This is a genomic window from Faecalimicrobium sp. JNUCC 81, assembly GCF_053667625.1.
In genome coordinates this window covers 288357-346027 of sequence record NZ_CM132203.1, presented here as the reverse complement: position 1 = coordinate 346027, position 57671 = coordinate 288357, and the positions used below count along the sequence as shown (strand labels likewise).

General features: G+C 30.6%; 49 protein-coding genes, 6 rRNA genes and 1 riboswitch (2 of these 56 cut by a window edge). Of the genes, 8 read left to right on the top strand and 47 right to left on the bottom strand.

The window, feature by feature from the left end:
• Positions 1-837: the 3' portion of a class II fructose-1,6-bisphosphate aldolase gene (fba, locus tag JNUCC81_RS01810; protein WP_208333035.1), read on the top strand. 27 nt of this gene lie to the left of the window's left edge; the window shows 837 of its 864 coding nt (coding positions 28-864); the start codon falls outside the window, past its left edge; it ends in the stop codon at positions 835-837.
• A gap of 138 nt (positions 838-975) precedes the next feature.
• Here the strand turns inward: fba and JNUCC81_RS01805 are convergent, their stop codons facing one another.
• From JNUCC81_RS01805 to JNUCC81_RS01775, 7 genes are all read right to left on the bottom strand, one after another.
• Positions 976-1461, bottom strand: coding sequence for a hypothetical protein (locus tag JNUCC81_RS01805; protein ID WP_454095053.1), 486 nt, complete (start codon positions 1459-1461; stop codon positions 976-978).
• Between the two features lie 31 nt (positions 1462-1492).
• Positions 1493-2053 carry a 5' nucleotidase, NT5C type gene (locus tag JNUCC81_RS01800; RefSeq protein ID WP_454095052.1) on the bottom strand — a complete coding sequence of 187 codons (561 nt, stop codon included), beginning with the start codon at positions 2051-2053 and terminating at the stop codon, positions 1493-1495.
• A gap of 139 nt (positions 2054-2192) precedes the next feature.
• Positions 2193-3044, bottom strand: a complete 852-nt coding sequence (locus JNUCC81_RS01795) for a hypothetical protein (RefSeq protein WP_454095051.1) — start codon at positions 3042-3044, stop codon at positions 2193-2195.
• Positions 3045-3140: 96 nt separating this feature from the next.
• Positions 3141-3833, bottom strand: coding sequence for a metallophosphoesterase (locus JNUCC81_RS01790; protein WP_454095050.1), 693 nt, complete (start codon positions 3831-3833; stop codon positions 3141-3143).
• 82 nt (positions 3834-3915) lie between these two features.
• Entirely contained in the window at positions 3916-4701 is a 786-nt protein-coding gene (locus JNUCC81_RS01785) for a GTP pyrophosphokinase (protein WP_454095049.1), read from the bottom strand.
• A gap of 50 nt (positions 4702-4751) precedes the next feature.
• Positions 4752-5663: an MBL fold metallo-hydrolase gene (locus JNUCC81_RS01780; RefSeq protein ID WP_454095048.1), complete on the bottom strand. Its 912-nt coding sequence runs from the start codon at positions 5661-5663 to the stop codon at positions 4752-4754.
• Between the two features lie 13 nt (positions 5664-5676).
• Positions 5677-6405, bottom strand: a complete 729-nt coding sequence (locus JNUCC81_RS01775; RefSeq protein WP_454095047.1) for a YkgJ family cysteine cluster protein — start codon at positions 6403-6405, stop codon at positions 5677-5679.
• Positions 6406-6490: 85 nt separating this feature from the next.
• On the opposite strand from JNUCC81_RS01775, the gene JNUCC81_RS01770 reads away from it, so the two are divergent.
• Together JNUCC81_RS01770 and JNUCC81_RS01765 are read left to right on the top strand one after the other, a co-directional pair.
• The gene (locus tag JNUCC81_RS01770; protein WP_042277170.1) at positions 6491-6742 is read left to right on the top strand and encodes a hypothetical protein; all 252 of its coding nucleotides are present in this window, start codon (positions 6491-6493) and stop codon (positions 6740-6742) included.
• Positions 6743-7051: 309 nt separating this feature from the next.
• Positions 7052-7390 (top strand): hypothetical protein, encoded by a 339-nt coding sequence (locus tag JNUCC81_RS01765; protein WP_286184059.1) that lies wholly within the window; start codon positions 7052-7054, stop codon positions 7388-7390.
• Between the two features lie 224 nt (positions 7391-7614).
• On the opposite strand, the gene adhE is transcribed toward JNUCC81_RS01765, so the two are convergent.
• Together adhE and JNUCC81_RS01755 are read right to left on the bottom strand one after the other, a co-directional pair.
• Entirely contained in the window at positions 7615-10284 is a 2670-nt protein-coding gene (adhE, locus tag JNUCC81_RS01760) for a bifunctional acetaldehyde-CoA/alcohol dehydrogenase (RefSeq protein ID WP_454095046.1), read from the bottom strand.
• A 276-nt stretch (positions 10285-10560) separates the two neighbouring features.
• Positions 10561-11157 (bottom strand): DUF4230 domain-containing protein, encoded by a 597-nt coding sequence (locus JNUCC81_RS01755; RefSeq protein WP_454095045.1) that lies wholly within the window; start codon positions 11155-11157, stop codon positions 10561-10563.
• Positions 11158-11313: 156 nt separating this feature from the next.
• On the opposite strand from JNUCC81_RS01755, the gene JNUCC81_RS01750 reads away from it, so the two are divergent.
• Complete coding sequence (locus tag JNUCC81_RS01750) at positions 11314-12225, top strand: manganese-dependent inorganic pyrophosphatase (RefSeq protein ID WP_454095044.1); 912 nt, start codon at positions 11314-11316, stop codon at positions 12223-12225.
• A gap of 203 nt (positions 12226-12428) precedes the next feature.
• On the opposite strand, the gene JNUCC81_RS01745 is transcribed toward JNUCC81_RS01750, so the two are convergent.
• From JNUCC81_RS01745 to JNUCC81_RS01630, 24 genes are all read right to left on the bottom strand, one after another.
• A complete protein-coding gene (locus JNUCC81_RS01745) occupies positions 12429-12953 on the bottom strand; it encodes a peptidylprolyl isomerase (protein ID WP_454095043.1) in 525 nt (174 codons plus the stop codon).
• A gap of 134 nt (positions 12954-13087) precedes the next feature.
• A complete protein-coding gene (locus JNUCC81_RS01740) occupies positions 13088-13681 on the bottom strand; it encodes an AAA family ATPase (protein ID WP_208334879.1) in 594 nt (197 codons plus the stop codon).
• 158 nt (positions 13682-13839) lie between these two features.
• Entirely contained in the window at positions 13840-14592 is a 753-nt protein-coding gene (locus tag JNUCC81_RS01735) for a patatin-like phospholipase family protein (RefSeq protein WP_454095042.1), read from the bottom strand.
• Positions 14593-14608: 16 nt separating this feature from the next.
• A complete protein-coding gene (locus JNUCC81_RS01730) occupies positions 14609-15907 on the bottom strand; it encodes a M18 family aminopeptidase (protein WP_454095041.1) in 1299 nt (432 codons plus the stop codon).
• A 77-nt stretch (positions 15908-15984) separates the two neighbouring features.
• On the bottom strand, positions 15985-18207 hold the full coding sequence (locus JNUCC81_RS01725; protein ID WP_454095040.1) for a DUF3553 domain-containing protein: 2223 nt from the start codon (positions 18205-18207) through the stop codon (positions 15985-15987).
• A gap of 231 nt (positions 18208-18438) precedes the next feature.
• Positions 18439-19458, bottom strand: a complete 1020-nt coding sequence (locus JNUCC81_RS01720) for a BMP family lipoprotein (RefSeq protein ID WP_454095039.1) — start codon at positions 19456-19458, stop codon at positions 18439-18441.
• A 161-nt stretch (positions 19459-19619) separates the two neighbouring features.
• A complete protein-coding gene (locus JNUCC81_RS01715) occupies positions 19620-20432 on the bottom strand; it encodes an energy-coupling factor ABC transporter ATP-binding protein (RefSeq protein ID WP_454095038.1) in 813 nt (270 codons plus the stop codon).
• Complete coding sequence (gene cbiQ / locus JNUCC81_RS01710; protein WP_454095037.1) at positions 20419-21123, bottom strand: cobalt ECF transporter T component CbiQ; 705 nt, start codon at positions 21121-21123, stop codon at positions 20419-20421. Before cbiQ ends, JNUCC81_RS01715 begins: the two co-directional genes overlap by 14 nt.
• Positions 21124-21125: 2 nt before the next feature.
• Positions 21126-21413: an energy-coupling factor ABC transporter substrate-binding protein gene (locus JNUCC81_RS01705; RefSeq protein WP_454095036.1), complete on the bottom strand. Its 288-nt coding sequence runs from the start codon at positions 21411-21413 to the stop codon at positions 21126-21128.
• On the bottom strand, positions 21382-22125 hold the full coding sequence (locus JNUCC81_RS01700; protein WP_454095035.1) for an energy-coupling factor ABC transporter permease: 744 nt from the start codon (positions 22123-22125) through the stop codon (positions 21382-21384). Before JNUCC81_RS01700 ends, JNUCC81_RS01705 begins: the two co-directional genes overlap by 32 nt.
• A gap of 200 nt (positions 22126-22325) precedes the next feature.
• Positions 22326-22507, bottom strand: a riboswitch (cobalamin riboswitch).
• A gap of 195 nt (positions 22508-22702) precedes the next feature.
• Positions 22703-24469, bottom strand: coding sequence for a nitric oxide reductase activation-like protein (locus JNUCC81_RS01695; protein ID WP_454095034.1), 1767 nt, complete (start codon positions 24467-24469; stop codon positions 22703-22705).
• 28 nt (positions 24470-24497) lie between these two features.
• The gene (locus tag JNUCC81_RS01690) at positions 24498-25442 is read right to left on the bottom strand and encodes an AAA family ATPase (RefSeq protein ID WP_454095033.1); all 945 of its coding nucleotides are present in this window, start codon (positions 25440-25442) and stop codon (positions 24498-24500) included.
• 108 nt (positions 25443-25550) lie between these two features.
• A 5S ribosomal RNA gene (rrf, locus tag JNUCC81_RS01685) occupies positions 25551-25667 on the bottom strand.
• A gap of 62 nt (positions 25668-25729) precedes the next feature.
• Positions 25730-28631: ribosomal RNA gene (locus JNUCC81_RS01680) — 23S ribosomal RNA — on the bottom strand.
• Between the two features lie 315 nt (positions 28632-28946).
• Positions 28947-30449 (bottom strand): 16S ribosomal RNA (locus tag JNUCC81_RS01675).
• The 16S, 23S and 5S rRNA genes sit together here, the layout of an rRNA operon.
• A 419-nt stretch (positions 30450-30868) precedes the next feature.
• Positions 30869-31534, bottom strand: coding sequence for an ABC transporter ATP-binding protein (locus tag JNUCC81_RS01670; RefSeq protein WP_454095032.1), 666 nt, complete (start codon positions 31532-31534; stop codon positions 30869-30871).
• Between the two features lie 12 nt (positions 31535-31546).
• Positions 31547-33997, bottom strand: a complete 2451-nt coding sequence (locus JNUCC81_RS01665) for an ABC transporter permease (protein WP_454095031.1) — start codon at positions 33995-33997, stop codon at positions 31547-31549.
• Between the two features lie 235 nt (positions 33998-34232).
• On the bottom strand, positions 34233-34946 hold the full coding sequence (locus tag JNUCC81_RS01660) for a LytR/AlgR family response regulator transcription factor (protein ID WP_454095030.1): 714 nt from the start codon (positions 34944-34946) through the stop codon (positions 34233-34235).
• A complete protein-coding gene (locus tag JNUCC81_RS01655; RefSeq protein ID WP_454095029.1) occupies positions 34924-36342 on the bottom strand; it encodes an ATP-binding protein in 1419 nt (472 codons plus the stop codon). Before JNUCC81_RS01655 ends, JNUCC81_RS01660 begins: the two co-directional genes overlap by 23 nt.
• Positions 36343-36491: 149 nt before the next feature.
• A 5S ribosomal RNA gene (gene rrf / locus JNUCC81_RS01650) occupies positions 36492-36608 on the bottom strand.
• A gap of 62 nt (positions 36609-36670) precedes the next feature.
• Positions 36671-39572 (bottom strand): 23S ribosomal RNA (locus JNUCC81_RS01645).
• A gap of 291 nt (positions 39573-39863) precedes the next feature.
• A 16S ribosomal RNA gene (locus JNUCC81_RS01640) occupies positions 39864-41366 on the bottom strand.
• A 280-nt stretch (positions 41367-41646) separates the two neighbouring features.
• A complete protein-coding gene (locus JNUCC81_RS01635) occupies positions 41647-42231 on the bottom strand; it encodes a precorrin-2 dehydrogenase/sirohydrochlorin ferrochelatase family protein (RefSeq protein ID WP_454095028.1) in 585 nt (194 codons plus the stop codon).
• A gap of 707 nt (positions 42232-42938) precedes the next feature.
• Positions 42939-43082: a hypothetical protein gene (locus JNUCC81_RS01630; protein WP_454095027.1), complete on the bottom strand. Its 144-nt coding sequence runs from the start codon at positions 43080-43082 to the stop codon at positions 42939-42941.
• 192 nt (positions 43083-43274) lie between these two features.
• On the opposite strand from JNUCC81_RS01630, the gene JNUCC81_RS01625 reads away from it, so the two are divergent.
• Both JNUCC81_RS01625 and JNUCC81_RS01620 read left to right on the top strand, forming a co-directional pair.
• Entirely contained in the window at positions 43275-43526 is a 252-nt protein-coding gene (locus JNUCC81_RS01625) for a hypothetical protein (RefSeq protein ID WP_454095026.1), read from the top strand.
• A 128-nt stretch (positions 43527-43654) separates the two neighbouring features.
• Positions 43655-43834: a hypothetical protein gene (locus JNUCC81_RS01620; protein ID WP_454095025.1), complete on the top strand. Its 180-nt coding sequence runs from the start codon at positions 43655-43657 to the stop codon at positions 43832-43834.
• Positions 43835-44194: 360 nt separating this feature from the next.
• Here the strand turns inward: JNUCC81_RS01620 and JNUCC81_RS01615 are convergent, their stop codons facing one another.
• The 5 genes from JNUCC81_RS01615 to JNUCC81_RS01595 form a co-directional block, all read right to left on the bottom strand.
• Complete coding sequence (locus tag JNUCC81_RS01615; RefSeq protein WP_208334566.1) at positions 44195-44395, bottom strand: cold-shock protein; 201 nt, start codon at positions 44393-44395, stop codon at positions 44195-44197.
• 798 nt (positions 44396-45193) lie between these two features.
• Entirely contained in the window at positions 45194-45661 is a 468-nt protein-coding gene (locus tag JNUCC81_RS01610; RefSeq protein WP_454095024.1) for a PepSY domain-containing protein, read from the bottom strand.
• 491 nt (positions 45662-46152) lie between these two features.
• Positions 46153-47265: a DUF4179 domain-containing protein gene (locus JNUCC81_RS01605; RefSeq protein ID WP_454095023.1), complete on the bottom strand. Its 1113-nt coding sequence runs from the start codon at positions 47263-47265 to the stop codon at positions 46153-46155.
• A 1-nt stretch (position 47266) separates the two neighbouring features.
• A complete protein-coding gene (locus JNUCC81_RS01600) occupies positions 47267-47800 on the bottom strand; it encodes a sigma-70 family RNA polymerase sigma factor (RefSeq protein ID WP_454095022.1) in 534 nt (177 codons plus the stop codon).
• A 351-nt stretch (positions 47801-48151) separates the two neighbouring features.
• Entirely contained in the window at positions 48152-48628 is a 477-nt protein-coding gene (locus JNUCC81_RS01595) for a 6-pyruvoyl trahydropterin synthase family protein (protein ID WP_454095021.1), read from the bottom strand.
• Positions 48629-48892: 264 nt separating this feature from the next.
• Here JNUCC81_RS01595 and rbr point away from each other — a divergent pair, with 264 nt between their 5' ends.
• Positions 48893-49429, top strand: coding sequence for a rubrerythrin (rbr, locus tag JNUCC81_RS01590; protein WP_454095020.1), 537 nt, complete (start codon positions 48893-48895; stop codon positions 49427-49429).
• Positions 49430-49433: 4 nt separating this feature from the next.
• Positions 49434-49823 carry a Fur family transcriptional regulator gene (locus JNUCC81_RS01585; RefSeq protein WP_454095019.1) on the top strand — a complete coding sequence of 130 codons (390 nt, stop codon included), beginning with the start codon at positions 49434-49436 and terminating at the stop codon, positions 49821-49823.
• Between the two features lie 145 nt (positions 49824-49968).
• On the opposite strand, the gene JNUCC81_RS01580 is transcribed toward JNUCC81_RS01585, so the two are convergent.
• The 9 genes from JNUCC81_RS01580 to cobK all read right to left on the bottom strand — a co-directional run.
• The gene (locus JNUCC81_RS01580; protein WP_454095018.1) at positions 49969-50439 is read right to left on the bottom strand and encodes a helix-turn-helix domain-containing protein; all 471 of its coding nucleotides are present in this window, start codon (positions 50437-50439) and stop codon (positions 49969-49971) included.
• A gap of 947 nt (positions 50440-51386) precedes the next feature.
• Positions 51387-51875, bottom strand: coding sequence for a hypothetical protein (locus tag JNUCC81_RS01575; RefSeq protein ID WP_454095017.1), 489 nt, complete (start codon positions 51873-51875; stop codon positions 51387-51389).
• Positions 51876-51916: 41 nt separating this feature from the next.
• Positions 51917-52003: a toxin C-terminal domain-containing protein gene (locus tag JNUCC81_RS01570; protein ID WP_454096362.1), complete on the bottom strand. Its 87-nt coding sequence runs from the start codon at positions 52001-52003 to the stop codon at positions 51917-51919.
• Between the two features lie 50 nt (positions 52004-52053).
• The gene (gene hemB / locus JNUCC81_RS01565) at positions 52054-53025 is read right to left on the bottom strand and encodes a porphobilinogen synthase (protein ID WP_454095016.1); all 972 of its coding nucleotides are present in this window, start codon (positions 53023-53025) and stop codon (positions 52054-52056) included.
• Positions 53026-53066: 41 nt separating this feature from the next.
• Complete coding sequence (gene cobA, locus JNUCC81_RS01560; RefSeq protein WP_454096361.1) at positions 53067-54578, bottom strand: uroporphyrinogen-III C-methyltransferase; 1512 nt, start codon at positions 54576-54578, stop codon at positions 53067-53069.
• On the bottom strand, positions 54568-55473 hold the full coding sequence (hemC, locus tag JNUCC81_RS01555) for a hydroxymethylbilane synthase (protein WP_454095015.1): 906 nt from the start codon (positions 55471-55473) through the stop codon (positions 54568-54570). Before hemC ends, cobA begins: the two co-directional genes overlap by 11 nt.
• Before the next feature lie 21 nt (positions 55474-55494).
• Positions 55495-56226, bottom strand: coding sequence for a cobalt-factor II C(20)-methyltransferase (locus JNUCC81_RS01550; protein WP_208334642.1), 732 nt, complete (start codon positions 56224-56226; stop codon positions 55495-55497).
• 18 nt (positions 56227-56244) lie between these two features.
• The gene (locus tag JNUCC81_RS01545; protein ID WP_454095014.1) at positions 56245-57045 is read right to left on the bottom strand and encodes a sirohydrochlorin cobaltochelatase; all 801 of its coding nucleotides are present in this window, start codon (positions 57043-57045) and stop codon (positions 56245-56247) included.
• A gap of 23 nt (positions 57046-57068) precedes the next feature.
• On the bottom strand, positions 57069-57671 hold the 3' portion of the coding sequence (gene cobK, locus JNUCC81_RS01540) for a precorrin-6A reductase (protein WP_454095013.1). The gene runs 147 nt beyond the window's last position; only the last 603 of its 750 coding nucleotides appear in the window; the start codon falls outside the window, past its right edge — the gene reads right to left on this strand; it ends in the stop codon at positions 57069-57071.

The window sequence follows — 57671 nt, the reverse complement described above, 5'->3', positions numbered from 1 at the left end:
ATAAAAGCTAGAGAAGGTAAATATGCAGTAGGTCAATTCAACATCAATAACTTAGAGTGGACAAAGGCAGTCTTATTAACTGCTCAAGAAAATAACTCTCCTGTTATATTAGGTGTATCTGAGGGTGCAGGTAAATATATGGGTGGTTACAAAACTATAGTTGGAATGGTTAACGGAATGTTAGAAGAATTAAAAATAACAGTTCCAGTTGCACTACACTTAGACCACGGTAGCTATGATGGAGCTTTAAAAGTAATAGAAGCAGGATTCTCTTCTGTTATGTTTGATGGTTCTCATTATTCTATAGAAGAAAATATAGCTAAAACTAAAGAAGTACTTGAAATAGCTCATTCTAAAGGTATATCTGTAGAAGCAGAAGTTGGTTCTATAGGTGGAGAAGAAGATGGTGTTGTTGGAGCTGGGGAAGTTGCAGATCCGGCTGAATGTAAATTAATAGCAGATTTAGGGGTTGATATGTTAGCTGCTGGTATCGGTAATATACATGGTCAATATCCAGAAAACTGGGCAGGATTAAGCTTCGATGCTTTAGCTGCTATAAATGATACTACAGGAGAAATGCCATTAGTATTACACGGTGGAACTGGTATACCTGCAGATATGATACAAAAAGCTATATCTTTAGGTGTTTCTAAAATAAATGTTAACACTGAGTGCCAATTAGCATTTGCAGAAGCTACTCGTAAATATATAGAAGCTGGAAAAGACTTACAAGGTAAAGGATTTGACCCTCGTAAAGTATTAGCTCCAGGATTCGAAGCTATAAAAGCTACTGTTAAAGAAAAGATGGAATTATTCGGTTCTGTAAACAAAGCTTAATTTTATGTCGAGTTTCATAAAATAAATTATAAAAAATTTATTAAATTAATGTGATCGATAATATCACTAGAATTATAAAGGACCTTAGTATAATGTATATTTCTACAATACTAAGGTCTTTTTTAATCAAACTTTTAATTAACTATAAAATTTAGACCCACCAACTAATTGTCTTTTTCCAACTATTTTAGCTAAATTAGTAAGTGATGCTATTTTTATTTCCTTAAAACTTATAAGGAATACAAATTTAAAATCAGTAAACGTTTCATCTATATTATATACATCGAAGAAACATCTTACATTATCAAATCTGTACTTATCTTGTAATTCTTCTTCTATTTCATCTGTAGCATCTTTTAAATATGCTCTTACATCTTCAAATAATACATTAAAGTAAGAATCATCTAATTCTTCCCCAATTTCTTCTACTAACTCTTCTATATCTTGCATATCAAATACTTCTTCAGATAGCTTACAATCAAATACCATTATGTTCTTTTGATTTATACTATTTGATATGTCTTGTATATCCTCAAAATCTGGACGCAATCCTAAGATATCTTTAACTTCATTACTTTGTACATGAAATTTTCCTTTTTCATTTTTTAATTCCAACTTTATCACAAGATCGCCTCCCCCATCATGTAATAACTCTCTATTTATATGAATCTATAAATTCTTTTATTTCTATCCAGTTATTAACTCTAGTTATATTTTCATGAACTATACCTTTATTATAATTTGTATCTATTAATAAAACTTTAATTCCTTCATCTGCAAGTTGTGTTGCATTGTAAGGATTATCTTCTATAAATACATTACAATTTAATGCTTTTGCTTTTTCTACTTTATAGTCACTTCCTAATAAATGGACTTCTATTCCAGAAAATCCACTATCTTCTAGCCATTTTTTAGTAATTTCAGTTAAACTTTCACTTCTTGCTGTTACAAAATACACAGTATTTTCAGAACATAGCTCTTCTATTATCTCTTTTGCACCTTCAACTACTGATGCTTCTCCATATGAATGCATATATTTTTCATGGAATTCACTTAGCATTCTATCCATTTTTATTTCATATAAAGTTTCCCAATCGCAAGTATTGCATTGTTCTTCTGTTATATTTTTATTATATAATTCATTTAAGTATGGTATAAAGTGATATGGACTTGTTATTGTTCCGTCTATATCAACGCATATATTTAGTTTATTCATATTATCCTCCCTATTTCCCATCTGATTTATAGTTAAGACATTATAGCATATGTTAAATTATAAATCAAAATATATAATTTAAGTATATGTATATAATACCAAAAGCTTACCTTAAAAGGTAAGCTTTTAAATATATTTATTACATTTTATCATTTAAATCACTTAATCTTTCTTTAAAGCTAGTTATATGTTTATCTGATAATTTTAAGTACTCTGTTATTTTTCCTATATATTTAGGATTTTTAGTCTCTATAAGTTTAGATGCAGATACCATAGCCTTTTCTCTTAATTCATACGCTTTTCTTACATCATCTCTTGCATTATGTAGTACTTGTGTATAATTTTTTTCTGAAAGAGATGGTATATTCATATCATTATACATAGATATAACTTCTTTGCACATCTTTTGAGCATGTTTAATATCTTCTCCTATACTATCTAGATGTTTAAGATTTTCAGATATATTCTTAGTATATGGCATACAGTCTCTCATAGGAACTAAGGCTATTGTTTCTATATCATAAATTTCTTTTTTAAATTCTGTTACAATTTCTTTATCTGTTTTTTCTTTAGTAATAGCTACATCTTCTATTTTATTATCTTTTGATAAATCATTACTATCTTTAGATTTATTATCCGATTTATCATTATTCTTAGTAACTTCAGTTTCATTACTAGGTTTATTATCATCTGATTCTATATTACTAGTAACTTTTTCACTTTTCTTATCTTTATCTTGTTTTTCATAATCTTTTTCAAAATTTGAAGCATATTTATCTTTATATCGTTCTTCAAAAGCATAGTTTTGATAATACATAGCCTCTTTTATTTTATTTAAGCCACTCATATACATATTTGTTATTACTATTGTGCTTACTAGCACTATATAAATACTACTGTATATACAAGATCTTCTAAAGTTGTTATAATTCCTAAATAGAACTATTAAGGGTATAAGATATAAAAATAAGAATACTAATATCCATCTCATTAATAACAATCTCCTTTTCATGTATATGGAAGCAAAATGCTCCATTATACCTATTTTTATCCATTTAGTTTATATTATTTACAACTTTTTAGTTTATTAATCCATTATTTTTATTAAATTAAAGTCTAGAAAATCACAAGAAGCAAGTATATATTCTACTCCATTTCTAATTCCTTTTAATCCCATCTTAAAAGATTCTTTTCCATGTAAGTGTCCATATATAACTTTTTCAACTTTATACTCTTCAAACAATTTAGTATATAAAGACTCTTCAAGTTTATCATTAGTTGGAGGGTAGTGAGTTATTGCAATTAGTTTAGAATATCCTTTTTTGCGAGCTGATTCTAATGATAATCTTAATCTATTTTCTTCTCTTATATAAATTTTTTCATCATTTTTATCAAACTTTACATCATTTGGACAAATCCAACCTCTTCCTCCACATATTGCGTAGTCTTTGTACTCATAAAAGTTAGTTTGTAAAAATTTCATATCTTCATATAATTTATTTAATCCTGTAACTGTTGTCCACCAATAATCATGATTTCCTTTTATAAAAATCTTTTTCCCTGGTAAATCATTTATTATATCTAAATCTTCTTTTCCTTCAGCTAAATTTATTCCCCATGAAGTATCTCCTAAAACTAAAACTAAATCATCTTCCTTAACATTTGCATTCCAATCTTCAATAATTTTATTTTCATGATTTATCCAGTTGTCACCAAATACATCCATCGGTTTATCTACTGCCGTTGAAAAATGTAAATCTCCTATTGCGTATAAACTCATATTCATAATCCTTTCTAGTGTCTCTTTAGTTTATTTTATGTCTAAAAAAGAAAGCTATCCACTTACATGGATAACCCTCTAGTTATTTTTTATATTGTTGTAATAATCCATCTATCTCATGTTTTAAATTAATTATTTCTGTTATATCTTTTTCATTATCAATTTTATCTAATCTTCTTTGAAATAATATAGCTTTATGAGTTTCTCCTACATTATATAATTCTTGAACTTTATTTAAAACATCTCTTACTGTTATAGACTTTACTTGATACATAACTTGTGCTTTCATTATGTCTTCTCTTATCTCACTCATTTCTTGATCTAGTAAGAATGCCGCATCTGCTGCTCTTCTTAGCCTTACTGCTAAGTTTTCCGGTATATAATGTTCATATTTATATTTTAAAGAGTGTTCTATTGTTGCCCAAAAGTTCATAGCTAATGTTCTTATTTGTATTTCACATAAAATTTCCTTTGATCCAGCAATTGAGTTTATAGGGTATTTTATTATTACATGATAACTTCTATATCCACTATCTTTAAAATTTTCGATATAGTCCTTTGCATATACTATAGACATATCACTTCTAGTTTGAATTAACTCTACTATAGTGTATATATCCTCTACAAATTGACACATTATCCTAATGCCTGCTATATCTTCCATTTCAGCCTCTATGTCTTGTATGTTTAAACGCTTAACCTTCGATACTATTGAAGCTATCTTCTTCGTTCTACCTGTTACAAATTCGATTGGAGAGTATTCTCCTTTTGCTAGAAATTCTTTTCTTATATTCTTAAATTTCACCTTTAATTCTTCAACTGCATGTTCATAAGGAGCTAATACTTCGTCCCACTTTTCGTATTCCATCTCGCTCATCCTTTATTATATTTTTCCAGTTATACTCATTTTAACATAATTTATTTTTTTTGTGTATAATAAAGCAATTCTCCTTCATTTATAAGATATCCTACTTCTCCTAAGTCAGCTAAATAACTTATTATAGATACTAATGAAGACTTAAAAAAGTGATATTCTTTATAATTATTACTTAAGATATTATTTTTTATAATATTTTTAAGTAAATTTTCTAATCCTATTGGCTCCTTTAATTGCTCTCTTATTTGATTTAAATATTTTTCTATAGCTTCTTTATGCTTGTTTATTAAATTATAACTTTCACATTTAGATATAACTTTTTTTCCATGGCTAACTACTAAGAAATCAAAATCTATATTTTTAAGTTTATCTAATGACTCCATTTGATCTTTTATATCATGCATAAATAAAAAGTCATATTTATTAAGCATTTCTTCGCCTATTAAAAGGTCTCCTACAAATAATACTTTATCTTTTGTTAAGATACCTATACTACCTGGTGTATGTCCCTTAAAATCTATTATATTAAATTCTACATTATTTAATTCTATTATACCTTCATTTATAACTTCATCTATTTGTACTTCATCTAATGATTTATTTCTTAATTTACCATCCATAAATTTATTACTTTTTCCACCTATTATATATTTAGAAAATAACTCTGGATTTTCTATATATAATTTTGCATATTTTGATGACATTATTAATAAATCTTTATACTCTTCTCTAAATTGATTACATGCACCATAATGGTCGTTGTGTTCATGTGTATTTATTATAAATTTTAGGTTTATATTATTTGATTTTAATATATCAATTACTCTTTTAGGTCTTAATCCACATAGACCTGGGTCTATAATAAGCGCGCTATTATCATCATATAAATATATACCTGTATTCGTTCCACCTTTTATATAAAAAGTATTTCCTTTTATATTTAATAAATCCATTTTAGCTCCTACTTTATAGTAATATTTTTTTTAGTCTATTTATAGTTCTTATTCTAATATCTTCTTCTTTTGATACTCTTATTTTTATATTATAAGCTGTATCTTCATGAAGCAAACTTTCAACGAAATATTCAACTGTACCTCTATCCTTAAACTCTATATCTATAATACCTTTTGAATATAACTTTGAATCTAGAGTCATTAATTTATCTGAAAAACTAAGCCTTGTTGACTTATCTAAATAATCATTTTCTGGTTTAAAACTATCACAATAATTTATTTTATAATTTACTACTTCATCACTAATCTCAAATCCATACTTTGATTTCATTAGATTTTTATAGTCTAAATTTCTCTTTGTAACATTTAGTAAATTTTTATTATAATCTTCTTTTTTCCAGTGGCCAAATAATCTACAATTTAAAGGTCTAACTTCATATATTAAACATCTATTGTTTTCATCTTTAAAAGGACAAGGACTCTTTTTTATATATTCAAAAAAATAATAATCTAATACCTTACTTAAACATTTCTTTCTTAATTCATTGTTCCCTTTTAAGTATTCAAATATATTTATAAATTCTATTAAGTTTATACCGACAGATTCCATACAGCAATTTCCGCATCCACTGCAATCTCCACTTGGTAAAGAATTATATACTTTGTTTAGCTTAGTAAATAATTCATTTTCCTTAGAATAATCTATACAATTTAATATATCAATCTTTTTTATACTAGTCATTATTATTACTCCTTGTTATAATTATTAGGTTAATACAAACAATTATTATAACACATTTTTTATGATTAATTATAGGAGGCATTTTATGAATAGATATACAAAGATAATAAACATGATGGATAGTTACTTCACTAAGGACTATGAAAAACAAAAAAAGAATATAACTAAGGTTAGAGAAGTTAGAGAAGAAACTGTTAGAAAGTTCTTCTTACAAGGTGATTGTGAAGTTTTAGTTATACTTGAGGAATCAGGTAAAGAAATCCTTATAGATGATTTTTCTTCTGATGAGGATATAAAAAAATACCTTGGTCCTAAGTTCATAAACAAAAAAAGGTAATTAAAAACTTTACACAATAATTTCAACAACCTATAAAATATGTATGTTGCTAAAGGGGGATGTTATCACATCCTTTTTTAGTATTTAAATAAAGTTTTAAAATATCTAAAAATTTTTTATAATTATGTATAATTTAATTTCATCTGTCCATAATAGTAATATAAAATTAAATATTTAACTCAATCTCCCCCAATTTGAGCTTCCGTTCCCCCAACGGAAGCTCTTTTTATATTTATATATATAAGATATAATTATATATAAATAGTATAGACAGCTTGCCTAAATCAAAATAAGAAATGAGGTATAATTATGATACAAATAGGAAACTTAAACTTAGATACAGATTTTCAATATAGAATAATTAGAGAAGAAGAAAATGATATTGATTTATTTATTGATATAAATTATCGTAGCTTGGATATAAATTCTCAAGGTTCTAATTTATTTTTATCTAGAATACAATTCCCTTTTGTTAGATCATTAATACTTAGAATTAACAAAGAAAATAATCTAATGACTATTCATTTAATGAGGGATATAGATTTATTCTCTGCATTTGCAAATTTTGAAGTTGATTATAAAGATTCAATAATAAGCATAAAAAATGACCTTGAAAAAGTAGTTATAAATAAATCATCTATAAAATAATAAGGGGGCCTTAATAGGCCCCTTTTATTTTTTATATTTATTATATAAATTATATTAACTTTATAACTTTACGTCAATATTAATTTTCTGAATTTTTAAAATTATCAATCTTTGCTCTTTATTATTCTTAAATTAAATTATATTTCTTTATCAAAATAAAGGGGTCTTAATAGACTCCTTTATTTTGATTTTTATGTTAACTCTTATTTAAAATGCATTTGCTACTAAGCTTTGCATACTTCTTCTTTTTTATTTTTTGATGTATTTGATTTTTTTACTCCATATATTGTTTCATATATTTCCACTAATTCAGTTACTAATGGTAATCTTGGGTTAGCTGGAGTACATTGATCATCAAATGCATCTAATGCTAATCTTTCTATTGCAGCGAAATAAGTTTCTTCATCTATACCACACTCTTTTACTGTCATTGGTATATTTACTTCTTTCATTAAGCTTCTTATAGCTTCAACTAGGTTCTTAACACCTTCTTCTGTAGTATTAACTTTTAATCCTAAATATTTAGCTATTTCAGCATATTTTTTATCTGCTACGAAAGACTTATATTTAGGGAATGCAGCAAACTTAGTTGGCATAGTTGCATTATATTCTATTACATGAGGTAATAATATTGCATTAGCTCTACCATGTGGTATATGGAACTCTGATCCCAGTTTATGAGCTAATGAATGGTTTATTCCTAAGAATGCATTTGCAAATGCCATACCTGCCATGCAAGAAGCATTGTGCATTTTTTCTCTAGCTTCTTTACCTTCTGCAGTATTAGCTCCTTTATATGATTTTGGTAAATATTCAAATACCATTTCTATAGCTTTTATAGCTAAAGCATCTGTATAATCTGTTGCCATTACAGATACATAAGCTTCTATAGCATGAGTTAATACATCTAATCCTGTATCTGCAGTAACTGCTGCTGGTACTGTCATTACGAAGTTTGGATCTATTATAGCTACGTCTGGAGTTAATTCATAATCAGCTAAAGGATATTTAACATTGTTTACTTTATCAGTTATAACTGCGAAAGATGTAACTTCTGAACCAGTTCCTGAAGTAGTTGGAATAGCTACCATTTTAGCTTTTCTTCCTAATTTAGGGAACTTGTATATTCTTTTTCTTATATCCATGAATTTTAATCTTAAATCTTCAAAGTCTGCTTCTGGGTTTTCATAGAATAACCACATACCCTTAGCAGCATCCATTGCAGATCCTCCACCTAACGCTATTATAGTATCAGGCTTAAACTTTCTCATTGCCTCAGCACCATTTAATACTGTATCTACAGACGGATCTGGTTCTACATCACAGAATATATCTATCATAACTGGGTTTCTTCTTTTTCTTAGATGGTATTCTAATTTTTCAACATATCCTAATTGAACCATCATTCTATCAGTTACAATCATAACTCTTTCTGTGTTTGGTAATTTTTCTAAGTATTGTACTGATCCAACTTCATGGTATATTCTATCTGGAACTTTGAACCATTGCATATTTACTCTTCTCTTAGTAACTTTCTTAAGGTTTATTAAGTTTACAGCTGATACGTTATCAGTAGTTGAGTTGTTACCCATAGATCCACATCCTAAAGTTAATGATGGTGTATTCACGTTATATACATCTCCTATTGCACCGTGAGTAGATGGCGCGTTTACTAATAATCTTCCTGTTCTTACTCTATTACTAAATTCTAGTATTATATCATCATCATTTGAATGTATAACTGCTGAGTGACCTAATCCACCAAACTCTGTCATTTCAACACATTTTTGTATACCATCTTTAGCATCTTTAGCTTTTATACAAGCAAGTACTGGACTTAACTTTTCTTTAGATAATGGATAATCTACTCCTACTCCACCTATTTCAGCTACTAATATTTTTACATCCTTTGGTATTTCAAATCCTGCCATTTGTGCTATTGTATATGGACTTTGTCCAACTATATTAGGATTTAATGAATTAGTCTCTGGGTTTATAACTGTTTTTTCTAATAATTCTTTTTCTTTTGAATTTACAAAGTAACAGTTATATCCTTTCATTATTTCAACTACATCATTGTATATAGGTTCTTCTACTATAACTGCTTGCTCTGAAGCACATATCATTCCGTTGTCAAATGACTTAGATAATATTAAATCATTTACAGCTTGCTTAACATCAGCAGTTTTTTCTATAAAACAAGGTACGTTACCTGCTCCAACTCCTAGTGCTGGTTTTCCTGAAGAGTAAGCAGATTTTACCATTCCAGGTCCTCCAGTTGCTAATATTAACGATACTCCATTATTTTTCATAAGAGCACTTGAAGCTTCTAATGATGGTACTTCTATCCATTGAATACAGTTTTCTGGAGCACCAGCTTCTACAGCTGCATCTCTTAATATTTTCGCAGCTTCTGCTGAACATTTTTGAGCTGATGGATGGAAACTGAATATTATTGGATTTCTTCCTTTTATAGATATTAACGATTTAAACATTGTTGTTGAAGTTGGGTTAGTAACAGGAGTAACCCCAGCTACAACACCTATTGGTTCTGCAACCATCATGTATCCTTCTTCATCGTTTTCTTCGATAACTCCAACTGTTTTTTTGTATTTTATACTATTATAAACATATTCAGTAGCGAATATATTTTTAGTTACTTTATCTTCGAATATTCCTCTTTTAGTTTCTTCTACTGCCATTTGAGCAAGCTCTATATGTTTATCAAGACCTGCTTTAGCCATAGCCCCTACTATTTTATCTATTGCTTCTTGGTCTAACTTTAGCATAGCATCCTTAGCTATATTTGCCTTTGTTACTAAATCATTAATCATGTTTTCTACACTAAATTCTTGCTTTGCTTCTACTTTAGTATTTTTTACTTCCTTTGCCATAATCAATTCCTCCCAATAATTTTTTATATAAAACTATGTTAGTTAATTAACAAACTTACTATAATTAGATAATACATTACCCGATTATTTATGTCAATATGTTTTGTTATTTTTTTATCTATGTCGTACAATGAAAACGTTTTTATTTTATTCACGCTGAAAAAACGTTTAAAATCTAACCTTTTAACCTTATTTAAATTCTTATTTATTTTTTTATTTTAGCAAAAAAATAAGATAGTTAAAAATTAGTCAACTATCTTACATTTTAATGAATTTTTATTTAAAAATAACTTCTACTTCTTTGTATCCTATACTTTTAAGCATATTTTCTATACTTAATTTAGTATTTACTTTTACTTCATCTATAAAACCTTCATCTATTATCTTTTTTTCATATTCTTTTTTATATTTATTAACATCATCAAAAACTTCTTGCACTCCTAATTTATTAAATATAGAGCTTTTTACATCATATACATATAAATTATTATTATCTATATAGTGGTCTAGTATTTCACATTTTTTTATTTCAACCAGTATTTTATCTCCTGTATTTTTAGTTATACTTATATTTTCAGGCTTTACACCTGCATTTATAACTCCATTGTACTTAATTACAAATGATTTTTCTGTAAAAGGAATCTTTATATCATTTATACTTTTATCTTTTTTTACTGTAACAACGTTACTATAGTTATATTTTACTGTATTTATATCTAGTACTTGACTTATGGTATCTATAACCTTTGTTGTATCCTTATATATGTTTTGATTACTTTTATATTTATGTATAGAGCATGCAGTTGTTATTACTAGCAATAAAATGGGTAATAATATGAGCAATATCTTAATTTTTTTTCGTTTTTGTAACACATTACTTCCTCCTTTTGATATAATAATTTTTGTTGTTAGCAAATACGCTCATGATATCGCTTATTTAAAACTAGCGATTTAGATATAAAATATTTTGTAAATTAAAATAATATATTTCTTTAGTATATATTATTTTATGAGAGGAGAAATTTTAATATGTCATTATTAGTTTTTGGACATAAGAATCCTGATACAGATTCTATATGTTCTTCAATTTCATTATCTTACTTAAAAAATCAATTAGGTATAGATGCAAAGCCTTACGCTTTAGGAGAGGTTAGAAAAGAAGCTCAATTTGTTTTAGATTACTTTAAAGTTGATGCTCCAGAAGTTTTATCAACTTCAGTAAAAGGATTAGATGTTGTATTAGTTGACCACAACGAATACGCTCAAAGTGTTGATGATATAAAGGATGCTAATATAGTTGAAATAGTTGACCACCATAAAATAGGAGGAATAGCTACTGATGTACCTATAAGCTTTAGAGTTATGCCTGTTGGATGTAGTTGTACAGTAATATACAATATGTTTAAAGAAAATAATGTAGAGATTCCTTATCATATAGCTGGCCTTTTATTATCTGCTATATTATCAGATACATTATTATTTAAATCTCCAACTACTACTGATAAAGATAAAGAAGCTTGTGAAGTATTAAGTAAAATAGCTAACGTTAATATGGAAGAATATGCTATGGAAATGTTTAAAGCTGGTACTTCTTTAGATGAGTTCAGTATAGAAGAAATAGTAAACATGGATTTTAAAGAGTTCAATATGAGTGAAAAAAGAGTTGGTATAGGACAAGTATTTACTTTAGATATAGATTCTATATTAGCTAAAAAAGATGATTTCTTAGCTTATATAAATGCATCTGAATATGATATGTTAGTTTTAGCATTAACTGACATAATAAAAGAAGGTTCTTATTTAATATACAAAGCTGATGATAACATAATATCTGATGCTTTTAATGTAAGTGCTCACCAAGGAGTATTTTCTGAAGGTGTTGTTTCTAGAAAGAAACAATTAGTTCCAAACTTAACTCAAGCTATAAAAGCTACAGTTTAAATAAAAAAAAAGGAAGGTATATACCTTCCTTTTTCTTTTTATTCGTTAATTTAATTCCTTAACTAAATTATTTAGTGTTAATTAAATAATGTGGTCTAAAATGTTTATTAATTGCGTTGCTATTGTTTTTAGGATAACTTATATATTAAACCAAGTTACCATTATTGTAAAGGCATAATTTAATATATTTTAAAGGAAAATAATTACATTTTTTCAACATCTGAGTAATCTACACCAAAAGTCTCAACAGTTACATTTTTCATAACTTGTGGAGCCACTGGTCTATCAGCTCTATCTGTCTTAGTTGTAGCTATTTCATTAACTACATCCATACCTTCTATAACTCTACCAAATCCTGCATATTGTCCATCTAAGTGTGGAGAATTTTTATGCATTATAAAGAATTGAGATCCTGCTGAGTTAGGAGCCATAGTTCTAGCCATAGATAAAACTCCTGGTTCATGCTTTAAGTTATTAGTAAATCCATTCCCTTTGAATTCTCCTTTTATAGCATGTCCTGGTCCACCCATTCCATTTCCATTAGGGCATCCACCTTGTATCATAAATCCTTCTATAACTCTGTGGAATCCTACTCCATTGTAAAATCCTTCATTTATTAATGTTACAAAGTTCTTTACAGTATTAGGAGCTATATGTGGGTATAGTTCTGCTACTATTTTCTTTCCATTTTCCATTTCTATAGTTACTATAGGATTTTTATTTTCCATATTAATCTTCCTCTCTGTTTCAGTTATTGATTATGTATCTTTCATATATTATTATATACCAAGTTTAAGAAAAATCTCACAAAATTTTTATCTATTTCAATTTAATACAAAAAAGCTACTAAATTAATAGTAGCTTATTTCTTATCTCCATTTAACTGTGGTGTCTCTTTATAATCAACTTCTAATAAGTCTAATATTTGGCTAGCTCTTTCTTTAGTAGATCCTTTTACTTCAATATAATCTACGTTTTCAGATTGTAAAAAGCTAAGTATAGATTCATCTATTTTAAGGGCTATCTCTTCATCTTGCCATCTTACTCCATCTTGTACATATCCAAATTCTCTTGGAACATATACTATCATATCGTAGTTTTGTATATCTTCTATAGCTAAACAATATAAATCTTTAAGTATTTGTATTTCTTTTTTACTTCTTTTTTTATTACCTAACATAAATCTTCCATATATGTATGGTACAAAAGTAGCATAATCAGTAAGAGCATAATCAAACATTGATAATTCATCTTCTAATTTCTTTTGACCTAAATAAATACCATATTGTTCAGATATTGTTTCTATCATACCTTTATCTTTTAAATATTCTGTTGAATATTCTAAGGCATACCCAGCATTTAAACCTGCTATTTTCATTTCAACGTATAAATGTTGTATTAATGTAGTTTTTCCACATCTTGGGCCACCTAAAACTGCGATTCTCTTAGTTGCCATGTTTATATCAACTCCATATATTATTTTCTCATTATTAAAGAACTTTTATATTATACTAACAATTAGAAGTTTATTCAATGTTTTTGAGACAATTCTATTTATTTACATGGAATTGTTCATATTTATAATATATATTAAAAGTTTTAATTTTTTATTGTTTATATATTTAGTTCTAAGTTCTTCCCTATATTATAACCTTCATAGTATAATTCTTTACAAAACTCTGGCTCAAATCTAAGAGTATCATTTTTACCAAATATGGTTTTAGGTCTAACTACTATTATATTATCTTCATTGTATATATCTTTTATATTTTCAGGTAAAACGTAATCATGCCTTGTGGATATTAATATTATTTTATCCACATTATCCTCAATCAAAGGTTTTATTAGTGTATTATTTACTAATCCACCATCAAGTTTGTATCCATCATAAATTCCGTCCATTAAATCTTTACCAAATTGGTTTTTAAAATCTAACGTTCCAGATGGATTAAAAGGAAGTAATGAACTGTATTTAATGCTATTTAAACCTTCTGATTTATCTAATTCTGATACATTTACAATTTTTTCATTTAAGTTCTTGTTTTCTATTTCTATATAGTTTACATATAAGTTTGTTTTTGACTTATTATTGTTAGTAAGTTCATTTAATCCATCAATTATTATTGAGTTGTCCACAGTATTATCAACTATTTTGACATCGTTTTCAGAAGTTTTCTGAATATTTATCCACATTTCTTGCAAGTTTTCAACATTATCTGTGAATATATAATATCCATTTATCGCTCCTATTGATGTTCCTGCTATAGCGTCAAATTTATTTATACCTCTATCGCATAAAGCTTTTATAACTCCTGCTTGGTATGAGCCTTTTGCTCCTCCTCCTGAAAGACATAATCCTATCTTCATAATACTATCTCCTTATCTAAACTTCATAAAATTTACTAAATGTCTTGTATATACTATAATGATCTTTAACACTACCTAATTCTCTTATAGAGTGCATTGCTAGTATTGGACTACCAATATCAACAGATGGAATATCTATATGAGTAGATGATATAGGTCCTATTGTGCTTCCTCCTCTTTCATCAGATCTATTAACAAATTCTTGATATTTAACCCCAGCTTCACTACATATATTTTTATAAACAGATATAGAATATGCATCACTTGTGTATGCTTGGTTAGCATTTATTTTTATAACTGGTCCTTCACCCATAACCGGTCTATTAGTTGGGTCATGCTTTTCTGATAAATTCGGATGAACTGCATGAGCTAAGTCTGCTGATATCATAAATGATGAGTAAATAGATGTAAAGAATTCTTCTCTATCTTTTCCTAATGACATACAAATTCTTTCTAATATGTTAAGTAACATATTAGAATCTGCACCTTGCTTAGTAGAGCTACCTACTTCTTCATTATCAAATACAGCTACAACATTTATTCCATTTTCTCCTTTTATATCTATAAGAGAATTTAAACTAGCATGGGCCATTGATAAATTATCTAATCTGCCACTTGATATAAATTCTTCATTTGTTCCTATTAAACGTCCTTTTTCAAATTCATATAAGAATAAATCGAAGTCTATAATATCTTCTAAATTCACGCCTAAATTTATTGCTAGTTGATTTAATAAGAAATTATCCTTTTCTAAGCTATCATTTAATAATCCAACTAAAGGTAACATATCTTTTTGTTTATTTAAAGCATATCCTTCATTAACACTTTTGTTCATATGTATAGCTATGTTAGGTATTATACAAATTGGCTTATTTAAATTTACTATTTCTTCTTTAGGTTTTAATACATGATCTCCTTTTAATACAACTCTACCAGCTATCCCCAATGGTCTATCTAGCCATGTATTTAATATGGGGCCACCATAACATTCTGTATTTAATTTTAAGTACGTTTTTTCTACAGACATTTCTGCATTTGGTTTTATTCTAAATATTGGTGAATCTGAATGAGAACTTATTATTCTAAATCCTTCTCTTTCTATATTCTTTGAATTTATAGTAAAAGCTACTATTGCAGATAAATTCTTTGTCACATAATACTTTTTACCTACTTCTAAGTTCCATTTTTCATTTAATTTTAATTCCTCAAATCCATTTACATTTAAAAGTTCTTTAGATGTTTTAACTGCATGAAATGATGTTGGACTGTTGTAAATAAATTCTATAAGGTCTTTTGCAAAATTCTTTTCATTCATTTTATTGCCTCCTTATTTTGTATTAAAAAATTTATAGCTAAAAATTAATACTAATTTCTAGCTATAAATATTATTTACTATAGTATATCTAATGTTGTATATTCTTTATTTATCTTCTTAATTCCTTGTTGAACAAATGCTATTGTAACATCTGAACCAACCATCGAAACTACTGTACCAACTCCAAACTTAGGATGATGTACTTTACTTCCTAGTTTTATATCATCTGGGTTTGTTTCCTTTGTAGTATCTTTTACTGTTGCTTTTACATTGTCTGCTACTTTTGATCTATTAACATTGTTCATGTATTTTTGCTTATATTTATCTAATACATTGTAATTTGCCTTAGAATAAGTTAATTCTTTTTCAACTTTATTAAGCTTTTCTATACACTCTTCTGGTAATTCTTCCATAAATCTAGATGCTATAGATGGATTCGTTTTTCCATATAAAGTTCTTCTTTTTGTTAAAGTCATATATAAAACTTCTTTTGCCCTTGTTATTCCAACATAGCAAAGTCTTCTTTCTTCTTCTATATCAGAGTCATTCATTGACCTTACAGCCCTTGCTATAGGGAATAAACCTTCTTCTACACCTATAAGAAATACTACCGGGAACTCTAGTCCTTTTGATGTATGAATAGTCATAAGTGATACTTTATCATTTTCTTCATCATTACTAGTCTCTGATGTAAGTGCAACATTAGTTAAGAATGTTTCTAAATCTTGTTCTTCACTATTTTGTTCAAACTCTATCGCAATAGATATAAACTCTTTTAAGTTATCTATTCTATCTTGTGATTCATCACTTTTATCTTTAGATAGTTCTTCTACATATCCTGTTGTTTCTAGCACTTTTTCTATTAACTTACTAACAGGGTATACCTCTTTTATAGTTCTAAGTGTACCTACAGTATCAACAAATCCACTTATACTATTTCTTGCTTTTGTTGATATATCTGAATTAGTTTCTATATCGATTAAAACAGAGTATATACTCTCTTGCTTTAAACTTGCTCTATCTTCTATTTTTTCTATAGTTCTAAGACCTATCCCTCTTCTTGGAACATTTATTATTCTTTTTAATGATATATCATCTTGAGGATTTTGTATAACTCTTAAGTATGCAACTAAATCTTTTATCTCTTTTCTTTCATAAAACTTAGTACCACCATATATGTTATATGGTATTTGACTTCTATTTAAAGCATCTTCTACAGAACGTGCTTGTGCATTCGCTCTATATAATACTGCAAAGTCCTTATAGCTTCTATTTTCTTCTCTCGATATTTTAGCTATCATATCAGCAACAAAATCAGATTCTTCTATTTCATTATCAGCTAATTGTATTTTAATTAGCTCGCCCTCTTTTTTCTCACTCCATAGTTTTTTTCTTTTTCTTTCTATATTATTAGATATAACTGTGTTAGCTGCATCTAATATAACTTGAGTAGATCTATAGTTTTGCTCTAATTTTACTACATGAACATCATCATAATCTCTTTCAAACTCAAGTATATTTCTTATATCAGCGCCTCTCCACCCATAGATACTTTGATCGTCATCTCCAACGACACATATATTTTGATGTTGTCTTGCTAACAATTTTATTAATTCATATTGAGCTTTACTTGTATCTTGATACTCATCGACCATTATATACTTAAATCTACTTCTATAAAAGTCTAATACCTCTGAGTCTTCTTTGAAAAGCTCTACTGTTTTGTATATTAAATCATCAAAATCTAATGCACTATTTCTCTTTAAACGATCTTGGTATAGAGCATATATATCTGCTATTTTACTCATTCTATTATCATGCATATGCATAGCTTTAAATTGCTTTGGGCTATATAGCTTATCCTTTGCCCCAGAGATTGTACTTATAACAACCTTAGGTTCAAATACCTTATCACTTAAGTTTAGCTCTTTTAAACAGTCTTTCACTAATGTAACTTGATCCGAACTATCATATATTACGAAACTCCTATTATATCCGATTCTATTTATATCTTTTCTAAGTATTCTAACACAACAAGAATGGAAAGTACTTATCCACATTTCTTTTGTATCCGACCCTAAAGTTTCTTCAACTCTTTCTCTCATTTCAGTAGCTGCCTTATTAGTAAATGTTATAGCTAATATATTTGGAGCTTGTACACCTTTATCTTCTATAAGGTGGGCTATTCTAGTTGTTAAAACTCTTGTTTTACCTGACCCTGCTCCCGCTAGTATAAGTACCGGACCTTCTGTCTTTTCTACAGCTTCTCTCTGGGCGGGATTTAATGTATCTAAATTCATATATATCCTCCTATTAACAATCTTATATATATATTTTAATCTAAAATAAGTATTTCTTCAAATTTAAGAATCTCACTATTCTTAATGTTTTCCAATATAATGAAAAACTAACATATGCAATAAAATTATTCTAACTTTTATTGCACTATATTATAGTATATATCTTATTAGCAATTAAAAAAAGAGATAGTATCTACTATCTCTTCAAAAACTTACTTTTATAAATTAATTTTAATTAGCTTTAACTTTTCCATCTATAATTAACTTTGTTTGTTCTTCAACATAATCAAGTATATCTTTGTCTACATTTTTATCACTACTTGGAGCTATACCAACGGCTTTATCTTTAAGCCCATAGATTATTGCCTTTCCACCATCAAATTTTCCTTTAGTTATATTTGATATAATGTCTAAAACACCTATATCTACTCTTTTCATTGCAGATGTTATTACATGGTCTGGAGCTAAATTATTTTGATCCATATCAACCCCTATTGCAAATTTGTCTTTTTCTCTAGCTGCTTCTATTGCTCCTGTACCAACTCCACCAGCCGCTGAAAAAATTATATCTACTCCTTTTGAGTACATTTGACTTGCTATTGATTTTCCTAAACTTGCATCATCAAATGAGTTTGCATATTGTGATAATACATCAACATCAGTATTAACTGCTTTAACACCAGATATAAACCCTTCTTCAAATCTAGTTATATTTGGTATTTTCATACCTCCTATAAATCCAACTTTTTTGGTTTCACTCATTTTAGCTGCAATTATACCCACTAAATATGATGCTTCTCTTTCATCAAAAGTTGCACATATCATATTTTTAGGTATTTCTTGTCCATCTTCCTCATAATTATGGTCTATTATTACAAATTTCTTTTCAGGATAAAGATTAGCCGCATTTAGCATTGATTCTGCAGTTGTATATCCTACCCCTATTATTAAATCTACATCTTGGTCTATAAATGTTTCTATATTTGGAGCATAATCCGCATCTTGAGTAGACTCTAAATATGTACCTTTTATTCCTAATTCCTTCTTAGCTTTTTCTAAACCTTCTAATGATGATTGATTAAATGATTGATCATTAGCTCCTCCTTCTCCCAATACTATACCTACTGAAAAATCATCCTTTTTATCAGATTTTAATTCTTCCTCTTTTTTTGTAGAGCTACACCCAACAATATTTACTAATAATATAATTGACATAGTAATAACTGTAAAATACTTTCTTAATTTTCCCATATTTTATCCCCCTTAAAATATTTAAGTCATCATCATGATTTTAACATCTGTCTTTACAGTTGTAAATGCACAAAAAAATAAACCTTAGTATTTTTCTACTAAGGTTTATCAAAACATAGGCAATCATTATTTAATTTATATTTAAATAGGTTTAGGGCTAATTAATTATTGAGTACTGATTTTTTCCAATACTCATACAACAACTCTTCATTTTTAAATAATGGAATTTCCATATTTTTATGTACTTTTACTAACCAAGGTAATTCTAGACCTGCCTTAATTATATTATCTTCATTAGTAAATACATCTTCTGTAATTCCTTCTTGAGTAATTTTTCCTTTATCTAAAATATATACATAGTCACATATTTCATAAATTAAATTCATATCGTGACTTGATATAACTACCTTCACATTTCTATCTTTTAAATTTTTAATTATTTCTACTATATGCTTTGTACTTATTGGGTCTAATCCTGCTGTTGGCTCATCTAATAAAACCATTTTATTTTCCATAGCTATTACTGATGCTATTGCTACTCTCTTTTTTTGTCCATAGCTTAAAAAGTGAACTGGTTTATTTATAAAATCTATTCCATTAACGGCTATTAAAGCTCTTCTTATTTTCTCTTTTATAATTGTTTCTTCTGTACCAATATTTCTTAAAGCAAAAGCTAAATCGTCATATACTCTTGAGTAAAATATTTGTTTTTCTGGATCTTGAAACACTATGCCAACATCTTTTCTAAGATTGTATAAGCTTTTTTTATCATGCTTTAATTTTTTTCCATCCAATAAAATTTCTCCAGATGTTGGTTTTAAAATCCCCATTAAGTTCATAAATAAAGTCGATTTACCAGATCCATTTGATCCTATTATTCCTATTATATTTCCTTTTGAAAAATTCATATTAATATTTGATAGTGCTTTTGAATTTTTTTCGTAATTGTATGTTAAGTTATTAATCGTAAACATTTTCATCCCCTACTATCTGAAATTTTCCATCATACAGTTTCATATCTAGAGATATAGACATGTCTTCGTATCTTTTCATCATTCTTTTGTATAATAAATTTCCAAGAAGTCCAATCGATTTATATGATGTCTTTAAATTTATGTATCCAAATCTTAATTCCTGAGATTTTCTAATATCTGAAACTTCTTCTAAAAATATAAATATAAATCTATATGTAAGCATTGATAGCTCTATTATTGTATCTGATATATGAAGACTTTTTAATAAAAATAGTAATTGATTAAAAGGTGTTGTAAGAACAAAAAAGTATACACACATTAAGCAAGACATTGATCTAAACAACAAATATAATGATGTATTTAAAGATTGACTTGATACTCCTATATATAAATTAAAAATCTTAAAACTATATAGTAAATTTTCATGATTAAATGATATATTTATTAAATTAATTATTATTCCCATAAATAAAAAGTAAATCGGTATTTTAAGTAGCTTCAAGTAACTTTTTAAATCTATTTTAGCAATGCAAACAATAGATAAACTCATTAATATCATTATACTTGATAGTATTAATATACTATGTGTTAGCATAGAGACAATTAAAAAAATTGTCCCTATACCAACCTTTATTTTTGGATTTATATTACTTAATTTATTTGTATATGCATATTTATCAATTAAAAGCATATTTATTTTCTCCTTCTGCTACCTAAGTAGTAACCTATCACTCCTGCTCCTAATGCTGCTTGCGTTGAAAATAATAAACTTTCTATTTCTCCACTTGGTGGCTCATATAGACTATTAAACCATGGCTCATATCCTGGATTTATTTGACCTATTAGGTCTTCTGCTTCTCCATCTGCTCCACCGTATTCAGCTCCTGAGTTTAGTATTAGAGGAGTTATAATAAGCACTACTGCTAATAAAAGCAATAGCCAATTAGTTTTATTCACTGATTTCGCATTTGTATTCATCATAATCAACTCCTTTCCCTTCTTTTGCAGTTATTAAATTATACATTATAGTACTTAATATACCTTCTGCTATTGCTATTGGTATTTGAGTCATAAAGAAAACTCCTAAAAATTTAGTAGCTGATGCCATTATCCCACCTGAAGGATCAGGGAATGCTACCGCTAATTGTATAGCAGTTATTGTATATGTAGCTAAATCTCCAAGTGCAACACTTATAAATACATTAGTTCCAGTTTTTACATTTCTCTTCTTTAAGAATCTATATAATAAAAATGATACTATAGGACCTACTATTGCCATAGAAAATGCATTCGCTCCTAAAGTTGTAAGTCCACCATGAGCTAGGAGTAGTGCCTGGAATAATAGTACTATTGTACCTAATACAACCATTACACTTGGTCCAAATAATATTGCTCCTAAACCAACTCCTGTTGGGTGTGAACAGCTTCCTGTTAATGATGGTATTTTTAAAGCTGAAAGTACAAATACAAATGCTCCACATAGAGCTAAAAGTACTTTTTTCTTAGGCTCTTCTTTAATTACTTTGTTTATAGATTTTAATCCTATTAATAAAAATGGTATGAATATTACACTCCACATAATGGACCACTTCATTGGCAAAAATCCTTCCATTATGTGCATTGCATTAGAGTTAATCGGGTTTAATACGATTAAAAGAAATGCTGATGCTAATATTAGCTTTAGTTTTTTCATAATTTCCCCTTCTTTCTTTAGCTATTTACTTAATGATTCGCCATATAAATTGTTATTTTATCTGATCATATGCATTTAAGCTTATTTCACCCTAGAAGGAATTATATTTCCAATAGAAAAAAGCCTAACGGTTGAGTTAGGCTTCTTTTAACAATACTAATATTGTATACTTTCAAGAAACTTTCTCCCTCCCCGAAGAAATTACTTAAATATTATTAGGCAGGTCTCCTGGCTTAGCATCATCCTACTCCTTAGCCTTCCCATGATAATCACAGTGGCTTAAGTTTAAGTTTCGTTAGCTTTACAGTAGCGGGGGCTGCAGAGGACTTTAACCTCTTTCCCTATTAATCTTTCTTCAAGAACCTATAATATTTTATATTATTTTTTATAATTACATATTATATATTACACATATATACACTTTGTTAAATTATTGGCTAATCATTTATATAATATATTCTATATATATTTTTATATTCCTTCTTATTTTTCAAATTTTTTACAAATTTTTTATTTTTATAAGAAATTATATTTTACTTAAATTTATGCTAAATATAATTTTTATATGCTATTTTTATTAATCCCTAATAATTTTCTTTAAATACATTGATACTATATCAGAAAATCGATCTATATTTTTTGTGTATATAAAATCTTTTCCATATATTAATCTTTCTGAACCTAGTTCACTTTCCTTACCTGTAAATACCCCTAATACCAAAATTCTTTTTTGCCTAGCAATTCTTACTTCTTTTGCACTGTCTAATACTCCTACATTGCCTTTATAAGACATTTCTCCTCTTATAGTTCTTTCTCTATCCTTACCGATTTTAACGTCATTAGGTTTTCCATCACTTAGAACTATAAGTATTTTATTTTCTTCGCCTCTTTCTAATAATCCATCACATGTAGATTTTATGGCTAACCCGTCTCTATTATTACCTGCACAGAAGTACTCAAATATATTTTCACTACTATCTATTGAATCTTCATAGTCTTTAAATCGTTTTAGTATTGTATAATCCATAAAGCTAGAAAAACCCATTACCCTATTTGGTATACCAACCATAGTTAGTGCTCTTGCTATTATATATCCTTGAGTTGCAACATTAGCTTGATTCCTGCTTTGAGATCCACTAGCATCTAATAATATATCTATTACATACTTTCCTTTTTCGCTAACTATATCCTTATAAAATATTTTATTATTATTACTCCTAGATGCTCTCCATGCTCTAGAAGCATATACCGTTCCACAATCTGAATATACTCTGCTACTTTCACTCTCTTCTATTAATATTCTTGATAAGCTATCCTTTAATTTGGCTATATTTCTTCTATGAATTTTAACCTTATCTCTAAATTTACTTATATTATTTTCTTTTTGTCTTGTAGCATATTTTATCTGAGCAACATTACTACATTCACTTCTTAAAACTCCATCTGTAAAATGAATTCTACATCCCTCATGGACACCTCTACAATTTTTACTTTCTATCTTTTTTATCTCTGATTTATTTTTATATGATTTTCCATAGTAATGTTCTATTTTCTCATATATTTTATTAACCATTTCTTCATCTACATATATAACTCTATTGGCTGAGTTTGAAGATTCTTTTATATACATTTCACCTATGCTTTCAACTAATATAGAAGATGATAATTCTTGTATTTCATTTTCTATAAAATTTTTTTCATTGTTATAAAGTTCTTCATACATAAAATCTGAAAATGTATCAAAATTTATATTATCTTTAGTTTTATAATTATATTCTTTATTAATATCTTCACCTTGCAATATCTGTTCAAAATACATTAAATATACTTTATCTATGTCTTGTAAAATATCTACTATATTTTTATTTACATCTATCTCTTTAATGCTGTTCATTATTCTTCGTGTAAGCCCATCTACTACCGGATGCTTACCCATTCCTTCTAATACATTTGCATATTTAATCTTTTGTAATATATCTTCATTGTATATCTTACTAAACCCAGAGATAATATCTTTATACGCTTTACTTCTTATATCTTCTACTCCTGGCCTATCTATCATAACCTTCGATTCTACAACTTTATTTAATACAATTTGAACTAAACTCAAAATAGTAGATAAATCATATCCACCTTTAACTCTATTAATTATATATTTTTTTACTAAATCCCATTCTATGTATTTATGTCTAGCACCAGCCATTATAGCAAAATACATGGCAACTTCTTTAGAATTATAATCTTGATTTGAAATACTTACATCTTCATCATATTTGCCTGATATAGTCCAAGATAAATTATTTATTCTGTTTTCAAATTCATAATCACTATATATCCATTTCATAATATCTCCTACCTAAATAAATTTTTACTTATAATAAAGCTTTATTTAAATTCATACTTGGAAATATATCTTCACTTTTCCACTTATCAGGAATTCTAGTTTTAATTATATCTTGTACCATTTCTTTTTCGTATATATCAAAGCTCTTGCTTGTTATTCCCATACTAATTGCTAAAGATGGACTTAACCCTCTTCTTATAGTCTTTAAAGAGCCTATTAGTCCTCTTAAATCTATTGATTTAGTAGATATTTCTCCATTTTGAGATTTTAACTGCAAATCTAAGAATATCCCTGCAAATTGGTTTAATTTTTCTTCATCCGCATCGCCAAATTCATTTCTTAAAATAAACATTAACTTATCTTCATCAACTGCTGGTATATCTATGACCATAAATCTAGAAACTAATGCTTCATTTAATTCCTTAGTTCCTGCATATTCGTAATTCATAGTACCAATAAATCTAGTTGCTTGATGTAAATTAATTCTTTCATATCCTGGTACATCTATAACTCTTCTATAATCTAAAGCTGAATGAAGTACTGCAATTGCATCATTTTTAGCCATATTGATTTCATCAAATACTCCAAATCCACCATTTATCGCACACTCATACACAGATCCCCTTCTTAATTTAACTTCATTATCTATAAAAGTATCTGTACCTATTAAAGTCGTGCTGTCAGTATTAATATGAAAAGATGTATTCCATTGAGGTCTATTAAATATTTCTGATAAGTTATCTGCTAATAAATTTTTTCCCGTAGCTTTGGGTCCTGATAATAAAATGTTTTGATCTTCTAAAATTGCTGATATGCTCATAGACAAAATATCTTTACCATAAAAATATTTTTTTGATTTGCTAATACGTTCTTCTAATTTATTTTCTAATTTATAATATTTTCTAAAATATAATACATCTTCAATAAGTATCTCATTTATTCCCTGTTTTCTTAAATTATCTATTATCTCCATATGTATCCCCTTTATTGTTAATAGTATAATTATATAGTAGCACAATATAATGTATTATTTCTTTATATAAAAAAAACTCCCATCTAGGAGTTTAAAATAAAAAAGATTACGTGGCTACGTCTTACTCTCCCAGGCAGTTGCCCACCAAGTACCATCAGCGCTAAAGAGCTTAACTTCTGTGTTCGGAATGGGAACAGGTGTATCCTCTTTGCTATTGTAACCACATAATCTTTTATTTTAGAGTTAATACTCTGAAAACTGCAAACATTTATTGAATTAATCATTTATTGGTCAAGTCCTCGACCTATTAGTATCGATAAGCTAAATACATTACTGCACTTACACCTTCGACCTATCAACCAGGTAGTCTTCCTGGGGTCTTACCCTTACGGTGGGAAATCTTATCTTGAAGTTGGCTTCGCGCTTAGATGCTTTCAGCGCTTATCCATTCCGTACATAGCTACCCAGCCATGCCCTTGGCAGAACAACTGGTACACCAGAGGTACGTCCATCCCGGTCCTCTCGTACTAAGGACAGGTCTCCTCAAATTTCCTACGCCTGCGACGGATAGGGACCGAACTGTCTCACGACGTTCTGAACCCAGCTCGCGTACCACTTTAATGGGCGAACAGCCCAACCCTTGGGACCTACTACAGCCCCAGGATGTGATGAGCCGACATCGAGGTGCCAAACCTCCCCGTCGATGTGGACTCTTGGGGGAGATAAGCCTGTTATCCCCAGGGTAGCTTTTATCCGTTGAGCGATGGCCCTTCCATGCGGAACCACCGGATCACTAAGTCCGACTTTCGTCCTTGCTCGACCTGTATGTCTTGCAATCAAGCTCTCTTTTGCCTTTACACTCTTCGTACGATTTCCGACCGTACTGAGAGAACCTTTGAGCGCCTCCGTTACTCTTTGGGAGGCGACCGCCCCAGTCAAACTGCCCACCTGACGGTGTCCCAAGACCTGATTCAAGGCCTCTGGTTAGGATCCCAGTACTACAAGGGTGGTATCCCAAGGATGACTCCACACAAACTGGCGTTCATGCTTCAAAGTCTCCCACCTATCCTGTACATGTAGTACCAAGACCCAACGTCAAGCTACAGTAAAGCTCCATGGGGTCTTTCCGTCCTGTCGCAGGTACCCGGCATCTTCACCGGGATTACAATTTCACCGAGTCTATTGTTGAGACAGTGCCCAAATCGTTACGCCTTTCGTGCGGGTCGGAACTTACCCGACAAGGAATTTCGCTACCTTAGGACCGTTATAGTTACGGCCGCCGTTTACTGGGGCTTAAGTTCACTGCTTCGATTGCTCTAACAGATCCCCTTAACCTTCCAGCACCGGGCAGGCGTCAGCTCCTATACATCGTCTTGCGACTTAGCAGAAACCTGTGTTTTTGGTAAACAGTCGCTTGGGCCTATTCTCTGCGGCCATCCAAAGGATGGCACCCCTTCTCCCTAAGTTACGGGGTCATTTTGCCGAGTTCCTTAACAATAGTTCTCTCGCTGGCCTTAGGATACTCTCCTCACCCACCTGTGTCGGTTTGAGGTACGGGCGCCTTTAAACTCGATAGAGACTTTTCTTGACAGTGTGAAATCAGCTACTTCGCTACTAAATTTCGCTCCCCATCGTACCCCAGCATTATCAAGACGGATTTGCCTATCTTGACTGCCTCAGTACTTAGCCACACATAACCAACAGTGTGGTTAGCTTATCCTACTGTGTCATCCCATTTCTCAAGCGTTTATTGGCGGTACAGGAATATCAACCTGTTGTCCATCACCTACGCCTTTCGGCCTCGGCTTAGGTCCCGACTAACCCAGGGCGGACGAACCTTCCCCTGGAAACCTTGGGTTTACGGCCCGTGGGATTCTCACCCACGTCTCGCTACTCATGCCAACATTCTCACTCGTATACTGTCCACGCGTCCTTACGGTCACGCTTCAGCCTGCATACGAAGCTCCCCTACCCATCATAATGATGCCGTAGCTTCGGTAGTACGTTTTAGCCCCGGAAATTTTCGGCGCAGGATCACTCGACCAGTGAGCTATTACGCACTCTTTAAATGAGTGGCTGCTTCTAAGCCAACATCCTGGTTGTCTGTGCAATCCCACATCCTTTACCACTTAACGTACATTTAGGGACCTTAGCTGACGATCTGGGCTGTTGCCCTTTCGACTATGAATCTTATCACCCACAGTCTGACTCCCAAGTATAAGAATACGGCATTCGGAGTTTGATAGTCTTCGGTAAGTGCAATACCCCCTAGGACATTCAGTGCTCTACCTCCGCTTCTCTCAACCTTGAGGCTAGCCCTAAAGCTATTTCGGGGAGAACCAGCTATCTCCGGGCTCGATTGGAATTTCACCGCTATCCACAAGTCATCCCCGAGCTTTTCAACGCTCGTGGGTTCGGTCCTCCACGAAATTTTACTTTCGCTTCAACCTGCTCATGGATAGGTCGCCCGGTTTCGGGTCTACGTCAAGTAACTTAAGCGCCCATTTAAGACTCGCTTTCGCTACGGCTCCGCACCTTAAGTGCTTAACCTTGCTACTTAACGTAACTCGTTGGCCCGTTCTACAAAAAGTACGCGGTCACACAAGTAATGTGCTCCCACAGCTTGTAAGTGCAGGGTTTCAGGTTCTATTTCACTCCCCTCCCGGGGTTCTTTTCACCTTTCCCTCACGGTACTATGCGCTATCGGTCACTAGGTAGTATTTAGGCTTGGAGGATGGTCCCTCCTGCTTCCCACAGGGTTTCACGTGTCCCGTGGTACTCTGGATCATATCTGAAGTCTTCTCGTTTTGACTACGTGGCTGTTACACTTTATAGCGGAGCTTTCCAACTCTCTTCGTCTACAATAGCCTCTTCGTTTATGATATGTCCGCAACCCCAACAAAGAAAACTTCATTGGTTTGGCCTGTTCCGCGTTCGCTCGCCGCTACTTACGGAATCGAATTTCTTTCTTTTCCTCCGGGTACTTAGATGTTTCAGTTCCCCGAGTTCCCCTCGCTAAGCTATGTATTCACTTAACGATACTTAGACATTACTCTAAGTGAGTTTCCTCATTCGGAAATCTTCGGATCAAAGTTTACGTGCAACTCCCCGAAGCTTATCGCAGCTTATCGCGTCCTTCATCGGCTCCTAGTGCCAAGGCATCCGCCCTGCACCCTTAATAACTTGACCAGTTATTAAAGTGTTTCGTCAACGAACAAACTTCGTATTCACTCAGTTTATTACGTTACTCAAAGTTTGATATTTTAATGACTTATCGTGTCGTTGATATTTTTAGAAGTTATCTTCTTCATATATATAAAATGATGTCATATCACTAAATGTTATGCAGTTTTCAAAGTACTAAAATGCTTCGCATGTCGCCAACGATATTACTTCACATACGTTCAGTAACATCCGTTACTCAAAGTAATATTTCGGGCTACGCCCTATTTTTGAGATGTTCTAATGAACTCTCAAAATTAAACAGTAGGCAATTCTCCTTAGAAAGGAGGTGATCCAGCCGCACCTTCCGATACGGCTACCTTGTTACGACTTCACCCCAGTTATTGATTTCACCTTCGACGGCCGCTTCCAAAAGGTTAGCAAACCGGCTTCGGGCGCCCCCAACTTCCGTGGTGTGACGGGCGGTGTGTACAAGACCCGGGAACGCATTCACCGCAGCATTCTGATCTGCGATTACTAGTAACTCCAGCTTCATGTAGGCGAGTTTCAGCCTACAATCCGAACTGAGAATGGCTTTAAGGGATTAGCTCCGCCTCACGACTTGGCTGCCCTCTGTACCACCCATTGTAGCACGTGTGTAGCCCTAAGCATAAGGGGCATGATGATTTGACGTCATCCCCACCTTCCTCCAGGTTATCCCTGGCAGTCCCTCTAGAGTGCCCAACTTAATGCTGGCAACTAAAGGCAAGGGTTGCGCTCGTTGCGGGACTTAACCCAACATCTCACGACACGAGCTGACGACAACCATGCACCACCTGTCACTTCTGTCCCCGAAGGGAAATCTCCGATTAGGGAGAGGTCAAAAGGATGTCAAGCTTAGGTAAGGTTCTTCGCGTTGCTTCGAATTAAACCACATGCTCCGCTACTTGTGCGGGTCCCCGTCAATTCCTTTGAGTTTCACTCTTGCGAGCGTACTTCCCAGGCGGAGTACTTAATGCGTTAGCTGCGCCACCGAAGGGGGTAACCTCCGACAGCTAGTACTCATCGTTTACGGCGTGGACTACCAGGGTATCTAATCCTGTTTGCTCCCCACGCTTTCGTGCCTCAGTGTCAGTTACAGTCCAGAGAGCCGCCTTCGCAACTGGTATTCCTCCTAATATCTACGCATTTCACCGCTACACTAGGAATTCTACTCTCCTCTCCTGCACTCAAGTTTCTCAGTTTCAAAGGCTTACTACGGTTGAGCCGTAGCCTTTCACCTCTGACTTAAGAAACCACCTACGCACCCTTTACGCCCAGTAATTCCGGATAACGCTAGCCCCCTACGTATTACCGCGGCTGCTGGCACGTAGTTAGCCGGGGCTTCCTCCTCAAGTACCGTCATTATCTTCCTTGAGGACAGAGCTTTACGACCCGAAGGCCTTCATCGCTCACGCGGCGTTGCTGCATCAGGCTTTCGCCCATTGTGCAATATTCCCCACTGCTGCCTCCCGTAGGAGTTTGGACCGTGTCTCAGTTCCAATGTGGCCGATCACCCTCTCAGGTCGGCTACTGATCGTCGCCTTGGTAAGCCGTTACCTTACCAACTAGCTAATCAGACGCGGGTCCATCCTGTACCGCCGGAGCTTTGATAAGAAAGCCATGCGACTCTCTCATGTTATCCCGTATTAGCATACCTTTCGGTATGTTATCCGTGTGTACAGGGCAGGTTACCCACGCGTTACTCACCCGTCCGCCGCTCTTTCCCGAAGGAAATCGCTCGACTTGCATGTGTTAGGCACGCCGCCAGCGTTCATCCTGAGCCAGGATCAAACTCTTAAATATAAGTTTTGACTTGGGCTCAGATACTGTTATATATCTGGCTTTGTTTGGTTGTTTCAAATTCTATAAATTAACCTACTGTTTAATTTTCAAAGTTCATTTTAAGCGACTATATCGACGCTTACTTTTTTGTTTCATCCTTATCTCTTGGACAAGTAATACTATATCACCTTAAAAATATATCGTCAATACTTTTTCTTAATTTTTTTTAGTATTTTTTTATTTTTTCTTTATCATTTAAAGTTATGCACATACTTTTTCTAAACTATCCACATTATCTACAATCTGTATTTAGCTTATATAGCAATTCAATCTTATAATATCCACAATTTTGTGATTAGCTTTTGAAAAATTTATATTTTTAAACTTTTACATAAAAATAAAACCCTAATATTATTAGAGTTTTATTTTTATGTATTAAATTAATTCACGATTGCTCCATCTTGTATTTTTATACAAATATCAGCTTCTCTAGCTATCGTGTCATTATGAGTTATCATTATAAGTGTCTGATTATAATCATTCACACATTCTCTTAATATACTCATAACTTCTTCTGTTGACTTTGTATCTAAATTTCCTGTAGGTTCATCTGCAAATATAATTTTGGGGTTATTTATAAGAGCTCTAGCAATAGCCACCCTTTGCTGTTGACCTCCAGATAATTCATTAGGAAATTTTTTTATTTTATCCTTTATTTGTAGTTTCTCTAGTAATTTTTCTAGATATTTTTTATCTACTTTTCTATTTTTTAATAATGAAGGCATTATTATGTTCTCATATACATTAACAACTGGTATTAAATTAAAATTTTGAAACACAAATCCAAAGTTATTTATCCTTATATCAGCTAGTTTTCCATCTGGCATATTACTTATTTCTTCATTATTATAATAAATTTTTCCATCAGTTGGTTTATCAAGGCCTGCCATACAATTTAATAATGTACTTTTTCCAGAACCACTAGCACCTACTACAGCAATAAATTTATTTTCTTCTATATTTAAATTTATATTCTTTAAAACATGTAACTCATTTTCATTTTTACCATAAACTTTGTTTAAGTTTTCTATTTTTAATATCGTCATACTAATTCCTCCTTATTCATTCATATTAATTCCATCTGATATGCTCATTTTTTCTAGTTTTTGCTTAGACAAGTATACCGATATAATACAAACTACTATCACTAAAAAAATAAATATCACTATTTCATTAAAAGGCACTTCGAATTTTTCTAGATTCTTAGCCCCAAATCCAACTTCCATAATCTCATTAACCATAGATACATCTTTGTATCCTTTATATATAGCGTGAACAGAACCTAGTATACAGCTAAGAAATGCATAAATTAAAGATTCCTTAATAAGCATGCTTTTTATCTTTTTCATACTCATACCAATACTTCTTAAAGTTGATAGCTCCCTAGTTCTAATTAGTATTCCTGTTTTTATAGTGTAGTAAATATTTAATGAAGCTACTACAGACATAAGTAATAATAAAAACATACTTTGCATCTTCGCAGTTTTCTGTAATTTTTCGTGTTCTGCTTTGTATTTCCCTATGCTTTCTATATTGTTGTAATCCTTATTTCCAATCGTTTTTTCTATTTTATTTTCTACTTCTTTTTCTTTTCCACTAGAAGCTTTTACTCCTATTACATTAACATCATTTATATTAGTCAATTTAGATAATTCTTCGATTGGCATTATTACCGTTATCATTCTTCCATAGAAATTATTTAAAATCCATTTTCTATCTAAGAAACCAGCGATTCTAACTTTTTCAACTTTATAGCTTAGCTTTTCATCATTTACTGATGGCATTTTTATTTCAATCAGTTCTCCAATTTTCAAATCTTTATCTATTGGTTCATTGGTTCCATCAGTGTGATTATTAACAAAAACATTTATATATTCACTATTTTTCTCATCACTTTTTTCTTCCATATATTTATCTAATTTTTTCAGATCTTTCTCTGTATAACCTCTAACTTCTAAATATGATTCATTCTTATTCATAGACCCAGGTAACACTAATTTTCCATCTATATAGTCTACACCATCTATATTTTTAATTTTTTCTATATCATTCTTACTATACACCCCTAGAGCATTTTCCACATTATAATCGTCTTTATTTAGTTTTATATCATACTCACCAAGATTTTGACTTGGCATATGCATTACATCCATACCACTTTTATTGTAATTTGATAATGAAGTGATATACATAGATCCAACTAATCCCATAGATAATATACAAAGAATGGCTCTTGTCCTAAATCTAAATACATTTTTATATGCCATCTCTCCAGTTATATTAAATACTTTTCTTATCCATTTATAATAAAATCTATTTCTAAACTTTCTATTGCTAAAATCATTATTTTTCATCCCCTCTACTGGAGATATTCTAGTAGCCTTGTATATCGGAACTAAATTTGAAATAAACACAGTAGTTATTGCTATTAATATTGGTATCAATATTGCTTCTTTAGTTATATAAAGACTTGGATTTTGAGGATACATTTTATATATATAACTATATACATACCCTGCACCAATTAAAAATCCAGATAATACACCAATAGTTACTAATATTAAGCTTTGTATAAAAATCATAGAACATATTTGATGCCTTTTAGAACCTATCGCTCTTAACATCCCTATTGATTTTTTCATGTCAAATAAAGTCATCATAAAAATATTACATATTAAAAGTGCTGATACCGCTATAGGGAATAACATGTTTCTTATTTCATAGCTTGTTGCTTCTTCACCAACACCAAGAGAGTTTAGTCCTTGAATTAAGCCGATATTCATAGTAAAGTTATACTCTGTAAGGCCGTATTTTTTCATCCTTTTATACATATTATCCATTGTAATCTTTTCATTTTCTACATTTAAAATACCATCATTGGTAATAAGATTTTTTGGTATTAAATTTTTATATCCACCTGTAAAAGCTCTAAGCGTATATTCTTTATACTCCTGGTAATAGTCTTTAGTTCTACTGACTACTCCAACTAATTTAAATTTATGATCTTTATTGTATATTTCTTGATTTCTATCAGGCTTTTTATATTTTTTAACTATATTAAAATCTATTTCTTCACCTAATTTATTTTCTAAATTCATTTCCTCTACAGCTCTATTATCTAAAACTATCTCATTTTCATTTTTTGGTTCTCTTCCTTTTATAAGTTCATACTTGCTTTCTTCTAAATAATATGGACTATATGTATTAAGAATACTCTTAACACCATTTTTATAAACAACACTGCCTAAATTGATTATCTTATATGTAGCATCACTTGTATTATCATTTAATATTTTTTGTAATGCTTCATCACCAATATCACTGTATTCATAGTCATAAGTTCCAAATGTCTTATGTAATTTTTCAGTTCCTAATTTTATATTTGTTTGTTTTTGAACAATGTTGGAAAATGATATTAATGTAGCTAATCCTATGGCTATTATTATAGAGAAACTTCTCCCTTTTTGCTTTTTCAAATAAGAAAAAGCTAACGTAAAAACACCTTTCATAATTACCTCCTTTTTTGACTAATATATAGCTATTTAACACTAATTAGTTTTATTTGAACTAATGCACCTAACTTATTAACAAGTTACTTCATCTTCTAATAAACAAAGATATAATTTTTATGCAAAAAAATAGATGCCATCCTCTTTTGACTAAAGGATAGCATCTATTTTTTTTATGTACAATGCACTATGCACAACTGTGCATTTTAATGTTACAAGTGTCATGTTTTAGTTTTTATAATACTGATAAAAGGCTTTCAAGGTACACGTTTTTAAATTCTTTAAATCTATATCTACTTACAGGAACCTCTTCTTTATTCTCCATAATAGCTACATACTGTTTTACATTTCCTACATAGTCCAAATTAACTAAATAACTTTTGTGACATCTATAGAAATTTTTTTGGTTTATTTTACTTTCTATACTATCCATAGTCATATTAATAGAGTGCTCGGATGTTTTTGTATGTATAGTTATCTCTCTTTTTAACACCTCAATATAATAAATATCTGCTGTGTTTATCTTAAATATTTCAGTTTTAGAACTCAAAATTAACTCTTTACCCTTATTTCTTTCTATTTCATTAAAACAAGAAATCAAATGTCTCTCTAGATCGTCTAATTTTATAGGCTTTAGTAAATACCTATAAGCCCTTACTTCATATCCTTCTTGTACATAGTCTATTAAAGATGTTGTGAATATAATTTCTACATTTTTATCATACATATTTCTTATTTTTCTAGCTAAATTCATTCCATCAATTTCTTCTAATTGTATATCTAATAAAAATATATCTACATTCTCTGGATAATCTTTTATTAAATTTTCTCCATTTCCATAAATCAAAAGATTATATTCTTCATTTCTACTTTCGAAAATTTTTTCAATATACCCTTTTATCAACTTTTGTTGGCTTAATTCATCTTCACATAATACTATTTTTTTCATAGTTCAAATTCACTTCACTTTCTATTGGAATATAAATATCTAGTTCAAATTCATTACCCAAATCCTTGAACCTAAACTCTCCATTGTACTTATTCAATGAATTTTCAACGCTTTTTAAACCTATTCCATGAAAATCTCTATCGGTTTTACTACTTATAATATTATTATCATCTGTTTTTATATCATTTATTTTTGAGTTCACACTCTTCAATACAAAATAATTTTTAACTATAGTTCCTCTTATATATATTTTTCTTTCACTATCTTTTATCTTTAAACATGCTTCCATTGCATTATCTAATATATTCGAAAAAATACTACACACATCAATCATTTGCACGAAGTTACATTTTTCAAAATTTATATCTGCAAAAAAATCTATATTATTATCTATACAAATATCATTTTTTTCTTTAAGTATAATGTCTAATATATCATTTTTAGTGTTATATATATATTCTATTTTTTCTATTTCTTTTTCAAGTTCCATACTATATTTACTAGCATTTTCATTTGTATCAATATTATTGATGCAGAGCAAATGATTTTTTAAATCGTGATAAAGTCGTTTAGTTCTACCTTGATTTTTTTTTATTCTTTCGTAGTAATTGTATTGAGCTTTTATTTTTTCTTCTATCACCACTTTTTCCTTTTCTAATATTATTGATTCTTTTATCTTCTTAATTGTAAATATTAAAAGTATAAAAACCACAACTAATGATTGAATTATATTTTGATATAAAAAACTACCCATCAAACTCCATATCTCTTTATATGTTGAATTTTTAAATTTAACTCCATATATCCAAATAGACTTATCTATAAAATTGTATATATACAAAAATGTTACTAAAAATATAACAGTTAATATACTTATTATGTATTTTTTTTCTTTAAAAGTATTTCTATATTTTTTTAATATTAAATTTAATATAAATAAAATGATAGAAACTAGTCCTTCACGTAAAATTGCAACTAATAGACCTGGATAGTTATCGCCGCCAAACCCAATAGCTATACAAAAAAATGTAAGTCCCCAATAAATTATATTCCTAGTAATAAAAAGTACATTTTCATAGACTGTAAAAAACATAAACGATTTCCACAACTTCATTTCATAATTTTTTTTACAAAAATACATAATTATAGAAACAAATATAATTTGGAACAAATTCAATTCCATTGACCATAAACCTAATATAACTATTCTATTCAAATCAAAATAATTATTCAGATAAACTAAAACCACGATCAATATTATAAATTTCCAAAGAGAACTTTTTACTTCTTTGTCTTCTCTTTTTTTGCTTTGGTAAATATCAAGAAAATTTTTAAATACTAAAATTTTAAATACAATTAATAACATATATGCCGTTTCCAATACAAATGATTCCATAAATTCCTCCCCTTACAATTCTATCATAGGAAAAATATTTTAACACTTTAAATAACTATATATACGATCAACTTTTACTTAGATTTAAATAATTAAAACGCAAAAAAACACAGAACTAAATAAAATAATTCTGTGCATAAAAAAAGATTACGTGGCTACGTCTTACTCTCCCAGGCAGTTGCCCACCAAGTACCATCAGCGCTAAAGAGCTTAACTTCTGTGTTCGGAATGGGAACAGGTGTATCCTCTTTGCTATTGTAACCACATAATCTTTTATTTTAGAGTTAATACTCTGAAAACTGCAAACATTTATTGAATTAATCATTTATTGGTCAAGTCCTCGACCTATTAGTATCGATAAGCTAAATACATTACTGCACTTACACCTTCGACCTATCAACCAGGTAGTCTTCCTGGGGTCTTACCCTTACGGTGGGAAATCTTATCTTGAAGTTGGCTTCGCGCTTAGATGCTTTCAGCGCTTATCCATTCCGTACATAGCTACCCAGCCATGCCCTTGGCAGAACAACTGGTACACCAGAGGTACGTCCATCCCGGTCCTCTCGTACTAAGGACAGGTCTCCTCAAATTTCCTACGCCTGCGACGGATAGGGACCGAACTGTCTCACGACGTTCTGAACCCAGCTCGCGTACCACTTTAATGGGCGAACAGCCCAACCCTTGGGACCTACTACAGCCCCAGGATGTGATGAGCCGACATCGAGGTGCCAAACCTCCCCGTCGATGTGGACTCTTGGGGGAGATAAGCCTGTTATCCCCAGGGTAGCTTTTATCCGTTGAGCGATGGCCCTTCCATGCGGAACCACCGGATCACTAAGTCCGACTTTCGTCCTTGCTCGACCTGTATGTCTTGCAATCAAGCTCTCTTTTGCCTTTACACTCTTCGTACGATTTCCGACCGTACTGAGAGAACCTTTGAGCGCCTCCGTTACTCTTTGGGAGGCGACCGCCCCAGTCAAACTGCCCACCTGACGGTGTCCCAAGACCTGATTCAAGGCCTCTGGTTAGGATCCCAGTACTACAAGGGTGGTATCCCAAGGATGACTCCACACAAACTGGCGTTCATGCTTCAAAGTCTCCCACCTATCCTGTACATGTAGTACCAAGACCCAACGTCAAGCTACAGTAAAGCTCCATGGGGTCTTTCCGTCCTGTCGCAGGTACCCGGCATCTTCACCGGGATTACAATTTCACCGAGTCTATTGTTGAGACAGTGCCCAAATCGTTACGCCTTTCGTGCGGGTCGGAACTTACCCGACAAGGAATTTCGCTACCTTAGGACCGTTATAGTTACGGCCGCCGTTTACTGGGGCTTAAGTTCACTGCTTCGATTGCTCTAACAGATCCCCTTAACCTTCCAGCACCGGGCAGGCGTCAGCTCCTATACATCGTCTTGCGACTTAGCAGAAACCTGTGTTTTTGGTAAACAGTCGCTTGGGCCTATTCTCTGCGGCCATCCAAAGGATGGCACCCCTTCTCCCTAAGTTACGGGGTCATTTTGCCGAGTTCCTTAACAATAGTTCTCTCGCTGGCCTTAGGATACTCTCCTCACCCACCTGTGTCGGTTTGAGGTACGGGCGCCTTTAAACTCGATAGAGACTTTTCTTGACAGTGTGAAATCAGCTACTTCGCTACTAAATTTCGCTCCCCATCGTACCCCAGCATTATCAAGACGGATTTGCCTATCTTGACTGCCTCAGTACTTAGCCACACATAACCAACAGTGTGGTTAGCTTATCCTACTGTGTCATCCCATTTCTCAAGCGTTTATTGGCGGTACAGGAATATCAACCTGTTGTCCATCACCTACGCCTTTCGGCCTCGGCTTAGGTCCCGACTAACCCAGGGCGGACGAACCTTCCCCTGGAAACCTTGGGTTTACGGCCCGTGGGATTCTCACCCACGTCTCGCTACTCATGCCAACATTCTCACTCGTATACTGTCCACGCGTCCTTACGGTCACGCTTCAGCCTGCATACGAAGCTCCCCTACCCATCATAATGATGCCGTAGCTTCGGTAGTACGTTTTAGCCCCGGAAATTTTCGGCGCAGGATCACTCGACCAGTGAGCTATTACGCACTCTTTAAATGAGTGGCTGCTTCTAAGCCAACATCCTGGTTGTCTGTGCAATCCCACATCCTTTACCACTTAACGTACATTTAGGGACCTTAGCTGACGATCTGGGCTGTTGCCCTTTCGACTATGAATCTTATCACCCACAGTCTGACTCCCAAGTATAAGAATACGGCATTCGGAGTTTGATAGTCTTCGGTAAGTGCAATACCCCCTAGGACATTCAGTGCTCTACCTCCGCTTCTCTCAACCTTGAGGCTAGCCCTAAAGCTATTTCGGGGAGAACCAGCTATCTCCGGGCTCGATTGGAATTTCACCGCTATCCACAAGTCATCCCCGAGCTTTTCAACGCTCGTGGGTTCGGTCCTCCACGAAATTTTACTTTCGCTTCAACCTGCTCATGGATAGGTCGCCCGGTTTCGGGTCTACGTCAAGTAACTTAAGCGCCCATTTAAGACTCGCTTTCGCTACGGCTCCGCACCTTAAGTGCTTAACCTTGCTACTTAACGTAACTCGTTGGCCCGTTCTACAAAAAGTACGCGGTCACACAAATAATGTGCTCCCACAGCTTGTAAGTGCAGGGTTTCAGGTTCTATTTCACTCCCCTCCCGGGGTTCTTTTCACCTTTCCCTCACGGTACTATGCGCTATCGGTCACTAGGTAGTATTTAGGCTTGGAGGATGGTCCCTCCTGCTTCCCACAGGGTTTCACGTGTCCCGTGGTACTCTGGATCATATCTAAAGAATTATCGTTTCAAATACAGGGCTATTACCTTCTATGGCGGAGCTTTCCAACTCTCTTCACTTACGATGACCTCTTCGTTTATGATATGTCCGCAACCCCAACGAAGAAAACTTCATTGGTTTGGCCTGTTCCGCGTTCGCTCGCCGCTACTTACGGAATCGAATTTCTTTCTTTTCCTCCGGGTACTTAGATGTTTCAGTTCCCCGAGTTCCCCTCGCTAAGCTATGTATTCACTTAACGATACTTAGACATTACTCTAAGTGAGTTTCCTCATTCGGAAATCTTCGGATCAAAGTTTACGTGCAACTCCCCGAAGCTTATCGCAGCTTATCGCGTCCTTCATCGGCTCCTAGTGCCAAGGCATCCGCCCTGCACCCTTAATAACTTGACCAGTTATTAAAAGTTATCGCTACTGAACAAACTTCGTATTCACTCAGTTTATTCCAGTGCTTAAAGTTAATTTTAAAGACTTATCTGTCTAGTTTATTTTAAAGACTTCATTGTCTATATATAAAATGATGTCATATCACTAAATGTTATGCAGTTTTCAAAGTACTAAAATGCTTCGCATGTCGCCAACGATATTACTTCATATTCATTCAGTAACATCCGTTGCTCAAATTAAAAGCAATAATTTTGAGGAATGAACCCTCAAAATTAAACAGTAGGCAATTCTCCTTAGAAAGGAGGTGATCCAGCCGCACCTTCCGATACGGCTACCTTGTTACGACTTCACCCCAGTTATTGATTTCACCTTCGACGGCCGCTTCCAAAAGGTTAGCAAACCGGCTTCGGGCGCCCCCAACTTCCGTGGTGTGACGGGCGGTGTGTACAAGACCCGGGAACGCATTCACCGCAGCATTCTGATCTGCGATTACTAGTAACTCCAGCTTCATGTAGGCGAGTTTCAGCCTACAATCCGAACTGAGAATGGCTTTAAGGGATTAGCTCCGCCTCACGACTTGGCTGCCCTCTGTACCACCCATTGTAGCACGTGTGTAGCCCTAAGCATAAGGGGCATGATGATTTGACGTCATCCCCACCTTCCTCCAGGTTATCCCTGGCAGTCCCTCTAGAGTGCCCAACTTAATGCTGGCAACTAAAGGCAAGGGTTGCGCTCGTTGCGGGACTTAACCCAACATCTCACGACACGAGCTGACGACAACCATGCACCACCTGTCACTTTTGTCCCCGAAGGGAAATCTCCGATTAGGGAGAGGTCAAAAGGATGTCAAGCTTAGGTAAGGTTCTTCGCGTTGCTTCGAATTAAACCACATGCTCCGCTACTTGTGCGGGTCCCCGTCAATTCCTTTGAGTTTCACTCTTGCGAGCGTACTTCCCAGGCGGAGTACTTAATGCGTTAGCTGCGCCACCGAAGGGGGTAACCTCCGACAGCTAGTACTCATCGTTTACGGCGTGGACTACCAGGGTATCTAATCCTGTTTGCTCCCCACGCTTTCGTGCCTCAGTGTCAGTTACAGTCCAGAGAGCCGCCTTCGCAACTGGTATTCCTCCTAATATCTACGCATTTCACCGCTACACTAGGAATTCTACTCTCCTCTCCTGCACTCAAGTTTCTCAGTTTCAAAGGCTTACTACGGTTGAGCCGTAGCCTTTCACCTCTGACTTAAGAAACCACCTACGCACCCTTTACGCCCAGTAATTCCGGATAACGCTAGCCCCCTACGTATTACCGCGGCTGCTGGCACGTAGTTAGCCGGGGCTTCCTCCTCAAGTACCGTCATTATCTTCCTTGAGGACAGAGCTTTACGACCCGAAGGCCTTCATCGCTCACGCGGCGTTGCTGCATCAGGCTTTCGCCCATTGTGCAATATTCCCCACTGCTGCCTCCCGTAGGAGTTTGGACCGTGTCTCAGTTCCAATGTGGCCGATCACCCTCTCAGGTCGGCTACTGATCGTCGCCTTGGTAAGCCGTTACCTTACCAACTAGCTAATCAGACGCGGGTCCATCCTGTACCGCCGGAGCTTTGATAAGAAAGCCATGCGACTCTCTCATGTTATCCCGTATTAGCATACCTTTCGGTATGTTATCCGTGTGTACAGGGCAGGTTACCCACGCGTTACTCACCCGTCCGCCGCTCTTTCCCGAAGGAAATCGCTCGACTTGCATGTGTTAGGCACGCCGCCAGCGTTCATCCTGAGCCAGGATCAAACTCTTAAATATAAGTTTTGACTTGGGCTCAGATACTGTTATATATCTGGCTTTGTTTGGTTGTTTCAAATTCTATAAATTAACCTACTGTTTAATTTTCAAAGTTCATTTTAAGCAACCATTTTGGTGCTTATTTTTTCAACTTCCTTAGTTTACCAAAGTTATTTAACTTTGTCAACTTTTTTCTGTTGTTTTTCTATTCGTTTGCCCTCGTCTTAAGGACAAGTATAACTATACCATCTGAATTTTATATCGTCAATACTTTTTTAAAACTTTTTTTATTTTTTTATATTTAAATCTTCTTTATATATTCTCTAAGTTCTTCCAAATTAAGATTTACCAAATCATTGAGCATATTTTTCCTTTGAGTAATATTTTCATATTTTTTTATAATGTTTGCTCTAGCTATTCCTAAAAGGTTTATATACTCTTCATAACTATCATCATATTTCTCTAATAATTCTTTTTTTATCTTAGATGATAATGATGGACTTTTACCTCCAGTAGATACACTAATTAGTAAATCTCCTCGTCTTATATATGAAGGTACTGTGTAATTAGATAAATTTATATCATCTACTACGTTAACTAGTTTTCCATTATCTCTGCAATATATTCCTATTTCTTTATTTATTTCTTTATTATTTGTGGCTGCAACTACTATAAAACTCTGTTTTATATATTCTTCTTTATATGTATCTCTTATTATTTCAATATTATCTTTTAATTCCTTGAATTTATCTACGAGGTCTAATGACACTACTTTTACATTCTTATCAAAGTCTAAGAAATTCTTGCATTTTCTATATGCTACTTCCCCTCCCCCTATTATCGTTATCTCTAAATCTTTTAATTCTAAATTTATTGGATATAACATTGTCTCCCTTGTTGCTAACTATAATTAGCTAGCCACTTCTCCTTCCATATAAAGTTAGTTAATTTATTTATAATCTGCCATACCGTACTTTCTAATCCTTTATAAAGTCTCTAAGTCATTAGACCTTTCCATATGTAAACTATTACTTTATAAGTATTCATCCCACATCTGTATTTATTTATAGTATTTTTATATCACCTGAATAAACAACATCTGTAGTAACGTACTTTTTAGTTTGATGATTCAGTAAGGATCTATAAGTTCTAAATCTCATTAGATCCTCAATTACCTTATTAGTTGTTTGAAACTCAAAATGATTTGCCCACACGTAGCTCAAAGTGTATATAACTATCATATTCCATAAAAAAAGTCTAATCCATATACATCTTTTTACTATCTAAAATAACTAATTCTGTTGAGCCCATTTATCTTTACTTTCTTATCCATTCCAAATAACTTAAGACTTTCCTCCGCAAATATATCCATAGATCTTTTCATTATAAAATCTTCATAGTTTTGCTTTTCATTAATTCACTGCATTTAAGTTCATTATATCATTAAGTTATTAAATCTATTTATTTATATTAACATTTTTATACTTTTAGAGTCATCTATACAAAGTACAAAATAAATTTAAATAGTCTTTCTAAAAGTAATTTAAAGCTTTTATAAAATATGGTTAAGAGTGTAAATTGAAAGATAAGTTATTAATTAAATAATATTAATATAGATTTAGATAAATATGAAGATTTAAATATTGATAAAAATAAATCAAAAAAATATACTTCTAATGGAACAACTATAACTATTGAAGGATCCATAAGTGATGGTAGTAATATATTTTTAAACATATAGTATACAAAGTGATAAAAAAATACCAAGAGATATTATTCCTGAGGAATATCAAGTTGAAGGATATGATGAAAATAAATGAGAGTTAATATCATATGGAGATGTTAAAAGTAGGACAAAAGATTTATCTATATGAGTATCTCAATATGGATATTATAAAGATTATTATAGCTTTATAGGTATGGCAATATATGAAATTAATACTAATAAACTTGAAGTATTTTGAAATAGACACAAGTTCTTTGGGAAGTGTAATGACTGGATATAATTATATGATTAAAGGAGATTGGAAATTCAATTTAAATATAGGTACAAAATCTAATATAGAAACTATAGATATAAATCAATCAAAATATCGCTTTAAATTAAATGATATTTCAATAAGTCCATATAGTATTGTATCTGATATAGAATTCCCTGAAAGTTTTATAGATACAAAATAAGAAAAAAAGAATATATAAAAAAGAATTAGAATTGATGTAAATAGAGTAAAAGATGTCTATTAGCACAGCATTACTAAAGATTGAGTAAAGCATGAAAATAAATATGGTTATATGAGTTCAAAAATGGAATGGTTAAATCAAGACCATCAGTAATGCTTAACTCAGAGAAACTAGAAGACGGACCTAAAAAACTAAGAATTTCTTTTGAAAATGTAAAAAATAAAAATGATAGAAAAAAAGTTGTATTTGATATAGATTTAAATAATTATATTTTTAGTGTCATTAACTTATTAGGTTCTATTGGATAAGAGTTGAATTAGAAGCAAAGATTCTCCTATATCAACTTACCTTATAGTCTTATGTTTATCCACTTAGAGCGCATGTAACACATAAAATCTAGTGTTTTCTAGCAATTATACTAATAAAAAACTAACGCTTTTGACTTAAATTTAATTTGTAATATAGGTCAACTTGTGTTTTTCCAAAAAAATGTGTCATAAGTTTATCAACATAATCAATACCAATGAATTTATATTTTAAATTTAATAAAGTTCAAAAATAATAATAGGAATTAGTAGTTGAATATATTTAACTTCATATCTTAATTAGAATAATTAATTGCAATAAAAAAAGACACAAGATGTGTCTTTTTCACGAACATATATATATTATAATATAGTTACATTCTCTGCTTGAGGACCTCTAGCACCTTTAACTATATTAAAGTTTACTCTTTGACCTTCTTCTAATGATTTAAATCCATCAGTTTCTATAGCTGAAAAATGTACGAATACATCATCTCCACCTTCTACTGATATAAAACCAAATCCTTTTTCATTGTTAAACCATTTTACTATTCCATTTATCATTAAAAAATACTCCTGTGAACCTATTTCTAGGTCTCTCTCAACTTATTTGTGTATTGCTACAAATATTATTATATCACATATTATTAATAATAGATAGTTTTTTATTTTACATACATAACTAGTCTTTAAAATAAAATTTTGAGACTTGTCGATTTTAAGTTTATAATATCTAATACTTCCAATAATAAATTATTAACTCCGCCCAAGAAGCGATTCTCCACTTTGAATTTTTATCTTTAACTAACTATGTAGTCTATTTCATCTTCATCATTGTCTATAGGTGTTTTCTATGCATCTTTAAATTTAACATTATATTTAATTATATATATTTCAACATTTTTTTATCAATATTATTACCATCTATAAAAGCTTTATATTGATTTTCACCTCTTACTTTATCTATATGTCTAATATTTATAGATTCTATATTATCTAGTCTATATTTTTGTATATACTCTGGGTATTTATAACATTTTTTATATTCATCATAATCATACTTATTTTTAAATTCAAAAGATTTTTCTATAACTTTAATAGGATTATATTGCCATTCTATTTTATTTTTATAATATATAGTTCCAACTATAATTAAAATTCCACTAAGAAAAAGATAAGTATTGGTTTTTTATTTTTCATATTAATTTTATCTCATTTATACTTTTAATAAACCCAAAGTTATTTTAACATATGAATTTAAAGTGAGTTTAAAGGTGTACTGAAATGACTTTGTATTGGAGTTAAATATAGCAAAAAAAGCCAGTATATTTGGCTTTAATGGCTTTTAAAAATTAATTTTAATTACTTTTTATCTTTAACTACATCATTTATAAAATCATCTATATCTATTAACTCACTTTCCTTAGATTTATAATTTCCATAAATTTTACCTGTAGTGGCATCAACTAATACTCTTTTGCTAGTTTCAGCACTTTGATCTTTATTTTCGAAATAAAAAACATAATAATTTTGATTTTCTATACGAATTCCATCACTTAATCCAAAAAAGTCCCCACCAATAATCAAGTTATTAGAATCAATTCTATCTTTAAACTTATCATTAACAATATTTTTTGCCTCATCTGCGCTTACTTTATTTGAGGTTCCTTCTTTATCCATATTAACATATTCAGTACTACTTTTTTCTGTTTTTGTATCCTTATTTGTAGAGTTTTGGATACCATTTGATTTACTATTACTACATCCAACCAAAGATAAAGAGATAGAGATAATAACTAGACTTAAACTAATAATTTTTTTGATTTTCATAATTCATCATACCCTTCAAATTTTATTTAAGATTACTTCTAATCTTTAAACTGAGTATATCAAACATTTATTTCAAATTTATTAAGAAAGTATTACAATAAGAAAACAATTTAATTAGTTCTTAAATATATTTAAATACATAGTAAAAAAACCTTAAAATCCATTTATTTGAACCTTAAGGGATTTATATTTATTTTATAAGAGAGATAAATTGTACATAAAAATGAGAAAAAATTTTTCATATTAATAAACTCAATAATTGTTTGAAATAGTATCAAATTTATACTTTTATACCCTGCTGATACATTACCTTTTACTAAGCCTACAAATGAATTAGTTTTAATTTAAACATGACTTTTCCTCATTATTAATGTTAATTCAGTTTTTTTAGAATATTTCACCTAAATTTTTTATCATAAAATAAATTATAAAAATCTTAATTATAAAAAATATATATTTTTTATAATTAAGATTTAGATTTAGTAACTAGTTTATTTTTGTGGAATCTCTATTTCTATTTTATCATCTTCAAGGTATTTTTCCTTATTATCAGAGTAAACAATAGGTGTTATTATTATTTTCTTTTCTGTTCCATTAAGTTCAAAATTCTCGTACACTGTATTATTGGATATACCAGAAATTCCTCCGGAAGTAACCCCACTAGCTTTATTTAAAATTTTTCCGTTGTTATCTTTTATTGATAAAAAATATTCATCAGACGTATTACCTTCTACCTCCATTTTAACTTTTGAAGATACAGGAGATATCCTTATTTCACTAATCTTAAGTTTACATTTTTTATTTCCTTCACTAGTATCAATTGTCTTATCAATATTAATTACTTTTATATCATTAGATATATTAGAACTATTTAATGTTGTATTAAATTCCCAATCACCAAGGCTCTTACTTAACAGTAATCCCTTTTCGGTTTTAGATTCACCTATATCAAAGTCTTTGAATTGAATCTTTAGATTATAATCTTTATTTTTTTCTAGATTATCAAGTATCTCAAAGTCAGTATCAACTATACCGTCTCCATCAGTATCAATTCTAGTTAAATCAAGTCTATATAAAAATTCTTTTTTCTTTTTATCTTTTACATCTCTTGGCATAATACCTCCACCTTGTCCAGGAAAAGAAATATCTCCTATTGTAACAATTGGTAAATCTGGCATAAGATCCTTTTTATTAATACCATTCTCTTTAAAATCAAAGTTACTATAGTCCATACTTAAACTTATAATTAATTCTCCATCATCAAGCATTACATCTCCTAAATTAAGAACTAATCCATTTTTTTCTATAGACTGATTTCCTTCAAATTTGTACTTATCAAACTCACTATAATCTTTACCTAAAAATGACTCAATATGATTTACTAATATATCAATATATGCCCATGTGGTATCCTTACTTAAAGCTACAGATCCTAATACAAGTGTTGCTGATATACTTGCTGCAATTAATTTTTTATTTATTTGCTTTCTTGACTTTAACTTAGATTTCATTATATTTTTCATTTTTTCATTATCAGTTTTAACTTCATTATATCTATCAAGTTGAATTTTTTCGTTATTTAATACTTTATATTTATCTATCACTTTACTTTCCTCCCTCTCTTAATAAAATTTTTCTTATTTTCGACCTACCCCTAGATAATTTACTATGTACACTAGAAATTGCTAATTTTTTATTATTTGCGATATCTACTACGCTTTCATCTTCTAGATAATATCGTCTAAATATTTCTTCATCTTCTTCTGATAAGAAGTCTAATGTCTCATTTAATTCCTCTTGAATTTCTATTTGTAATAAATTTTTATCTATATAATAAGTTTGTTCATCTAAACTAGATGTTTCTATCTTATTTAGATATTTTCTTTTGTAATCAATTGCTTTATATTTAGCTATTGCACATATCCAATTTTTAAAAGAGTTTTTATCTTTTTCAAAACCATCTATATTATCCCAAATAGCTAATAAAGTATCGCTGACACATTCTTCTTCATAGTTAATTAATGTTCCTAAATGAAACCTAACAATAGAAGTAAGAAGAGCATTGTATTTGTCTATTAATATTTCCATTCCTTTTTGATTTTTCTTTTTTATGTATTTAATTATTAATTTATCTTGCAAATTAATTCCTCCTAACCGTAAAAGCTTTTACACTAATTAATTCGTAAACGAAAAACAAAAACTTGCAACTTTTATAAAAAAATAAAAGTATTTAACCGCTATATAAAAACTTATTTAAAGATATATAGTAAAAAAGCCCTTATAATCCATTTATTTAGATTATAAGGGCTTTAACTTTATTTTAAACTAACTATGTTTTATATATTGAAACTTAACGAATAGTTTGGAGAATTTTCAATATGATAAATTGTAAATAAAAATATATTTTTTATTTCTTTTGAGGTTTGTATGCAGTGGAAAAAGGTTCTATTTATTTACTGCATACTTAATATAAATTGAAAAAACTATATATTAAAATTCAACTGATGCACAGTTGTCACCAGATGCAAAAGTCATTTTCTTTATATTTAATTTATCTTTTAGTAATAAATGGAACACTTCTATTAAGTTCTCACAAGTAGCAACTTTCTTAACTACTACAAGTCTACATTCTGGATAAGCTTTTGCAAGTTCATTGTCTATAGCTAATCCTATATTAGTGTTATCTGGTGCACCATCTTTTATACCTTGATTTTCATATACCTTTAATACTTCAGGTAGTAAAGGATCATTCTCTTGTAAAATAAGAGCGTGGTCAAAGTTTTTCAGATAGTCCCATGCAGCAGCCTTTATATCATTACAAGGTACAACAAATCCATTTTTTTCATTTACATCACCCTCTACTTCAATTACTAAGTTCCCTTGGTGACCATGTAAGTATTGTGCTTCTCCTTCATACCCTAAGAAACGGTGTGCATATTGTATGTTTAATCTAGTTATTGATCTCATATTTTTACTCCTTTTAAATATTTATTTTTACTAATAGATTTTACTTTTAACTTTTAGAGTTTAGCTGTCACTTAATTACTAGTTAATTTAGTCGACTGATTAAGTAATAATGATTACTATTATTATGATTTTATATTTTATAAATGTCAATACTTTTTTTATTTTTTAAAAATCGTATTGACTATTATATTTATTTACTTTAATATTAAATGTATCTAATAAATAGTAATAGTTACTATTATTAAAATATAAGGAGGTACATTTATGAATTTAAAAGGAACTAAAACGGAACAAAATTTAATGGACGCTTTTGCTGGTGAGTCTCAAGCAAGAAATAAATATACTTATTATGCATCTCAAGCTAAAAAAGAAGGATATAACAAAATAGGAGCTATATTTGAGGAAACTGCTCATAATGAAATGGTTCATGCAAAACTTTGGTTTAAATTATTACACGATGGTGTCCCTACAACAGAACAAAACTTAAAAGATGCTGCTAATGGCGAAAACTATGAGTGGGTTGATATGTATGAGCAATTTGCTAAAGATGCAGAAGAAGAAGGGTTCTCTAAAATAGCATTTATGTTCAGAGAAGTTGGTAAAATAGAAAAGGAACATGAAGAAAGATATTTAGAATTACTTAAAAATGTTCAAGAAGAAACAGTATTTGTAAAAGAAGAATCAGTAGAGTGGAGATGCAGAAATTGTGGACATATCCATGTAGGTCCTAAAGCTTTAGAAAAATGTCCTATTTGTGATCATCCAAAGGGATACTTTGAGATAAGATCTGATAAATTCTAGTTTAATGAGATTCTCAAAACAAAGACAAGCAATACTAGATATTGTATTAAATGGTAATAATCACCCTACTGCTGATTATATATATTCAGAGTTAAAAAAAGACTATCCTGAATTAAGTCTAGGAACAGTTTATAGAAATTTATCTTTATTGTCTGAAAAAGGTTTAATACAGAAAGTAAGTATTCAAAATCATTCAGATATGTTTGATAAAAATCTAGATCACCATGCTCATATAGTTTGTTCTATTTGTGGTGATGTATGTGACATAGATACTGGTTTAATAGATAATATTATGTCTAATATATCTAATGATAATAATATATTAATAAAGTCATATGATATTACATTTGATGGTATTTGTAATAAATGTAAAGAAAAAAAGATTAAATTATAATAAAAAATAAGGTTTGGATTAAAACTTATTTCCTTGAAGCCCTATAGTTAAAAAGCTCTTAGAATCCGTTTATTTTGACTCTAAGAGCTTTAACTTTATTCTAATTACATAAAAGTTTAATTTATTTTTTATATTATCAATAAATCTAACCATTTGATGAATTTTTATCATTTCTATACTTATGTTTTAAATTAATAGAAATTGCTATTGCAGTTGCTATTGCAAATTCACTTAATATTATACCTGGATTCCATATCTCAAAATAGAAGCGACCAATAATATAGATAGCGAATGCAATTAAATATGTTGCAAGACAACTTAATACAATAAATCTAACCCTATCATTTTTTCTTTCTTTTTCAACTAACTGTTGTTGTTGCTTCTCTAATATTTCTGTTCTAATTGATATTTCATCTATTTCAGATGGTTTTAAAAGATAATCTATCGTAACATTAAATATTTCACTTAAACCTATTAACTTTTCTGTTTCTGGTACTGATTGACCTGTTTCCCATTTTGACACACTTTGTCTTGATACATTAAGTTGCTCCGCCAAATGTTCCTGAGATAAATTATGTGCTTTTCTTAATTTTAAAATTTTTTCAGATATATCCATTTTTATTCCTCCTTAACCTTTATAATAAAATCTTAATAAATATACAGGTTGCATGCTATCAATTTGACTATATTTTTTGTCAACCTTGAGTTGCATCCTTGTATTATAAGTATTTTACTTAACTTTTTAGTATTGATAAAGTAAATCAAGTACTTATTAAAATTCTAGTATAAAAGTCCTTAAAATCCATTTATTTGAAAGTACATAAAAATCCTAAAGTGAAATTTTAAGATTGCTTAATTTTATACTTTCTTATCAAAGCTTACATTTTAAGAAAGTATATCAACCTATTAGGACACATACTTTATCTTTAAAAACAAGAACTATAAAAGCTATTATAAAAAATATTAAAGACATAATTAAAGAGCCTAAAAACAAACTTAACAACCCCTGTTTTAAAAACATTATACTATAATTTAGGCTTACTATATTGATTATCTACAGAGAGTTTTTAAAAGATGTAAAATTTTATTGATTTTTATGAAGGGTAACTAAACACAAAAACTAAGACTAGATTAATAATGAATTTTAAAACCAATGGTGGAAAAAATATAAGAACTTTGAATCACTTTTTAACTAAAATTTAATTTCATTAGATATATTAAGTTTTAGTTCATTTGAAATTTTAATTACATCTACTGTTTATAGTTGTGGTACTCCACATAACATAATAGATAAAACTAATATAGTTATCTTTTTTAATATTTTGAAAAAATCAAAAAGTCCCACAAAGTTAGAGGTGAGTTTAATAACTTTATATATATTTCTGGGTAGTATATATCCAAATATGTATAATTTCTTATAGCTTTAATATTTTTTAATTTATAATACTTTCCATTATTCGTCATCTATAAATCTTTAGGTATTTTTTACTATTTCTTTATTCCAAATATACTTCGGTATATTTAATGAATAATTCAGGATAAGTTATTATATAATACTATGAATTAATCTAAATATGGAGATATAAAAGGTTCAATGAACAGATTATTATCTTTAATTAATCGTATTGCACTATCACATTTGTTATCTGCTCCAATATACATATAATAATCATATCCAAAATGCACATAAAATGAATTGCTTCCAGTTAATTTACACCATATATTATCCCTTAGTATTTGTTTAACAGCTTCTTTTATTTGTGTCCTTGATAATAACATACCTTCTTTAATTGTATTTATAAACTCATTATCATCCTCATATTTTATTTCTAAATCAACAACATTTAGGCTCTGTATATTATTACATTCCATAAGACTTAATATTGAATCAATATATGCTTTTTCATATTTTAAATACTCTGACATTGTAAATTCTAAACCATTATAACTATTACCGATATCACTAAATGATGTCCATTCATCCTTTATATAATATCCATTTTCGTCACGATTTAATGAATTATACTTTGTAACTCTCCACATATAGTTCATTGACTAATCTCCAATTCTTCTTGAATTTGCATCATATATTCTCAATCTTGTTTTTTACTCCCCAAATTCTTTATTGTATCTGCCATTTTCCATACACCACCACTATAAGAATCTACATCTGGAGTAATTATTTAATATAAATAAGGTGCAACTTTAAGCTACACCTTTATCCACGTTACTATTTTTTTAGAATCTTAGCTAAGTCTTTAGCAAAATAAGTTATTATTATATCTGCTCCAGCTCTTTTTATAGACATCATAGATTCATATATAACACCTTCATCTAATATTCCATTGTTAATAGCTAATTTAAGCATTGCATATTCTCCACTAACGCTATAAGCTGCAAGAGGTAAATCATAGTTGTCTTTAACTCTTCTTATAACATCTAAGTATGATAATGCTGGTTTTACCATTAATATATCTGCACCTTCTAATACATCTAACTCAGATTCTATTAACGCTTCATTACTATTTGCAGGGTCCATTTGATAAGTTTTTCTATCTCCAAAAGATGGTGCAGAGTTTGCAGCTTCTCTAAATGGTCCATAGAATGTAGAAGCATATTTAACACTATATGACATTATAGCTATATGCTCAAAACCTTCTTTATCTAAAGCATCTCTCATAGCTTTTATTCTTCCATCCATCATATCTGAAGGAGATACCATGTCTGCTCCTGCTTTTGCATGGCTTACTGCTATTTTAGCTAAAAATTCTAAAGTTTTGTCATTATCTACATATCCATTTTCCTTTAATATACCGCAATGACCATGACTAGTATATTCGCACATACAGACATCTGTGATAACATTCATATCACTATCTATCTCTTTTATTTTTCTAATAGCCCTTTGAACTATACCGTTATCATTATATGATTCACTTCCACATACATCTTTTTCATGGTCGTGAGGTATACCAAATAATATTACATGTTCTATACCTAATTCTTTTAATTCCTTTATTTCATCTTCTAATCTATCTACTGAAAAATGATATACATCTGGTAAAGATGATATTTCACTTTTTATATTTTCTCCTTCAACTATAAATAAAGGGTATATTAAATCTTCTATATTTAACTTTGTTTCTCTAACTAGGTTTCTTATAGCACTATTAGTTCTTAGTCTTCTTGGTCTTCTTAACATTTGTTTCCTCCAAACTTAATCTATAATTTATATCTCATAGATTAATTTTTATCCTCAATAATTGTATTAATCATAGAATCTATAGTAGCTTCTTCTGATTCTTTATAAACATTTATATTTAATTCCTTTGCTGTAGCTGAAGTGACAGGTCCTATAGATATAATTTTTATATTTTCTAATTTATGTAAGTTCTCATTTCCAATTATTTCTACGAAATTACTTACAGTAGATGAACTTGCAAAAGTTATATAATTAATATCTACTTGGTTTAATACATCTAATACTTCTTCCTGTTTAGATGTATCTACTACAGTTTCATAAGTATGGATTTCTTTAACTTCACATATTTCACTTATTTTATTTACTAAAAAATCTCTGGCATTTTTAGCTCTTGGCATTAATACTTTATCATTTGCATTTAGTAATGGCTTTAATTCTTCATATAAATATTCAGCTACGAATTTTTTAGGTACTATATCTGCATTAATTCCTCTATTCTTTATTGCTTTTGCAGTGGCTGAACCTATTGCACATACTTTTAAATTAGATAGAGATCTACTATCAAGACCCATTTCATCTAATTTATCAAAGAATATATCAACTCCATTTGTACTAGTAAGAACTAAGTATGTATATCCTTTTATATTTTTTATTTCATTTTCTAATTCTGTGTTATTCTCTATTTTTTCTATTTTAATAGTTGGCATTTCTATAGGGTTTCCACCTAAATCTGCTATCTTTTCTACTAAAGAACTACTTTGAGTTCTAGATCTAGTTACCATTATACTTTTACCAAATAGAGGTTTATTTTCAAAGAAGTTTAATTTTGATCTTAATCCTACTACATCTCCTACTGCTATAAGTGTAGGTGGCTTAACATTTTCTCTAAGTGCAGTTTCATATACATTTTCTAGTGTAGATGTTACTACTCTTTGATTATATCTTGTAGCCCAACTTATAAGAGCTACTGGTGTATCTTTGTCCTTACCTTCTTTAATTAAGTTGTCACTAATCTTTTTTAAATTAGCAACTCCCATTAAGAATACAAGAGTCCCTTTGTTATTTGCTAGTGCATTCCAGTTAAGCTCTTCATTTTCCTTATCATCATCTCTTAAATGTCCTGTTATAACATGGAAAGAAGATGCATAGTCTCTATGAGTTATAGGTATACCTGCATAACAGAGACCTCCTATAGCAGAAGTTATTCCTGGTACAACTTCAAAATCTATACCTTCAGAAACTAAAACTTCTCCTTCTTCTCCACCTCTACCAAATACATATGGGTCTCCACCTTTTAGCCTAGTAACTATTTTGCCTTCTTTAGCCTTATCTGCTATAACTCTATTTATATCATCTTGAGGTAGAGCATGATTACTAGATGCTTTTCCAACATATATAAATTCACAATTTGGCTTTGCCTCTTTTAAGTAGTTAATATTAGCTAATCTATCATAAACTATAACATCAGCTTTTTTTATACATTCTAATCCTTTTAATGTTAATAGCTTATAATCTCCAGGACCTGCTCCTACTAAATAAACTTTACCCTTCATAGTTTTCATACTCCTTTGAAATTAATTGCGCTAGTTCAAGACCTAATTCTCTAGCTTTAGATGATTGTCCACTTATAGACTTAATAACCAATTTAGTTCCTTCTTCGTCTCCATATAATCCTACTAAATCTATGTTTTCACCTTCTACTGTACAGTACGCTCCCATAGGAATATGACAACTTCCATTGACTCCGTCTAAAAATCCTCTTTCTGCTTCAACTTGGATTTTAGTTACATCATCTTTTAAGCAGTCTATTATTCTTTCTATCTCTATATCATTATCTCTAATTTCTAAGGCTAATGCTCCTTGTGCTGGTGCTGGTATCATAATATCTACAGGCAAGTATTGACTTATATTATTATGAAGACCGGCTCTTATCAATCCTGATGCAGCAAGAACTACTCCATCTAAATTTTCATCTTCTATTTTTCTTATTCTAGTATCTATATTCCCCCTTATAGATACTATATTTAAATCTGGTCTATGTTTTAATAATTGATATTTTCTTCTTTTGCTACCTGTACCTATTGTAGCCCCATTAGGTAAATCTTCTAAGTTTGAATATCCTTCTTTTAATATAAGAGCATCTCTTGGATCTTCTCTTTTAGGTATACTTGCAAACTTTAATCCATCTGGAAGATTTGAAGGCATATCTTTCATGCTGTGCACAGCCATATCAATTTCTTTATTTAATAATTGCTGTTCTATTTCTTTTACAAATAGGCCTTTATCTCCTATTTTATCTAGGCTTACATTTTGAATTAAATCACCTTTAGTTTTTATTATCTTAACTTCAAATTCAACATTAGGATATTTTTTCTTTAATTCATTTACTACCCAATTAGTTTGTGTTAATGCAAGCTTGCTGCCTCTAGTTCCAACTACAATCTTCATGAGTTAATCTCCTTTTGTCTTTTATCCAACTTTATTTTCTTTATTTAATAGTGATTTATTTTCTTTATTTACTAATATAGTAGAGAAATATGATATTTTTTCTTCTATATTAACTTCTCTTAAGTCTGTATATACAACTTCTCTATCTTGAGATGAGTTGCTTACTAAAATTGAATGCTCTATAAGACCATTTTTTTCAAGCTTGTCTACTATTTCTTTAAAGTTCTTATAAACCTTCATTAAAACTATAGAACTATAATTTTCTAATGCATAATCTATTCTGTCTTCTTCCATTGTACAAGGTATTATTATTAATGGTTCTCTATCCATCACTAATGGGAAGTTTTGATTAGATGCAATGTTAGAGAAAGATGATATTCCTGGTATTGTTTCTACATCTATACTTCCTATAAGTCTTTCCATTATATATACATAAGTACTATATATCATAGGATCTCCTAAAGTAACAAATCCTACATTTTTCCCACTCTTTACATCTTCAACTATTTCATCAGCAACTTTATTCCAAGCTACTATCTTTTCACCATCATTAAAGTTCATTGGGAAGTGTCTTGATTTTATCTCTAAACCTTCTGGAAGATATTCGCTTACTATAGATAATGCTAAGCTTTCTCCTCCTTTTTTAGCCTCTGGTGTATATAATATATCTAAATTCTTTAAAGTTTCAACTGCCTTAACTGTAACTAATGAACTATCTCCTGGTCCTGTTCCTATTCCATAAAATTTAGCCATTTTTCTCTCCTCCGTTAATTAACATATATTTTCTAATTCGTTTAATTTTTCTATACAATCATGAGCATGATTGATAAATTTATCTTGAATATAAGGATTTTCTCCTAATCCTTTTAAGTGTATTTTTACATTAAATCCATTTTCCTCTAATACAGTTTTCCATGAATCATCTTCATCACCTGCCATATCATTTATAGCATGATCTCCTGCAACTAACATAAAAGGCATTAAATTTACTGTTTTTATATTATTTTCTTTTAATCTATTTATAACTTGTTCTAATTCTGGATATCCTTCAACTGTTCCAACGTATGCATTTATTCCAGCATCTCTTAACATGTACTCTAATGTAGGATATGATGAGTGAGATTCATGGAATGTTCCATGTCCCATAAATACTACAGCTTCATCTTCATCCATTTTAGGAATTTGAGTTTCTATAGCATTTACTGCTTCTTTATAATCTTCTATATATGTTAACAGTGGTCTACCTAATATTACTTTATCAAATTTATCTTTATAGCTTTCTATTTGTTCTTTTAATTTATTGAATTCTTCACCGCATATTATGTGAAGTGTTTGAACTATTACTTCTTTATATCCTTCATTATGTAATCTATCTAATGCTTGAATTGGATTTTCTATTTCTATCCCATCTCTATTTTTTAATTTTCTTATTATCATATTTGAAGTAAAAGCTCTATAAAAATCGTACTCTGGTAATCCTTGCTTTATTTTCTTCTCACAAGCCTCTATTGTTTTTTCTCTAGTTTCTTTATAACTAGTTCCAAAGCTAACTACTAAAACTGCTTTTTTCATACTCAATCCACCTTATTTTATATTTATATTATTTGATCTATATCATTGACATCATTTATTACTTTAGGATAAGGTAACATCTCTCTTTGTATAATTACTACTGGTATATTAAGTGTTTCACAAGCATCAACCTTTTCTAAAAAGCCTCCAGCTATTCCACTTTCTTTAGTTATAACTATATCTATATTGTAATGTTTATAAAATTCCTCATTTATCTCCTGACTAAATGGTCCTTTCATAGCTATTATATTATCTGCATTTAATCCTAAATTTTCACAGCTAAGTATTACCTCACTTGTAGGTAATACTCTAACTATTAAGTTTCTATCTGGTATATAATCAACAATCTGAGGTAAATTCTTACTTCCTGTTCCTATAAATATATTGTTTCCATTCTCTCTAGCTATTTTGCAAGCCTCTTCAATACTAGCAACGATATACTTATTTTCATAAGCGATCTCTTCTATTAAAGATTTTCTTTCATATCTTGTATAATCTAAGTTTAACTCTTTTGCACACTCTATAGCATTTTTAGATACTTCTATTGCATAAGGATGAGTTGCATCTATTATTTTATCTATATTTTTTTCTTTTATAAAATTTATCATATCCTCTTTTGACAGCTT

Coding starts and splice junctions, on each gene's coding strand:
- JNUCC81_RS01800 (WP_454095052.1), bottom strand. CDS start 2,053: ATGAATAAACTAAATATATGCGTTGATATAGACGGAACAATAACAAGT.
- JNUCC81_RS01795 (WP_454095051.1), bottom strand. CDS start 3,044: ATGAGATGGATATTAGTATTCTTATTTTTATATCTTATACCCTTAATA.
- JNUCC81_RS01790 (WP_454095050.1), bottom strand. CDS start 3,833: ATGAGTTTATACGCAATAGGAGATTTACATTTTTCAACGGCAGTAGAT.
- JNUCC81_RS01785 (WP_454095049.1), bottom strand. CDS start 4,701: ATGGAATACGAAAAGTGGGACGAAGTATTAGCTCCTTATGAACATGCA.
- JNUCC81_RS01780 (WP_454095048.1), bottom strand. CDS start 5,663: ATGGATTTATTAAATATAAAAGGAAATACTTTTTATATAAAAGGTGGA.
- JNUCC81_RS01775 (WP_454095047.1), bottom strand. CDS start 6,405: ATGACTAGTATAAAAAAGATTGATATATTAAATTGTATAGATTATTCT.
- JNUCC81_RS01770 (WP_042277170.1), top strand. CDS start 6,491: ATGAATAGATATACAAAGATAATAAACATGATGGATAGTTACTTCACT.
- JNUCC81_RS01765 (WP_286184059.1), top strand. CDS start 7,052: ATGATACAAATAGGAAACTTAAACTTAGATACAGATTTTCAATATAGA.
- adhE (WP_454095046.1), bottom strand. CDS start 10,284: ATGGCAAAGGAAGTAAAAAATACTAAAGTAGAAGCAAAGCAAGAATTT.
- JNUCC81_RS01750 (WP_454095044.1), top strand. CDS start 11,314: ATGTCATTATTAGTTTTTGGACATAAGAATCCTGATACAGATTCTATA.
- JNUCC81_RS01745 (WP_454095043.1), bottom strand. CDS start 12,953: ATGGAAAATAAAAATCCTATAGTAACTATAGAAATGGAAAATGGAAAG.
- JNUCC81_RS01740 (WP_208334879.1), bottom strand. CDS start 13,681: ATGGCAACTAAGAGAATCGCAGTTTTAGGTGGCCCAAGATGTGGAAAA.
- JNUCC81_RS01735 (WP_454095042.1), bottom strand. CDS start 14,592: ATGAAGATAGGATTATGTCTTTCAGGAGGAGGAGCAAAAGGCTCATAC.
- JNUCC81_RS01730 (WP_454095041.1), bottom strand. CDS start 15,907: ATGAATGAAAAGAATTTTGCAAAAGACCTTATAGAATTTATTTACAAC.
- JNUCC81_RS01725 (WP_454095040.1), bottom strand. CDS start 18,207: ATGAATTTAGATACATTAAATCCCGCCCAGAGAGAAGCTGTAGAAAAG.
- JNUCC81_RS01720 (WP_454095039.1), bottom strand. CDS start 19,458: ATGGGAAAATTAAGAAAGTATTTTACAGTTATTACTATGTCAATTATA.
- JNUCC81_RS01715 (WP_454095038.1), bottom strand. CDS start 20,432: ATGTTTACGATTAATAACTTAACATACAATTACGAAAAAAATTCAAAA.
- cbiQ (WP_454095037.1), bottom strand. CDS start 21,123: ATGCTTTTAATTGATAAATATGCATATACAAATAAATTAAGTAATATA.
- JNUCC81_RS01705 (WP_454095036.1), bottom strand. CDS start 21,413: ATGATGAATACAAATGCGAAATCAGTGAATAAAACTAATTGGCTATTG.
- JNUCC81_RS01700 (WP_454095035.1), bottom strand. CDS start 22,125: ATGAAAAAACTAAAGCTAATATTAGCATCAGCATTTCTTTTAATCGTA.
- JNUCC81_RS01695 (WP_454095034.1), bottom strand. CDS start 24,469: ATGAAATGGATATATAGTGATTATGAATTTGAAAACAGAATAAATAAT.
- JNUCC81_RS01690 (WP_454095033.1), bottom strand. CDS start 25,442: ATGGAGATAATAGATAATTTAAGAAAACAGGGAATAAATGAGATACTT.
- JNUCC81_RS01670 (WP_454095032.1), bottom strand. CDS start 31,534: ATGACGATATTAAAAATAGAAAACTTAAACAAAGTTTATGGTAAAAAT.
- JNUCC81_RS01665 (WP_454095031.1), bottom strand. CDS start 33,997: ATGAAAGGTGTTTTTACGTTAGCTTTTTCTTATTTGAAAAAGCAAAAA.
- JNUCC81_RS01660 (WP_454095030.1), bottom strand. CDS start 34,946: ATGAAAAAAATAGTATTATGTGAAGATGAATTAAGCCAACAAAAGTTG.
- JNUCC81_RS01655 (WP_454095029.1), bottom strand. CDS start 36,342: ATGGAATCATTTGTATTGGAAACGGCATATATGTTATTAATTGTATTT.
- JNUCC81_RS01635 (WP_454095028.1), bottom strand. CDS start 42,231: ATGTTATATCCAATAAATTTAGAATTAAAAGATTTAGAGATAACGATA.
- JNUCC81_RS01630 (WP_454095027.1), bottom strand. CDS start 43,082: ATGTTTAAAAATATATTACTACCATCACTTATGGATCCTTCAATAGTT.
- JNUCC81_RS01625 (WP_454095026.1), top strand. CDS start 43,275: ATGAAATTAATACTAATAAACTTGAAGTATTTTGAAATAGACACAAGT.
- JNUCC81_RS01620 (WP_454095025.1), top strand. CDS start 43,655: ATGGTTAAATCAAGACCATCAGTAATGCTTAACTCAGAGAAACTAGAA.
- JNUCC81_RS01615 (WP_208334566.1), bottom strand. CDS start 44,395: ATGATAAATGGAATAGTAAAATGGTTTAACAATGAAAAAGGATTTGGT.
- JNUCC81_RS01610 (WP_454095024.1), bottom strand. CDS start 45,661: ATGAAAATCAAAAAAATTATTAGTTTAAGTCTAGTTATTATCTCTATC.
- JNUCC81_RS01595 (WP_454095021.1), bottom strand. CDS start 48,628: ATGAGATCAATAACTAGATTAAACATACAATATGCACACCGTTTCTTA.
- rbr (WP_454095020.1), top strand. CDS start 48,893: ATGAATTTAAAAGGAACTAAAACGGAACAAAATTTAATGGACGCTTTT.
- JNUCC81_RS01585 (WP_454095019.1), top strand. CDS start 49,434: ATGAGATTCTCAAAACAAAGACAAGCAATACTAGATATTGTATTAAAT.
- JNUCC81_RS01580 (WP_454095018.1), bottom strand. CDS start 50,439: ATGGATATATCTGAAAAAATTTTAAAATTAAGAAAAGCACATAATTTA.
- JNUCC81_RS01575 (WP_454095017.1), bottom strand. CDS start 51,875: ATGAACTATATGTGGAGAGTTACAAAGTATAATTCATTAAATCGTGAC.
- hemB (WP_454095016.1), bottom strand. CDS start 53,025: ATGTTAAGAAGACCAAGAAGACTAAGAACTAATAGTGCTATAAGAAAC.
- cobA (WP_454096361.1), bottom strand. CDS start 54,578: ATGAAGGGTAAAGTTTATTTAGTAGGAGCAGGTCCTGGAGATTATAAG.
- hemC (WP_454095015.1), bottom strand. CDS start 55,473: ATGAAGATTGTAGTTGGAACTAGAGGCAGCAAGCTTGCATTAACACAA.
- JNUCC81_RS01550 (WP_208334642.1), bottom strand. CDS start 56,226: ATGGCTAAATTTTATGGAATAGGAACAGGACCAGGAGATAGTTCATTA.
- JNUCC81_RS01545 (WP_454095014.1), bottom strand. CDS start 57,045: ATGAAAAAAGCAGTTTTAGTAGTTAGCTTTGGAACTAGTTATAAAGAA.